Annotated in this window: 47 protein-coding genes and 1 pseudogene (1 of these 48 running past the window's edge); 19 read left to right on the top strand and 29 right to left on the bottom strand. The window is 63.7% G+C overall.

Annotated elements, in window-relative coordinates:
• The 3 genes from gcl to PCA20602_RS22190 all read left to right on the top strand — a co-directional run.
• A protein-coding gene (gene gcl / locus PCA20602_RS22200; protein ID WP_069344919.1) for a glyoxylate carboligase crosses the window boundary here: on the top strand, window positions 1-499 show its end. It extends 1,268 nt beyond the left edge of the window; the window shows 499 of its 1,767 coding nt (coding positions 1,269-1,767); its start codon lies off the left edge, out of view; it ends in the stop codon at window positions 497-499.
• 226 nt (window positions 500-725) lie between these two features.
• The gene (gene hyi / locus PCA20602_RS22195) at window positions 726-1,517 is read left to right on the top strand and encodes a hydroxypyruvate isomerase (protein ID WP_150723050.1); all 792 of its coding nucleotides are present in this window, start codon (window positions 726-728) and stop codon (window positions 1,515-1,517) included.
• Between the two features lie 151 nt (window positions 1,518-1,668).
• Window positions 1,669-2,691, top strand: a complete 1,023-nt coding sequence (locus PCA20602_RS22190) for a 2-hydroxy-3-oxopropionate reductase (RefSeq protein WP_256388793.1) — start codon at window positions 1,669-1,671, stop codon at window positions 2,689-2,691.
• A gap of 261 nt (window positions 2,692-2,952) precedes the next feature.
• Here PCA20602_RS22190 and PCA20602_RS22185 read toward each other — a convergent pair whose 3' ends face one another.
• From PCA20602_RS22185 to PCA20602_RS22155, 8 genes and pseudogenes are all read right to left on the bottom strand, one after another.
• Window positions 2,953-3,993 carry an asparaginase gene (locus PCA20602_RS22185; RefSeq protein ID WP_150723049.1) on the bottom strand — a complete coding sequence of 347 codons (1,041 nt, stop codon included), beginning with the start codon at window positions 3,991-3,993 and terminating at the stop codon, window positions 2,953-2,955.
• A 90-nt stretch (window positions 3,994-4,083) separates the two neighbouring features.
• Window positions 4,084-5,022 (bottom strand): CysB family HTH-type transcriptional regulator, encoded by a 939-nt coding sequence (locus tag PCA20602_RS22180; RefSeq protein ID WP_069344915.1) that lies wholly within the window; start codon window positions 5,020-5,022, stop codon window positions 4,084-4,086.
• 167 nt (window positions 5,023-5,189) lie between these two features.
• Entirely contained in the window at window positions 5,190-5,426 is a 237-nt protein-coding gene (locus PCA20602_RS26430; RefSeq protein WP_425495706.1) for a TOBE-like domain-containing protein, read from the bottom strand.
• 104 nt (window positions 5,427-5,530) lie between these two features.
• A pseudogene (locus PCA20602_RS22175) lies at window positions 5,531-6,266 on the bottom strand (sulfate/molybdate ABC transporter ATP-binding protein); the annotation flags it as partial.
• A gap of 46 nt (window positions 6,267-6,312) precedes the next feature.
• A complete protein-coding gene (cysW, locus tag PCA20602_RS22170; protein ID WP_150723047.1) occupies window positions 6,313-7,218 on the bottom strand; it encodes a sulfate ABC transporter permease subunit CysW in 906 nt (301 codons plus the stop codon).
• A 73-nt stretch (window positions 7,219-7,291) separates the two neighbouring features.
• Entirely contained in the window at window positions 7,292-8,155 is an 864-nt protein-coding gene (cysT, locus tag PCA20602_RS22165; protein ID WP_069344912.1) for a sulfate ABC transporter permease subunit CysT, read from the bottom strand.
• Between the two features lie 18 nt (window positions 8,156-8,173).
• Complete coding sequence (locus PCA20602_RS22160; protein WP_150723046.1) at window positions 8,174-9,205, bottom strand: sulfate ABC transporter substrate-binding protein; 1,032 nt, start codon at window positions 9,203-9,205, stop codon at window positions 8,174-8,176.
• A 172-nt stretch (window positions 9,206-9,377) separates the two neighbouring features.
• Window positions 9,378-10,025, bottom strand: coding sequence for a TetR/AcrR family transcriptional regulator (locus tag PCA20602_RS22155; protein ID WP_150723045.1), 648 nt, complete (start codon window positions 10,023-10,025; stop codon window positions 9,378-9,380).
• A 54-nt stretch (window positions 10,026-10,079) separates the two neighbouring features.
• Here PCA20602_RS22155 and PCA20602_RS22150 point away from each other — a divergent pair, with 54 nt between their 5' ends.
• The 3 genes from PCA20602_RS22150 (at window position 10,080) to PCA20602_RS22140 (ending at window position 13,221) form a co-directional block, all read left to right on the top strand.
• Window positions 10,080-11,591, top strand: coding sequence for an FAD-dependent monooxygenase (locus tag PCA20602_RS22150; protein WP_150723044.1), 1,512 nt, complete (start codon window positions 10,080-10,082; stop codon window positions 11,589-11,591).
• A gap of 313 nt (window positions 11,592-11,904) precedes the next feature.
• On the top strand, window positions 11,905-12,558 hold the full coding sequence (gene lexA, locus PCA20602_RS22145; RefSeq protein ID WP_150723043.1) for a transcriptional repressor LexA: 654 nt from the start codon (window positions 11,905-11,907) through the stop codon (window positions 12,556-12,558).
• Window positions 12,559-12,798: 240 nt separating this feature from the next.
• A complete protein-coding gene (locus PCA20602_RS22140; protein ID WP_150723042.1) occupies window positions 12,799-13,221 on the top strand; it encodes a hypothetical protein in 423 nt (140 codons plus the stop codon).
• Window positions 13,222-13,395: 174 nt separating this feature from the next.
• On the opposite strand, the gene PCA20602_RS22135 is transcribed toward PCA20602_RS22140, so the two are convergent.
• Both PCA20602_RS22135 and typA read right to left on the bottom strand, forming a co-directional pair.
• Window positions 13,396-14,517: an enoyl-CoA hydratase/isomerase family protein gene (locus PCA20602_RS22135; RefSeq protein ID WP_150723041.1), complete on the bottom strand. Its 1,122-nt coding sequence runs from the start codon at window positions 14,515-14,517 to the stop codon at window positions 13,396-13,398.
• A 279-nt stretch (window positions 14,518-14,796) separates the two neighbouring features.
• Complete coding sequence (typA, locus tag PCA20602_RS22130; RefSeq protein WP_150723040.1) at window positions 14,797-16,620, bottom strand: translational GTPase TypA; 1,824 nt, start codon at window positions 16,618-16,620, stop codon at window positions 14,797-14,799.
• Window positions 16,621-16,917: 297 nt separating this feature from the next.
• Here typA and PCA20602_RS22125 point away from each other — a divergent pair, with 297 nt between their 5' ends.
• The 4 genes from PCA20602_RS22125 to PCA20602_RS22110 all read left to right on the top strand — a co-directional run bounded on the left by PCA20602_RS22125 (window position 16,918) and on the right by PCA20602_RS22110 (window position 21,991).
• On the top strand, window positions 16,918-17,427 hold the full coding sequence (locus PCA20602_RS22125; protein ID WP_083254314.1) for a MarR family winged helix-turn-helix transcriptional regulator: 510 nt from the start codon (window positions 16,918-16,920) through the stop codon (window positions 17,425-17,427).
• Between the two features lie 142 nt (window positions 17,428-17,569).
• Window positions 17,570-19,093 carry an efflux transporter outer membrane subunit gene (locus PCA20602_RS22120; protein ID WP_150723039.1) on the top strand — a complete coding sequence of 508 codons (1,524 nt, stop codon included), beginning with the start codon at window positions 17,570-17,572 and terminating at the stop codon, window positions 19,091-19,093.
• Between the two features lie 68 nt (window positions 19,094-19,161).
• Entirely contained in the window at window positions 19,162-20,403 is a 1,242-nt protein-coding gene (locus tag PCA20602_RS22115; protein WP_150723038.1) for an HlyD/EmrA/EmrK family protein, read from the top strand.
• A 37-nt stretch (window positions 20,404-20,440) separates the two neighbouring features.
• The gene (locus PCA20602_RS22110) at window positions 20,441-21,991 is read left to right on the top strand and encodes a DHA2 family efflux MFS transporter permease subunit (protein WP_150723037.1); all 1,551 of its coding nucleotides are present in this window, start codon (window positions 20,441-20,443) and stop codon (window positions 21,989-21,991) included.
• An 85-nt stretch (window positions 21,992-22,076) separates the two neighbouring features.
• Here the strand turns inward: PCA20602_RS22110 and PCA20602_RS22105 are convergent, their stop codons facing one another.
• The 3 genes from PCA20602_RS22105 to PCA20602_RS22095 form a co-directional block, all read right to left on the bottom strand.
• On the bottom strand, window positions 22,077-22,403 hold the full coding sequence (locus tag PCA20602_RS22105; protein WP_150723036.1) for an AzlD family protein: 327 nt from the start codon (window positions 22,401-22,403) through the stop codon (window positions 22,077-22,079).
• Window positions 22,396-23,127 carry an AzlC family ABC transporter permease gene (locus PCA20602_RS22100; protein WP_425495702.1) on the bottom strand — a complete coding sequence of 244 codons (732 nt, stop codon included), beginning with the start codon at window positions 23,125-23,127 and terminating at the stop codon, window positions 22,396-22,398. Before PCA20602_RS22100 ends, PCA20602_RS22105 begins: the two co-directional genes overlap by 8 nt.
• Before the next feature lie 132 nt (window positions 23,128-23,259).
• Window positions 23,260-24,318, bottom strand: coding sequence for a hypothetical protein (locus PCA20602_RS22095; protein WP_150723035.1), 1,059 nt, complete (start codon window positions 24,316-24,318; stop codon window positions 23,260-23,262).
• 625 nt (window positions 24,319-24,943) lie between these two features.
• Between PCA20602_RS22095 and PCA20602_RS22090 the strand changes: the two genes are divergently transcribed.
• Together PCA20602_RS22090 and PCA20602_RS22085 are read left to right on the top strand one after the other, a co-directional pair.
• Window positions 24,944-25,438, top strand: a complete 495-nt coding sequence (locus tag PCA20602_RS22090) for an acyl-CoA thioesterase (protein WP_150723034.1) — start codon at window positions 24,944-24,946, stop codon at window positions 25,436-25,438.
• Between the two features lie 158 nt (window positions 25,439-25,596).
• The gene (locus tag PCA20602_RS22085) at window positions 25,597-25,806 is read left to right on the top strand and encodes a cold-shock protein (protein ID WP_150723033.1); all 210 of its coding nucleotides are present in this window, start codon (window positions 25,597-25,599) and stop codon (window positions 25,804-25,806) included.
• 142 nt (window positions 25,807-25,948) lie between these two features.
• Here PCA20602_RS22085 and truB read toward each other — a convergent pair whose 3' ends face one another.
• The 7 genes from truB to scpB form a co-directional block, all read right to left on the bottom strand.
• The gene (truB, locus tag PCA20602_RS22080) at window positions 25,949-26,935 is read right to left on the bottom strand and encodes a tRNA pseudouridine(55) synthase TruB (protein WP_150723032.1); all 987 of its coding nucleotides are present in this window, start codon (window positions 26,933-26,935) and stop codon (window positions 25,949-25,951) included.
• 126 nt (window positions 26,936-27,061) lie between these two features.
• On the bottom strand, window positions 27,062-27,493 hold the full coding sequence (rbfA, locus tag PCA20602_RS22075; protein ID WP_150723031.1) for a 30S ribosome-binding factor RbfA: 432 nt from the start codon (window positions 27,491-27,493) through the stop codon (window positions 27,062-27,064).
• An 83-nt stretch (window positions 27,494-27,576) separates the two neighbouring features.
• Window positions 27,577-30,546 (bottom strand): translation initiation factor IF-2, encoded by a 2,970-nt coding sequence (gene infB / locus PCA20602_RS22070; RefSeq protein WP_069344889.1) that lies wholly within the window; start codon window positions 30,544-30,546, stop codon window positions 27,577-27,579.
• Window positions 30,547-30,626: 80 nt separating this feature from the next.
• Window positions 30,627-32,102 carry a transcription termination factor NusA gene (nusA, locus tag PCA20602_RS22065; protein ID WP_150723030.1) on the bottom strand — a complete coding sequence of 492 codons (1,476 nt, stop codon included), beginning with the start codon at window positions 32,100-32,102 and terminating at the stop codon, window positions 30,627-30,629.
• On the bottom strand, window positions 32,099-32,557 hold the full coding sequence (gene rimP / locus PCA20602_RS22060; protein ID WP_044455501.1) for a ribosome maturation factor RimP: 459 nt from the start codon (window positions 32,555-32,557) through the stop codon (window positions 32,099-32,101). Before rimP ends, nusA begins: the two co-directional genes overlap by 4 nt.
• A 367-nt stretch (window positions 32,558-32,924) precedes the next feature.
• A complete protein-coding gene (locus tag PCA20602_RS22055; RefSeq protein WP_425495701.1) occupies window positions 32,925-34,748 on the bottom strand; it encodes a pseudouridine synthase in 1,824 nt (607 codons plus the stop codon).
• A gap of 153 nt (window positions 34,749-34,901) precedes the next feature.
• Entirely contained in the window at window positions 34,902-36,185 is a 1,284-nt protein-coding gene (gene scpB / locus PCA20602_RS22050; RefSeq protein ID WP_150723028.1) for an SMC-Scp complex subunit ScpB, read from the bottom strand.
• Window positions 36,186-36,525: 340 nt separating this feature from the next.
• On the opposite strand from scpB, the gene fnr reads away from it, so the two are divergent.
• Complete coding sequence (gene fnr / locus PCA20602_RS22045; protein WP_069344886.1) at window positions 36,526-37,272, top strand: fumarate/nitrate reduction transcriptional regulator Fnr; 747 nt, start codon at window positions 36,526-36,528, stop codon at window positions 37,270-37,272.
• Window positions 37,273-37,706: 434 nt separating this feature from the next.
• The gene (locus PCA20602_RS22040; protein ID WP_170836341.1) at window positions 37,707-38,129 is read left to right on the top strand and encodes a YybH family protein; all 423 of its coding nucleotides are present in this window, start codon (window positions 37,707-37,709) and stop codon (window positions 38,127-38,129) included.
• Window positions 38,130-38,145: 16 nt separating this feature from the next.
• Here PCA20602_RS22040 and PCA20602_RS22035 read toward each other — a convergent pair whose 3' ends face one another.
• Window positions 38,146-39,081, bottom strand: a complete 936-nt coding sequence (locus PCA20602_RS22035) for a LysR family transcriptional regulator (protein WP_150723027.1) — start codon at window positions 39,079-39,081, stop codon at window positions 38,146-38,148.
• A gap of 142 nt (window positions 39,082-39,223) precedes the next feature.
• Between PCA20602_RS22035 and PCA20602_RS22030 the strand changes: the two genes are divergently transcribed.
• Window positions 39,224-40,240 (top strand): zinc-binding alcohol dehydrogenase family protein, encoded by a 1,017-nt coding sequence (locus tag PCA20602_RS22030; protein WP_150723026.1) that lies wholly within the window; start codon window positions 39,224-39,226, stop codon window positions 40,238-40,240.
• A 242-nt stretch (window positions 40,241-40,482) separates the two neighbouring features.
• On the opposite strand, the gene PCA20602_RS22025 is transcribed toward PCA20602_RS22030, so the two are convergent.
• The 4 genes from PCA20602_RS22025 to hrpA all read right to left on the bottom strand — a co-directional run bounded on the left by PCA20602_RS22025 (window position 40,483) and on the right by hrpA (window position 47,902).
• Window positions 40,483-41,322: a competence/damage-inducible protein A gene (locus PCA20602_RS22025; RefSeq protein ID WP_150723025.1), complete on the bottom strand. Its 840-nt coding sequence runs from the start codon at window positions 41,320-41,322 to the stop codon at window positions 40,483-40,485.
• 86 nt (window positions 41,323-41,408) lie between these two features.
• Window positions 41,409-42,365, bottom strand: a complete 957-nt coding sequence (locus PCA20602_RS22020) for an EI24 domain-containing protein (RefSeq protein WP_246182289.1) — start codon at window positions 42,363-42,365, stop codon at window positions 41,409-41,411.
• A gap of 75 nt (window positions 42,366-42,440) precedes the next feature.
• Window positions 42,441-43,436, bottom strand: a complete 996-nt coding sequence (locus PCA20602_RS22015) for a YVTN family beta-propeller repeat protein (RefSeq protein ID WP_150723024.1) — start codon at window positions 43,434-43,436, stop codon at window positions 42,441-42,443.
• Window positions 43,437-43,615: 179 nt separating this feature from the next.
• Window positions 43,616-47,902, bottom strand: coding sequence for an ATP-dependent RNA helicase HrpA (hrpA, locus tag PCA20602_RS22010; RefSeq protein WP_150723023.1), 4,287 nt, complete (start codon window positions 47,900-47,902; stop codon window positions 43,616-43,618).
• A gap of 44 nt (window positions 47,903-47,946) precedes the next feature.
• On the opposite strand from hrpA, the gene argA reads away from it, so the two are divergent.
• Both argA and PCA20602_RS22000 read left to right on the top strand, forming a co-directional pair.
• Complete coding sequence (gene argA / locus PCA20602_RS22005; protein ID WP_150723022.1) at window positions 47,947-49,296, top strand: amino-acid N-acetyltransferase; 1,350 nt, start codon at window positions 47,947-47,949, stop codon at window positions 49,294-49,296.
• A gap of 187 nt (window positions 49,297-49,483) precedes the next feature.
• On the top strand, window positions 49,484-49,765 hold the full coding sequence (locus PCA20602_RS22000) for an oxidative damage protection protein (protein WP_069344656.1): 282 nt from the start codon (window positions 49,484-49,486) through the stop codon (window positions 49,763-49,765).
• Here PCA20602_RS22000 and PCA20602_RS21995 read toward each other — a convergent pair.
• The gene (locus PCA20602_RS21995; protein WP_246182288.1) at window positions 49,735-50,853 is read right to left on the bottom strand and encodes a serine endopeptidase; all 1,119 of its coding nucleotides are present in this window, start codon (window positions 50,851-50,853) and stop codon (window positions 49,735-49,737) included. The genes PCA20602_RS22000 and PCA20602_RS21995 overlap by 31 nt on opposite strands.
• A 15-nt stretch (window positions 50,854-50,868) precedes the next feature.
• On the bottom strand, window positions 50,869-51,561 hold the full coding sequence (gene rpiA, locus PCA20602_RS21990; protein ID WP_150723021.1) for a ribose-5-phosphate isomerase RpiA: 693 nt from the start codon (window positions 51,559-51,561) through the stop codon (window positions 50,869-50,871).
• A 119-nt stretch (window positions 51,562-51,680) separates the two neighbouring features.
• Here rpiA and tal point away from each other — a divergent pair, with 119 nt between their 5' ends.
• Both tal and PCA20602_RS21980 read left to right on the top strand, forming a co-directional pair.
• A complete protein-coding gene (gene tal / locus PCA20602_RS21985) occupies window positions 51,681-52,631 on the top strand; it encodes a transaldolase (protein WP_069344663.1) in 951 nt (316 codons plus the stop codon).
• 534 nt (window positions 52,632-53,165) lie between these two features.
• Window positions 53,166-53,735 carry a hypothetical protein gene (locus PCA20602_RS21980; protein ID WP_150723020.1) on the top strand — a complete coding sequence of 190 codons (570 nt, stop codon included), beginning with the start codon at window positions 53,166-53,168 and terminating at the stop codon, window positions 53,733-53,735.
• 39 nt (window positions 53,736-53,774) lie between these two features.
• On the opposite strand, the gene rlmB is transcribed toward PCA20602_RS21980, so the two are convergent.
• Window positions 53,775-54,560 (bottom strand): 23S rRNA (guanosine(2251)-2'-O)-methyltransferase RlmB, encoded by a 786-nt coding sequence (rlmB, locus tag PCA20602_RS21975; protein ID WP_150723019.1) that lies wholly within the window; start codon window positions 54,558-54,560, stop codon window positions 53,775-53,777.
• A gap of 184 nt (window positions 54,561-54,744) precedes the next feature.
• On the bottom strand, window positions 54,745-57,318 hold the full coding sequence (rnr, locus tag PCA20602_RS21970; RefSeq protein WP_150723018.1) for a ribonuclease R: 2,574 nt from the start codon (window positions 57,316-57,318) through the stop codon (window positions 54,745-54,747).
• Window positions 57,319-57,671: the final 353 nt, after the last annotated feature.

The raw sequence follows: 57,671 nt of genomic DNA, 5'->3' as shown, positions 1-57,671 counted from the left end.
GACGGTGCCGGCAGCCATCGGCGCGAAGGTCGCATCGCCGTCGTCGGACGTCGTGGCGATCTCGGGCGACTACGACTTCCAGTTCATGATCGAAGAGCTGGCCGTGGCTGCCCAGTTTAAGGTGCCGTATATCCACGTCGTGGTGAACAACTCGTACCTGGGTCTGATCCGTCAGGCGCAGCGCAATTTCGACATGGACTACTGCGTGCAGCTCGCGTTCGAGAACGTGAACTCGCCGGAATTGAACGGTTATGGCGTGGATCACGTGAAGGTGGCCGAAGGCCTCGGCGTGAAGGCCATCCGCGTGTTCCAGCCGAACGACATTCAGCCGGCGCTGGCTCAGGCCCGCAAGCTGATGGCCGAGTTCTCGGTGCCGGTGATCGTGGAAGTGATTCTCGAGCGCGTGACCAACATTGCGATGGGCACGGAAATCAACAACGTCAATGAGTTCGAAGAAATCATCGACGTCGTGGAAGAAGACGACGCAGTGTCGGCCTAAGTCCGCCAGCACTGCCAACGGTTTGCGGGGCGCGTGCGTCCCCTCCGCTTTCGGCTAGACCCCGTAACGGCCAAAGCACGCGCTCCGCAATCCAGCAGCACCGAGCCACATCAAGCAATACCACGCAATACCTGGCGACACCCAGTCGTACCCCGGCTCACCCAAGCATCACCCTTGTATCGAATCGTCGAAACCACCCCCTAAAAAAGAGAGAGGAGTCAGCGCAATGCCGAAATTTGCCGCCAACCTGACCATGCTGTTCAACGAGGTGCCGTTCCTCGACCGCTTCAAGGCGGCCGCCGCAGCGGGCTTTCGCGGCGTGGAGTTTCTGTTCCCCTACGCGTTTCACCGCGACCAGATCGCCGACAAGCTGAACCAGTATCAGCTCGACCTCGTGCTGCACAACCTGCCCGCCGGTAACTGGGATGCGGGCGAGCGCGGCATCGCCATCTTCCCGGATCGCGTGGCCGAGTTCCGCGACGGCGTGGGCGAAGCCATCACCTACGCCAAGGCGCTCGGCGTGAAGCAACTGAACTGCCTCGTGGGCAAGCAAAGCGCCGACCTGTCGACGCAAGCCGCCACGGAAACGCTCGTGGGCAACCTGCGCTTCGCCGCCGACGCCCTGAAAGCCGAAGGCATCCGTCTGCTGGTCGAGCCGATCAACACGTACGACATTCCCGGCTTCTTCGTGAACCGGACGAAGCAGGCACTGGAGATTTTCGACGCCGTCGGCTCGGACAATCTGTTCCTGCAATACGACATCTATCACATGCAGCGCATGGAAGGCGAACTGGCCAAGACCATCGAGACGAATCTGGCGCGCATCGCTCACGTGCAACTCGCGGACAACCCGGGCCGCAACGAACCGGGCACGGGCGAAATCAACTACGCGTACCTGTTTGCGTTCCTCGATCGCATTGGCTATCAGGGCTGGATCGGCTGCGAGTACAAGCCCGCGACGACCACGACCGACGGCCTCGGCTGGTTCAAGGCTGCGGGCCTGCGCGAAGCCGCCTGAGCGGCACGAACGCACGAGCCTGACCCGCACACCCCCGGTTCAACCGCACCTCGCCTCCCCCGGCGCAGTGCGCAAGACATGACGGTGACGGCGCATCCGGTGCGTCGCGCCGCCCGACCGGGTTTCGACGAGGAAGGGCCCCGCCGGCCGCATGCAGGGGGCATGCGGCCGGAGTCCGGGGGACGCGTCAATCACAAGGCATGCACGGCATCGATGCCGCTCACGCCTTGGCGCCCTGCTCGTCCGGCGCCCGGCAACAACACTTCAAACTTTGGCAACAAGGAGTCTCGAAATGGCACAACTCGGTTTTATTGGTCTGGGCATCATGGGCGCGCCGATGGCAAAGCATCTGCAAAACGCCGGTCACAAGCTGTTCCTGTACGAGCGCCGCACGCCCCCGCAAGACCTGATCGATGGTCAGGCCACCGTCTGCACGTCGGCCAAGGAAGTCGCCAAGCGCGCCGATATCGTGTTCGTGATGGTGCCCGACACCCCTGACGTCGGCGCCGTGCTGTTCGGTCAGGACGGTCTGGCCGAAGGCCTCTCCGCCGGCAAGATCGTCGTCGACATGAGCTCGATCTCGCCGATCGAAACCAAGGAATACGCCAAGAAGATCAAGGCACTCGGCTGCGAATACCTCGACGCACCGGTCTCGGGCGGCGAAGTGGGCGCGAAGGCCGCGTCGCTGTCGATCATGGTCGGCGGCTCGCAAGCCGCGTTCGACGACGTGAAGCCGTTCTTCGAACTCATGGGCAAGAACATCACGCTCGTGGGCGAAAGCGGCGCAGGCCAGACGTGCAAGGTCGCCAACCAGATCGTGGTCGCCCTGACGATCGAAGCCGTGGGCGAAGCCCTGCTGTTCGCCTCGAAGGCCGGTGCCGATCCCGCCAAGGTTCGTGCAGCGCTGATGGGCGGCTTTGCATCGTCGCGCATTCTGGAAGTGCACGGCGAGCGCATGGTCAAGCGTAACTTCGAGCCGGGCTTCCGTATCGCCCTGCACCAGAAGGATCTGAACCTGGCGCTTCAGACGGCGAAGACCCTCGGCGTGTCGCTGCCGAACACGGCCACCGCGCAAGAACTGTTCAACGCCTGTGCCGCCAACGGTGGCGCAGCGTGGGATCACTCGGGCATGGTGCGTGCGCTGGAAATGCTCGCGAACCATACCGTCGCGTAATCCGGCAGACCATCAAAGGAACGACAGGCGCCCGTCGGCCGTAACGCCGTCATGCGTGGCATGGCGGCATGGCGGGTGTCGCACCGCGTAGTTCGCGAGAAGACGAAGCAAACGGCTGACAGAAAAAAGCCGTCCGCAGGCAAAAAAGCAGGGAGAAGTGAGAGAAGTACCAGAGTGTACTGGCGAGGACGTCCACAGACGCCCTGCCGAGCGTCACGGCGCGAGTCGAGCGAAAGTGCGACTGGCGCCGTATTTTTTTGATCAGTACTCGTCGAACAGACTCTGCATGCGCTCGCGCGGCACACCGGCCTGCAACGCCAGCATCAGCAGCACGCGCGCCTTGTACGGATGCAGATTGCCGGTGCTCACGAAGCCGTACTGATCGTCCGGCGCGGCACCGTTATGCATCACGTGGCCGCTGCCCACACGCGACGCGCGCACGACCGTCACCCCGCGCTGCACCGCCTCGGCCAGCGCCTGTTGCAGCAACAAGTGCAGCGAACCATTACCGGTGCCTGCGACCACGATGCCTTGCACACCGGCTTCCACCAGCGCATCGACGGCAATGCGCGACACACCCGCATAGCTCGACACCACTTCCACCGCCGGCAATTCGCCGGACAAGCCGACGAACTCGCTCTCGACGGTGTGGTATTGCAGCGGTTCCCGCTGAAACGCAACGCGTTCGTCCTGCACCCAGCCGAGCACGCCGATTTCCGGCGAGTGAAACGCATCGACCTTGTAGGTGCTCGTCTTGATGACGTCGCGCGCGCAGTGAATCTGGTTGTTGATGGCGACCATCACGCCGCGCCCGCCCGAGATCGGATCGGTCGCCACGCGCACAGCGTTGAGCAGATTGAGCGGACCGTCGGCCGAGAGTGCCGTGGCCGGACGCATCGCCGCCGTCAGCACGACGGGCTTGCGGCTGTTGATCGTCAGATGCAGGTAATACGCGGTCTCTTCGAGCGTATCGGTGCCGTGCGTAATCACGGCGCCAGCCACATCAGGCTGCGCGAGCAAGGCGTTCACGCGTGCGGCGAGCTTCTGCCACAGCGACATGCTCATGTCCTTGCTGTCGATCTGCGCGACCTGTTCCGCGTGAATATGCGCGACGTTGCCCAGCGCGGGCACGGCGGCGAGCAGGTCCTGAACACCGAGCGCCCCGGCCTGATAACCGGCGGTGCGCGTGGCGTCGGCCGCGCTGCCCGCGATCGTGCCGCCCGTGGCGAGCAGCGCAATGCGCGGCAGCTCACCGGAGGACACGGTGTAGTGAGGAATCGGGTTGAATGAGGTCAAGGTCATGCCAGCGATTGTATCCAATACTGCCCCGCTTCCCAATCGCTGAAAATATCGATCCCGCCACGAGAGCGGGATCCGGCTTCAGGGGGCCATTCAAGCCGCGAATTCCAGCGCTTCGCGCAGTTGTGTCGAGATTTCCTGCTCCTTGAGCGCCGGTGCGAGCATCTCAATGAACCGATAAGCATACGAGCGCAGGAACGCCCCGCGACGCAGGCCGATACGCGTGGTGCTGGGCTCGAACGCGTTGTCCAGCTCCAGCACCGCCAGATCCTGGTCCTTGCGCGGGTCGACGGCCATCGCCGCCACGATCCCCACGCCCAGCCCCAGTTCCACGTACGTCTTGATGACATCCGTATCAAGCGCGGTGAGCACGATATCCGGCACCAGTCCCTGATCGGTGAACGCCTTGTCCACGTGCGAGCGTCCGGTGAAATCGCCGTCATACGTGATGATCGGATATTCGGCGATGTCGGCGAGCGTCACGTTCTCGCGGCCCACAAGCGGGTGGTCCTTCGGCACGACCGCCACGTGGTGCCATGAATAGCACGGGAACGTGACGATATCGGGAAAGCGGTCGAGCGCCTCGGTCGTGATACCGATGTCGGCTTCGCCGTCGATGACCATCTGCGCAATCTGGCGCGGGCTGCCCTGGCGCAGCGCCAGATGCACCTTCGGGTAGACGCTGGTGAACTGCTTGATCACCTGCGGCAACGCGTAACGCGCCTGCGTGTGGGTCGTGGCCACGACGAGATGCCCGCTGTCCTGATCCGCGAACTGGCGCGCCACGCGGCGCAGGTTCTCGGCGTCGAGCAGCATGCGCTCGATCAGTTGCAGCACCGCCTTGCCCGGCTCGGTCAGGCCGGTGAGGCGCTTGCCGCGACGCACGAACACGTCCACACCGAGTTCGTCTTCCAGATCCTTGATCTGCTTGCTCACGCCCGACTGCGACGTGTACAGCGCACTCGCCGCTTCCGTCAGATTAAGGTTCTGGCGCACCGCTTCGCGCACGTAGCGCAATTGCTGGAAATTCATGATCTAACTCCGCCCTGTTACTTGTCTGTCCATGACGTCGACGATGTCTGCCACGTCTGTTTGAATACGTACAACTTGTTGTCCTGTCGATCGATGCCGCCCGACATCACGCAATGTCATGCAACGTCACCGTGTGCGGCCCCTTGCCTGCGACTCCCACCGGCAACTCATGCCTGCGCAGAGAACACCCGCAACTGACGCGGCACGGCGCGCACCGGGGTGCCGGCATCCGCGCCGAGCGCCTTCCAGCCCGAGCGCGTGAGTTCGGCTTCCCACACGGCGTCGCCGGGCGCGGCAAGCTCCACGCGCACGGTGCCGCCCAGCGGAATCGCGCGACGCACGGCCACGTCGATCCCCGGACCGCCATCGTTCGCATTGACCAGCGCCAGATCGTGCGGACGCACATACGCAATTGCCCGCCCGTCCTGCGGCACCGCCGGCAAGTCGTCTTTGTGCACCGTCACGCGGTACTGGCCCGCATCGGCAATGAAATCGTGCGTCTGCAACTCACCCGAGAGCCGGTTCGCCGCGCCGAGAAACTCGTAGACGAACGCACTTTCCGGCGTGTCATAGACATCCTGCGGCGCGCCGATCTGTTCGACCTTGCCGCGATTCATCAGCACGATGCGATCGGCGACTTCGAGCGCCTCTTCCTGATCGTGCGTGACGAAAATCGTCGTGATGTGCAGCTCGTCATGCAAACGGCGCAGCCAGCTGCGCAACTCCTTGCGCACCTTGGCGTCGAGCGCGCCGAACGGCTCGTCGAGCAGCAGCACTTTCGGCTCCACCGCAAGCGCACGGGCCAGCGCGATACGCTGACGCTGGCCACCGGATAGTTCCGCCGGATAGTGATCGGCCAGCCAGTCCAGTTGCACCAGACCAAGCAACTCATGCACCTTGGCACGGATCTGGGCATCGGACAGACGATCGCGGCGCGACTTCACACGCAGACCGAATGCCACGTTCTCGAACACCGTCATGTGACGGAACAGCGCGTAGTGCTGAAACACGAAACCGACCTGGCGCTCACGCGTGCCCACGGACGCCACGTCCTCACCATTGAGCACCACGCGCCCGGCATCGGCGAATTCCAGCCCGGCAACGATGCGCAGCAGCGTGGTCTTGCCGCAGCCCGACGGCCCGAGCAGCGCGACCAGTTCGCCGGTCGGGAATTCGAGACTGACGTCGTCGAGCGCGTTGAAGTCGCCGAAGCGTTTCGAAACCTGTTGTACCTGGATGCTCATTGTCTTGCTCCTCGATGCTTGATCTGACGATGCCGGAGATGGCGCTTCAGGCCTGCACGGCGTCTGCACGACGCGCCGCCTTGTCCTGCGCCAGCTTGTGTTCGGCCCAGAGCTTCAAGGCCAGCGTTGCCAATGCCAGCAGCGCGAGAATCGACGCCGCCGCAAAAGCCCCTACCGTGTGGTAGTCGTTGTATTCAATTTCCACGTGCAGCGGCAGCGTGTTCGTCTCACCGCGGATATGGCCCGAGACAACGGACACCGCGCCGAACTCGCCCATCGCACGGGCATTACACAGAATCACGCCGTACAGCAGACCCCATTTGATCTTCGGCAGCGTCACGCGCGTGAACACCTGCCAGCCGCTCGCGCCCAGCACGCGCGCCGCCTCTTCTTCTTCGCTGCCCTGCGCCTGCATCAGTGGAATCAGTTCACGTGCGACGAACGGGAACGTGACGAACACCGTCGCGAGCACCAGCCCCGGCAATGCAAACACGATCTTCAGGTTGTGCGCGTCGAGAAAATCCCACAGCGGCCCCTGACGTCCGAAGATCAGCAGGAATGTCAGCCCGGCCACGACCGGTGATACGGAAAACGGCAGGTCGATGAGCGTGGTCAGTACGCTCTTGCCCCGGAATTCGAAGCGCGCGATCGCCCACGATGCCGCGACCCCGAACACCAGATTCAGCGGTACGGCGATCACCGCGATCAACAGCGTCAGGCGGATGGCCGACAGCGCGTCGTCGTTGGTCAGGCCATCCCAGTAAGCGGCGACCCCCTTGCCTAGCGCCGTGACGAACACCGAGGCGAGCGGCAGCACGAGAAACAGCGCGAAGAACAGCAGCGCTACGCCGATGAGAATGGCCTTGACGAACGCGGGCTCGTCGGTCGGATCGGATTGGCGTGCCTTGGCGGTTTGCGGCAAGGCGCGCGACAGTGTGAGTGAATCGGACATGATCGAAACGTTCTCTTCGAAGGCGGACCGGGTTGTGCGTGATCTGTGTGTTGTGCCTGGTGACGTCAGCCAGTTACAAACCGCTGGCACGACGGCCCGAATGACGACGTTGCAGCCACCATTGCAGGGTATTGATGAGCAACAGCAGCACGAACGAGATCAGCAGCATGACCACGGCGAGCGCCGCCGCGCCGGCAAAGTCATATTGTTCGAGCTTGGTGATGATCAGCAGCGACGTGATCTCGGAGACCATCGGGATGTTGCCCGCGATGAAAATGACCGAGCCGTACTCGCCGACGGCACGTGCAAACGCCAGCGCAAAACCCGTCAGCAACGCCGGCAACACCGCCGGGAGAATCACGTGACGCAGCGTCTGCCAGCGCGTGGCCCCAAGGCAGGCCGCCGCTTCTTCCTGCTCGCGCTCGAACTCTTCGAGCACCGGTTGCAGCGTGCGCACGACGAACGGCAGACCGATGAAGGTCAGCGCCACGAAAATACCCAGCGGCGTGAAGGCGATCTTGATACCGAGCGGTTCGAACCAGCGTCCGACCCAGCCGTTAGGCGCGTAGATCGCGGCGAGCACGATGCCCGCCACCGAAGTCGGCAACGCGAACGGCAGGTCGATCAGCGCATCGACGAAGCGCTTGCCCGGGAACGTGTAGCGCACCAGCACCCACGCCAGGATGAAACCGAACACGGCGTTGAGCGACGCCGCCGCGAGCGAGATGCCGAACGTGAGGCGGTACGACGCCAGCACGCGCGGCGAACTCACGGCGGTGACGAAACTCGCCCAGTCGAGCGAGCTTGCCTTGATGAAGACCATCAGCAACGGCACCAGCACCACAAGGCTCAGGTACGCGACGGTGTAGCCCATCGTCAGGCCAAAGCCCGGCAAGGCACTTGGCTTACGCCACAGAGGAAAGAGTGCGGTACTCATGCGAAGGTCCCTGCCTGATTACTTCTTGGTGTAGATCTGGTCGAAGATGCCGCCGTCGGCGAAGTGCTTGGCCTGCGTCTTCGTCCAGCCGCCCAGATCGGCGTCGACCGTATAGAGCTTGAGCTTCGGATACTGCGCCTCATACTTCTTGGCGATTTCCGGCGAACGCGGACGATAGAAGTGCTTCGCGGCGATTTCCTGACCTTGCGGCGAGTACAGCCATTGCAGATAGGCTTCGGCGGCCTTGCGGGTACCGTGCTTGTCCACGTTCTTGTCGACGATGGCCACCGGCGGCTCCGTCAGGATCGATGACGACGGCACCACGATGTCGAACTTGTCCGGACCGAGATCCTTCACCGACAGCAGCGCTTCGTTTTCCCAGGCGATCAGCACATCGCCGATGCCACGCTCCACGAAGGTCGTGGTCGCCCCACGCGCGCCCGAATCCAGCACGCCGACGTTCTTATAGATCGCCCCCACGAATTCCTTTGCCTTCTGCTCATTACCGCCCGGTTGCTTGAGCGCGTAGAGCCAGGCCGCGAGGTAGTTCCAGCGAGCGCCGGCCGACGTCTTCGGGTTCGGCGTCACCACGCTGATGCCCGGCTTGGCGAGGTCGTTCCAGTCCTTGATGTTCTTGGGGTTGCCCTTGCGCACCAGCAGCACGATGGTCGACGTGTACGGCGTGGCGTTGTCCGGCAGACGCTTCTGCCAGTCCTTGTTCACGAGGCCGGCGGAAGCCAGTTCATCGATGTCGGCCGAGATGCCGAGCGTGACGACGTCGGCGGGTGCGCCATCGAGCACGGTACGGGCCTGCTTGCCCGAGCCGCCGTGCGAGGCCTTCACCGTCACCGTGTCGCCGGAGACTTGCTTGTAATGGGCTTCGAAAGCCTTGTTGTAATCGGCGTACAGCTCGCGCGTCGGGTCGTACGACACGTTGAGCAGCGACAGGCTTGCGGCCTGCGCCTGAATCGTCATGCCGGCGGCCAATGTCAGACCGCCCAGCGCGACTACCAGCTTCTTAGCTTTCCATCCCCGTGCTGCTTTGCTCATGACTTGCACTCCTTGTTTGCTTCTCGTGTGTAGGAGGCCAGTCTATGAGTCCGTCTAAATAATTAAAAATAATATTTTCGGTTTTGTTTATGCCGGAATAAGGATTAGAGAATTTGTGCTGATGACCGCGAACACCCCGTGAGAGGGCTTTTCGCGTGATGAATACCGTCCGTCAGACGTAAGGGGAGCCTGCCAATGCCGTCACGATCGCCACTGCGCCTTGATCCACAAGGCTCAGGAAGCTTTTCTGGGCGACAGCGGTGTCCTGCGTTTCCCGGAAAGTCCGGTGCGCGTGCAGGAAGGCGACCGTCCAGGCCGCGAGTAGCAGCGCGGCCGCCAGTTGGGCCTGCACGTCCGGCGACGCCCATCCGGCGCGCTCGGCCAGAGCCTGCGCCACCACGTCGGCCAGTTCGTCCCGAATCGCCCGGGCACGCGCCTTGAGGGTTTCGCTGCCTTCGATCGTCTTTACGAACCCCTGGCTTTGTGCCGAGAAGTCCACGAACGGGCTGCCTTGCGCGACCAGCCGGTGCGCCAGCAGACGCAACGCTTCGACCGGCGATACGCCGTCAGCGCCCCCACGGATCGCCTCGCGCAGCGCGTCACGCCCCTCCTCGTCGCGGTCGAAGAACATGTCCTCCTTGCGCGGGAAGTGATTGAAAACCGTCATGCGGCCCACGTCGGCGGCGGCGGCGATCTGGTCCACCGTCACGTGATCGAACCCATGCTCGTGGAAAAGCCGCGTCGCCGCGTTGGAAATGCCCTGTCGCGTGGCAAGGCGCTTGCGTGACCTCAGTGATTTCAAATCGGTTGGCGTTGACATGTCGTTTCCGATGATCTAGTTTACATATACTCAGTACATTTATATACGAAGTATATGACGAAACACATTGATGTGGTAATTGCGGGTGCCGGGCCGGTCGGTCTGTTGAGCGCCATCGAACTGACGCTCGGCGGTGCACAAGTGGTCGTGCTGGAGCGCCTGGCCTCACCAAGTCAGGCGATGAAGGCGCTCTCCTTCGGGCCACTGGCAGGCGAAGCGCTACTGCGGCGCGGCATGCGCGCTGCCGTGAACGAGGCGCAGGCGCGCGGCGCTGACGCCATGCGCGCGTTCACCGAACAGACGGGGTCGGACCTGCGGGTACGCGCGTCAAAGTTTAATGGCCATTTCGCCGGGCTTTCCCTCATTCGGCGCGACGCTCAGGCCGATGCTGATCGCCGGCCTCGGCATGTCGATCAGCCAAGCCTCGAAGCGATGCTGGCCGAACGGGCGCGGGCGTTGAGTATCGACGTACGTCGCGAGCACGACATCACCGCCGTCGAGGCATCGGACGACAGCGTGCAAGTGCGCTGGACTTCGCCGTCAGGCGACGGTCATCTTCGGGCCGATTACCTCATCGGCTGCGACGGCGGACGCAGCACCGTACGCAAGTTGAGCGGCTTTGCGTTCCCCGGCACCGAGCCGACGCTCACGTTCTACCAAGCCATCGCGGATGTCGACCATCCGGAGCTGCTGGTCCCTGTCGGCTGGAATCGCACGGCGCACGGCGTGTTCTGCTACGGCCCGGTGCCCGGACGCCTCTTCATGCTCGACTTTTCCGGCCCGCCCCCCGACCGTCAGGCGCCAGTGACACGAGAGGAGATCGAGGAAGTCCTGCGCCGCACCAGCGGGAAAGACGTCCGCGTGAGCACGTTGCACAGTGCAAGCCGATGGGCGGACAACACGCGACTCGTCGACACCTACCGGCTGGGGCGCGTGTTTCTCGCCGGCGACGCTGCCCACGTGCACTCCCCCTTCGGTGGGCAGGGTCTGAGTCTGGGCTTGCTCGACGCCGCCAATCTCGGCTGGAAACTTGCCGCCGTCATCCGGGGCGACATGCCGGACAGCCTGCTCTCGACCTACACGGCCGAGCGCCGGCCCGTGGCCGAAGCAGTGCTGGCGAATACGCGTGCGCAGGTGGCGATCCTGCGGCCCGATCCGCAATCGGGGGCGATGCGCGATCTCATCGCCCGGTTGATGGACTTCGACGACGTCAATCGCTTCATCGGCGAGATGATGACCGGTGTGTCGACACGCTACGACCTTGGTGCCACCGAAGCCCACCATCCTGACATCGGTCGACTCGCGGGTGACTGGCAGCTTGCCGATGGCGTCTACCTCTACGACGCCATGCAGGAAGGCAACGGCGTGTTGCTCGACGCGACGCCCTGGCAACGCGCATCGCAGATCGTCGCCGCCGTGACTCCGAGCGTTCGTTGCGTGACGGTGAGCGAAGGGCCGTCGATGCTGTTGCGCCCCGACACCTGCATTGCATGGCGCAATGAAGGCGATCGCGCCGATGATGTCGACGGTCTGAGGGATGCCCTGCGCCAGTGGTTTGCGGCCTGATGAATACTACCGTGGCGACGGCCGACGCCGCGGCGGCGTAACCACGTCATATTCAAACGCCGCAGATTGCGTGTACGCGTAGAGAACGCGGGCAGCACGCTCACCATCGTCCGAATGGACAGGTCAGCCGCCAAGGCATCCGCGGCGGGCCTCCCAGGACGGGAAGCCCGTCGCATGGCCGTGCCGGGCTATCCGAACGCCCCAACGCCGGGGACGTGTGGCAGGAACTTCATCCACTACATGAAGTTTTCCCTTGCGTTTTTGCAAACACTGTACAAAAATACAGCCACCTGTGCTTCCATACAGTGATGCCATGATCAAACTTACCGCCCGTCAACAGCAGGTCTACGAACTGGTTCAGCAAGCGATCGAACGCACCGGCTTTCCGCCGACGCGCGCGGAGATTGCCGCCGAGCTGGGCTTTTCTTCCGCCAACGCTGCGGAGGAGCACCTGCGGGCGCTGGCGCGCAAAGGGGTGATCGAGCTTGCGGCCGGTCAGTCGCGCGGCATTCGCCTCAAGCGTCTTGACGACGCCGGTGGCGCCCACCAGTTCACGTTGCCGCATATGGGCCTGATGCAACTGTCGCTGCCGCTGGTCGGGCGCGTTGCTGCGGGTAGCCCGATTCTGGCGCAGGAACATATCGAACGTAACTTCCAGTGCGACCCGAACATGTTCGCGCGCCAGCCTGACTACCTGTTGAAGGTGCGCGGGATGTCGATGCGCGATGCCGGCATTCTCGACGGCGATCTGCTCGCGGTTCAGAAAGCCGCAGACGCACGTGAAGGCCAGATCGTCGTGGCCCGCATCGGCGACGACGTGACCGTCAAACGTTTTCACCGCGTGAAGGGCGGCGTCGAACTGATTGCCGAAAACCCCGACTTCGAAAACATCAATGTCGACGAAGGCAGTGGTGATTTTGCGTTGGAAGGGATTGCGGTCGGCTTGATCCGCAATAACGATCTCTGACGGTCGTTCAGCGCGAATACCGGGGCGGCCTGACGTAGCAACGTAGCGCGTCGCCCCACTCCCTGAAGTTTTTGCATTTCCGACTGCGCCGGGCTGGGTCCGGCGCCCGTGCCCTGCTGCGCCCGTGATTTGTGATGACGCATTGCGAAGCCTTCTTGCACCGGATTTCGCCGCGCCATCAAAGATTCACCAGACAGCAGAACACGTCCCTCTGACCCGCATTGGAAGAAGGATCGCATCATGGCTCGACTCTTAGGTTTGCTGCGTACGTCGCTTGGTCAACCGCGCGTGCGCGTGTCGTCACAGACGCGACTCTCGGCGGTGTACGGACTGTCGGCGTTGTCCGGCCCGTTCGCATCAGCCCCCGCCATCGCCCGCTCCTACACGGTGCCCGCGCGCACTCGCACCACAACGTTGCCACGCACGATTGCGGCGGCCATGGCGACGGCCACGCGTCGCGCCTGCCCCGCCGGAAAAGCCGGCAAGGCATCGCGTGATCTGCGCGAACCGCAAGCGCGGCGTGACAGCCAGGCGGTAGAGAAAAGTCATGACGTGCGCGTCTATCGCGATATGTCGCACATCGTGATGGTCGGCACGTTCGCAGACATTTGCCGCAAGCTCGATCAGGCCGTCGGCGAACAGTTCTGTCAGGCGGCGGTGTAACCTCAGTCGTGCCACCGACGACCCACGCATCGCCCCTGGTCGCAGAGGTAGCACGCGCGTGTCGGACTTGTTGACGGTATCGCCGATGGAATCGTCGGCTTGCGCTCAAAACCTCGAAACTACCGACGATGCCGGATCGCAGATCCGATACATCGATCGAGGGCGAGCGCGGGCTTATTCGGGCGACTTGCCGAGGTCGCGTAGCGGATTGTCTGCGCCGCACCGTTCGCCGTCGAAGAATCGCCGGACGTCTTCCGGCTTGACCGCTTCGATGCTCGGGTGTTGCCAACGTGGCTTGTGGTCCTTGTCGACCACCATTGCGCGAATGCCCTCTACGCCTTCGGCGCCCATGCGACCGTCGAGGTTGAAGACACTGCGCATCATCAACCACTCTTCGCGCAGTTCGTCCGCCAGCGACAGTTTGCGTGCGCGACGTACCTGTTCCAGCGCCACACACACCATGAGCGGCGAGCGCTTGGTACGCAGCAGGTCTTCCGTCTCCTCCGCCCAACCTGAATACTCGCAACGCGCTTCGAGTTTGAGCGCCTTCAGGATCGAAGGCATGTCGGCCAGCGCGAAGTGCTCGTCGATGACGTCGCGCAACAGTGCCAGCTTGCCTGGCGCGAGCCCTGCCGGGGGAAGACTTTCGCGACAGAAACGCCGCGCGGCGTCGAGCACGGCGTCGCTGTCAGGCCAATCGCTGCTGGCGAGGTGTTCGCACAGTGCCGACAGCGAGGCACGCGGCAGCACCACGTCGGCCAGACCGATTTCGCATGCGTCGACAGCGCCAAACACGACACCCGTTGTCCCGAGGTATTCACCGAGATGACCCGCCAGGTTCGCGAGAAAGAAGCCGCCGCCGACATCGGGGAACAGACCGATAGCCGTCTCCGGCATCGCCATGCGCGTGGCTTCCGTTACGATACGCAGCGCAGCCCCTTGTGAAATTCCCATACCACCGCCCATCACGACACCATCCATCAGCGCGATGTACGGTTTCGGATACGAAGCAATGGTGTAGTTCAGCACGTACTCGTCGGTGAAGAAATCCATGATGTCCGTGCGCCCGGCACCGATCGCCTCATGGAAATAGCGAATGTCTCCACCAGCGCACAGGCCCTTCTCTCCTTCGCCCTGCAACACCACACCCAGCACCGCCGGATCGTCGCGCCATTCGGCAAGCGCCGACGCCATCGCACGAATCATGTCGTGCGAGAGCGCGTTGAGCGCCTTCGGACGTGCCAGCGTGATAAAGCCGATGCGGCCTCGGATTTCGGTTCGAACAAATTCGGTCATGTCTGGTGAACGATTCACAAGCGTCAACGAAATGGATCTGGCATGGCTCCGCCGATCATCCGGCAAAGGCACGTCACGATCCCCAGGGGGATTGACCGCCGGCGCACATGGGACATTGCCCTCAAGCACTCGGCGCGAGCAAAGACACCATCAAAACGACAAACGAGACGGGACACGGCAAACAAAAAAGCCGGCGCAAGGCACCGGCTTTTCTTCCAACAGACTGGCATCGCGGCATATGAACTCACATCCATCGCACCGCGCACACCGTCGCCGGCTTTACTTCTCTTCGCGCGAGGCGCGCTTGCGCTCGTGTTCCTTCAGGTGACGCTTGCGCAGGCGAATCGTCAGCGGCGTGACTTCCACCAGCTCATCGTCGTCGATGAATTCCACGGCGTATTCGAGGTTCAGCGCGATCGGCGGCACCAGACGCACGGCTTCGTCGGTACCCGACGCACGCACGTTCGTGAGCTGCTTACCCTTGATCGGGTTGACCACGAGATCGTTGTCACGGCTGTGGATACCGATGATCATGCCTTCGTACAGCGCGTCGCCCGGCGACACGAACATGCGGCCGCGATCTTGCAGCTTCCACAATGCATAGGCCACGGCAGCGCCGTCGTCCTGCGAAATCAGCACGCCATTGCGACGCTCACCCAGCGAACCATCCTTGAGCGGGGCGTAGGCATCGAAGATGTGGCTCATCAGGCCCGTACCACGGGTCATCGACAGGAAGTCGCCCTGGAAGCCGATCAGACCACGTGCCGGGATGCGGTATTCGAGGCGCGTACGGCCACGGCCGTCCGACACCATGTCCAGCATTTCGCCCTTGCGGCGGCCGATTTCTTCCATGACCGCGCCCTGATGTTCGTCTTCCAGGTCGATGGTCAGCATTTCGTACGGCTCGTGCTTCACACCGTCGATTTCCTTGAGCACCACGCGCGGACGCGACACGGCCAGTTCATAGCCCTCGCGACGCATGTTCTCGATCAGAATCGTCAGGTGCAGTTCGCCACGGCCCGACACTTCGAAGACGGAATCTTCGTCGGTATCTTTCACGCGCAGCGCCACGTTGTGATTCAGTTCCTTGTCCAGACGGTCGCGGATCTGACGGCTCGTCACGAACTTGCCTTCACGGCCGGCGAGCGGCGACGTGTTCACGCAGAAGTTCATCGTGAGCGTCGGTTCGTCGACGGTCAGCAGCGGCAGCGCTTCAGGCGTTTCCACGTCGCAGATCGTCGCGCCGATACCCACGTCTTCGATACCATTGATCAGCACGATGTCGCCGGCTTGTGCGCCTTCTTCCGTCATCACGCGCTCCAGACCCTTGAACGTCAGGACCTGGTTGATCTTGCGCTTGAGAATTTCACCGTCCGGGCCCGAACGCATCACGACTTGCTGGCCCGGCTTGATGCGGCCACGCGTGATACGGCCGATACCGATACGGCCGACGAACGTCGAGTAATCGAGCGAGCTGATCTGCAATTGCAGCGGCGCGTCTGCATCGGCGTCGCGCACCGGCACGTGTTCGAGAATCGCGTCGAACAGCGGCTTCATCGTGCCTTCGCGAACGTTCGAATCAAGGCTCGCGAAACCATTCAGGGCCGAAGCGTAGACGACCGGGAAGTCGAGCTGTTCGTTGGTCGCGCCGAGCTTGTCCATCAGGTCGAACGTCTGATCGATGACCCAGTCCGGACGTGCGCCCGGACGGTCGATCTTGTTGACCACGACGATCGGCTTCAGACCGAGGCCCAGGGCCTTGCGGGTCACGAAGCGCGTTTGCGGCATCGGGCCTTCGACGGCGTCGACGACCAGCAGCACGCTGTCGACCATCGAGAGCACACGCTCCACTTCACCGCCGAAGTCCGCGTGTCCCGGCGTGTCGACGATGTTGATGTGCGTGCCTTCGTATTCGACGGCGCAGTTTTTGGCGAGGATCGTGATGCCGCGCTCTTTTTCAATGTCGTTCGAGTCCATCACGCGTTCAGCGACTTGCTGGTTTTCGCGGAAGGTGCCCGACTGGCGCAGCAACTGGTCGACGAGCGTGGTTTTGCCGTGGTCGACGTGCGCGATGATGGCGATATTACGGAGAGCGCGGGTCATGAAAGAGGTGCTCGAAAAAGCCTTTGGAGAATCCGCGATTCTACCACTTGCATGCGTCTCGCGTCATGGCCTTTCTGCATTGCAACAACGCCGCCCTTCGCTGACTCACGGGCGTCACGAAATTTCCGGGTGACATCCTCCCCTTCCGCGTCCCTCGGATTCCCCCGCAGCGCACCATCCTAGAGCATTTCGTCTAATTTTCATCGCAATATTTGCTTAGTCAACTATTGCATCGACTTGAAATTAATTAAGTACCCGCTATAATCGTGACAAGTCAACTATTGCAGCAGCACGAAAATGTCCGAACCTCCTGTGACTTCCTCCGCGACCGTGCCGACGTCTCAGCCGGAAGCGCCGCAAGCCGATCCCCCACGTGACGGCTACAACATCGACGATTCGCTCGGGTACCTGGTGGCGCGTGTGCGTCAGTTGATCCTGGCGGAATTGACGAAGGAAACGTCGCAGTACGGTCTCACGAGCACGCAGGCCACCATGCTCTACAAGGTGGCGACGGGCAAAAGCAAGACAGCGGCCGATCTGGCGCGTGACTACTGTATAGATGCCAGCGCCGTGACCCGGCTGCTCGACCGGCTCGAAGCCCACGGACTGCTCGTTCGCGAGCGCAGCAAGATGGACCGACGCACCGTGAACCTGAGTGCGACCGAGGCCGGCTATGCCATGGCCGACCGGATGCCGGACATCTTTACGCGCGCTGCCGATCATCTGATGCGTGGTTTCAGCGTGGAAGAAGTGGGATTTCTGAAGAGTCTGCTGCGACGGGTGATTGCCAACGGCGAAGTCGGATGACGTCGGCGAACCGATCCTGAAAACGTCCGGAATCCATTGATTTCCCTTCGAAAAAGCCTGTCGAGTCCACTATTTCAAGGCCTCGCCAGCAGCAGTTTCCCGATTACTGTCAGTACAAGACTTCACTCGTAAAGGTTTTGCGATGAAAGCGGCCTCACCATTCCTCCCGCATCTGCGGGCCCGCTCAGCGATTTCCGCCATTTGTCTGGCGGCTGTGACGCTGGGCTTTGCCGGTTGTGCAAACTTCGCCGGCATCCATAGCGACAAGCAGATCAGCACGCCCGATCAGTATCAGACCCAGCGCAGCCTGCCCTCCGAGGGCGGCCAGTGGCCGGGCACCGACTGGGCCCAGCGTTTCGGTGATCCGCAACTCGTCTCCCTGATCGACGAAGCCCTCGTCGGCAACCCCGATCTCGCCATGGCCGCCGCCCGTCTTAAGGCCGCGCAGGCACAGACCGAAGGCGCAGCCGCTGCGCTGCTGCCGTCGGTCGGCTTCTCGGGCGACGTGTATCGCACGCAATTCACCCAGAACACCATTTACCCGCCGGGTTACGGCGGCACTTGGTTCACGCAGGGCGATCTGACCGCCTCGCTGTCGTGGGAGCTCGATCTCTGGGGCAAGAACCGTTCGGCACGCGCACAGGCCACGTCGGCCGAGCGCGCCGAAGAAGCCGAAGATCAGGAAGTGCGTCTCGCCCTGTCGACGGCCGTGGCCCGCGCGTACAACCAGTTGGCTCAGCAATATGCCCTGCACGACGTGCTCGATCGCATCGGCAAGCAACGCCAGAACCTCGGCAAGCTGACGTCGGATCGCGTGCGCGCCGGGCTCGACACACAAGTCGAGCAGAAGCAGGCCGACAGCAACAGCGCCGACATTCAGACGCAGCTCGCCCAGCTCGACGGCCAGATCCTGCTCACGCGCCATCAACTCGGCGTGCTCCTTGGCAAGGGTCCGGATCGTGGTCTGGAGATTGCACCGCCGAAGCTCGCCCAACTGGCCACGCCTGCCCTGCCCGATAACCTGCCGCTTGCCCTGCTCGGCCGTCGCCCGGACATCGTCTCGGCACGCTGGGGCGTCGAATCGCAGCTTCAGGGCGTGGATGTCGCCAAGGCCCGCTTCTATCCGGACGTGAACCTGAACGCCGCGTTCGGCTTCTCCACCTTCGGGCTGGGCAAGCTGATCGATCCGACCAGCCAGAACATCCAGGCCGGCCCGGTGATCTCGCTGCCGATCTTCGACGGCGGCCGGTTGCGCGCCAACCTGAAGGGTCAGTACGCGGCCTATGAGAGCGCCGTGGCGAACTACGACTCCACGCTGAACAAGGCCCTCGGCGACATCGCCGATCGCATGTCGTCGATTCGTTCGGCCGACAAGCAGATGGTGTCGCAACGCGTGGCGCAAGACGCCGCGCAACGCGCCTACGACCTCGCCATCGATCGCTACAAGGCCGGCCTGACGCCGCAACTGACCGTGCTCACCGCCGAGTCGTCGCTGCTCGCGCAGGAACAGGCGCGCGTGAATATCGACTTCGCCCGCCGCGACCAGCAGATCGGTCTGATCAAGGCGCTGGGCGGCGGCTTCGACGCACAGGCCGCGGGCCTCGTCGTCGGGCAGGAACGCCCGGCAAAGACGGACGGCGAATCCGTCAGCGCACAGTCCCACTGAGGCCCTGAGCGCCACACAAAACAAGACAAACGTCAAAAGCACATTGAGAGATTAGTACGGAGCAAATGATGAGCGAGAACCAACAACAAGCGCCTGCCCAGCCGGCGCAGAACAATGGCAAGCGCCGCCGCATGATGCTGACGCTGACGGCCGTGATCGCAATCGCAGCCATCGGCTACGGCGCTTACTACGGTCTGTACGCGCGCTACTACGAAGACACCGACGACGCCTACGTCGCCGGCAACGTGGTTCAGATCACGCCGCAGGTGGCCGGTACCGTCACCGGCGTGAAGGTCGACGACACGCAGATGGTCAAGGCCGGCCAGCCGCTGGTCACGCTGGACCAGACCGACGCGCGCGTCGCGTTGCTGCAAGCCGAGGCGAACCTCGCGCAGACGGTGCGTCAGGTGCGCACGTACTTCGTGAACAACGATGCCTACGCTGCCACCGTCGCCATGCGCGAGTCGGAACTCACGAAGGCACAGGCCGACGTGAAGCGTCGCGAGATGGCCATCGCCACGGGCGCCGTGTCGCGCGAAGAACTGGCCCACGCCCAGGACGCCGTGAAGACCGCGCAAGCCGCGCTCGAACAGGCCCGCGCCCAGTTGGTGTCGAACAAGGCGCTGACTGACAAGACGTCGGTGACCACGCATCCGAACGTGCAGCAGGCGGCTGCCAAGGTGCGCGCTGCCTATCTCGACTACGCACGCACGTCGATCCCTGCCCCGGTGGACGGCTACGTGGCCAAGCGTTCGGTGCAGGTCGGCCAGCGTGTGGCGACCGGCGCGCCGCTCATGGCGCTGGTGCCGCTCAACGAAGTGTGGGTCGATGCCAACTTCAAGGAAGTGCAGATCGCCCACATGCGCGTCGGTCAGCCGGTGACCCTCACGGCAGACGTGTACGGCTCGGCCGTGGAGTACAAGGGCACGGTCGCAGGCTTCTCCGCAGGCACGGGCAGCGCCTTCTCGCTGCTGCCGGCGCAGAACGCCACGGGCAACTGGATCAAGGTGGTGCAACGTCTGCCGGTGCGTATCGCGCTCGACGCGAAGCAGTTGCAGCAGCATCCGCTGCGTGTCGGTCTGTCGATGCAGGTCAAGGTCAACGTGCGTAACACCGATGGCAAGGAACTGGGCGAAGCGCCCACCCTGCCGGTGTACTCGACCGACGTGTACGACAAGGTCGGTCACGACGCCGACGACATCGTCGCCAGGATCATCACCGAGAACGCCGGTGCAAGCGCCAATGCAGGCGCCAGCGCAGGCGGTGCCAACGACACGCGCAATCAGCCGGCCCGCGCACGTCCCCTGTAAATCGGAGGGGGGTGCCCCCCACCCCCTTTGACATCTCATGGCAACTCAAAACGCTCCTGCCCCGCTCTCGGGAGGGCAACTGGTACTCGGCACCATCGCGTTGTCGCTCGCCACGTTCATGAACGTGCTCGACACATCGATTGCCAACGTATCCATTCCCGCGATCTCCGGCGACCTGGGTGTCTCATCGAGCCAGGGGACGTGGGTGATTACGTCGTTCGCCGTCGCCAACGCCATCTCGGTGCCGCTCACCGGCTGGCTGACGGAGCGCTTCGGCGCAGTGCGACTGTTCATCTCGTCGATCCTGCTGTTCGTGCTGGCCTCGTGGCTGTGCGGCATGGCGCCGACGCTCGAAATCCTGCTCGCGGCGCGCGTGCTGCAAGGCGCCGTGGCCGGGCCGATGATCCCGCTCTCGCAATCGCTGCTGCTCTCGAGCTACCCACCCGCCAAGAGTTCGATGGCCCTTGCCTTATGGGGGATGACGACGCTCGTCGCCCCGGTGATGGGCCCGATTCTCGGCGGATGGATCTCGGACAACTACCACTGGCCGTGGATCTTCTACATCAACATCCCGGTCGGCATCGGCGCCGCTTACGTCACCTGGCTGATCTACGCCAAGCGTGAAACGCCAACGCAGCGCAAGCCGATCGACACCGTCGGTCTGGCTTTGCTCGTGCTGTGGGTCGGTTCGTTGCAGGTGATGCTCGACAAGGGCAAGGAACTCGACTGGTTCAACTCATCGACCATCGTCGTGCTGGCGCTCGTGGCACTCGTGTCGTTCTGCTTCTTCGTCATATGGGAGATCACCGAGAAGCACCCGGTGGTCGACCTGACACTGTTCAAGCGGATCAACTTCACCGGCGGCGTGATCGCCATTTCCGTGGGGTACGGGCTGTTCTTCGGCAACCTCGTGATCCTGCCGCAGTGGCTTCAGATCTATCTCGGCTACACGGCAACGGAAGCCGGTCTGGTGATGGCGCCTGTGGGGCTGTTCGCGATCATCCTGTCGCCGATCATCGGCAAGTTCCTGCCCAAGCTCGACGCGCGCTGGGTCGTGACCGTCTCGTTCCTGCTGTTCGCCCTCGTGTTCCTGCTGCGCTCGCACTTCAACACGCTGGTCGACACGCGCACGCTGATGATTCCGACCTTCCTGCAAGGGGTGCCGATGTCGATGTTCTTCATCCCGCTCACGGCCATCATCCTGTCAGGCCTGCCGGGGCATCGCATTCCGGCCGCAGCGGGTCTGTCGAACTTCGTGCGGATTACCTGCGGTGCCGTGGGGACGTCGATCGCCACGACCGTGTGGGATAACCGTATCTCGCTGCACCATGCGCAGCTCACGGAAAACCTGACGCCCTACGACGCCACGTTCAACGGTTCGGTGCAGTCGCTCAATCAGCTCGGCATGTCGACACCGCAGGCGCACGGCTACATCGACCGGCTGGTGACGCAACAATCGGCCATGCTCGGCGCGAACGACATCTTCTGGATCTCGGCGGTGCTGTTCGTGCTGATGATCGCGATGGTGTGGATTACGCGCCCGATCCGTGGCGGAGGTGGCGGCGACGCTGCCGCGGGCGCCCACTGACGCAACAGGCTTCCCCCCGAGTGCCCGGCCCTGCTCTGTACTACCGGGCACTTCTTGAACCCCGCTGAAGTTAGCGGGGTTTTTTTCATCCGACGAGATAACGCAGCGCGGCGGTCGCCGTAATGCTGATGACGACGGTCGGAAGCAGCGAACAGCGCAGTGCGACGAGCAACGTCACCGCAAGCGCAATGAGATCGGCAGGCCGATCCGCCACGAACGACGGCGCGATCACCGAGATCAGGACGCATCCCGGCAGGCTCTCCATGACGGAACGCATGCGCGGACTCAGCACACGATCGCGCAACAAGAGAAAGCCCACGACGCGTGTGGCATAGGTGGTGGCCGCCATGAGCGCGACCGTCGCCACAGGCAGCAGCGTGGCGGCATTGAGCGAATCGAGCACGTCAAACATTGCGTGGCTCCATCAGCACGGCGGCCAGCAGTCCCGCCACCGCGCCCGCCGCGACATACCACGAGCCCGGCACGTAAAGGTACGTGAGCGCTGCGGCAACGAGACTCACCAGCCACGGCAAGCTCTTACGCATGCCGCGCCACATCCCCCGCAGCAACACGAGAAAGACGGCGGTGAACGCCATATCGAAACCGTACTGTTCAATGTCGCCGAGCACGGGCCCCAGTACCGCACCGAGGGCCGTGAAGGCGATCCACGCGAGCCACAGGTTCACGCCGACAGCGAGGTAATACGGCAGGCTGATGCGGTCCGCCTTACGCGCCTGGGTATCGGCCAACGCCATCGCCCAGGCTTCGTCGCACATCAGGAACAGCGACGGCAATGCGCGACGCAATGGCACATGACGCAGCAACGGCGCAAACGCCGCGCCCATCAGGACGTGACGCGAATTGACGAGGCACGACATGGCCACGATCAGCGCGAGATGCGGCGGCGAAGACCAGAGGTGAACGGCGGTGAATTCCGATCCTCCGGCAAAGTTCATACCGGTCATGAGCGGCACCAGCCACGCGGGCATGCCCTTCTGGGTGGCCTGCGCGCCAAGCACCATGGCGAAGGGGACGAAACCGAGCATGACGGGCAACGACGCGCGCATGCCGCGCGCCACTTCGAGTTTGACATCGGACTGCTGTGACGACGCAGCCGAAGAAGACAATCCAGACACAACCACTCCTGCAATAACCACTGGATGCGCAGGATAGCGGACGTCGCTCGTTGATGTCTTGTATGTCCTTGCGATTTTGCGTGACGACGAACACCATCACCGTCTCCATCTCCGCCTCCACCTCCACCTCCATCACTCAGGTGCAGTTTCACGCGCATCGATCCGGATGCTTTGCAGATCGTCGTCGGTTACCGCCGCATCGTCCGATGCCTCATCCGATGCCTTCGGGGCAGACGGCTTGACGAGCGACTCCGAGCCTGCGGCAGCGAGTTTGGTCGCACCGCCCGCCTTTTCCAGCCACAGATAAAAGTCGAGCAGACCGTCGGGCAACGACGTCGTATCGTCGCTGAACGGCAAACGGGCGATCAGCCCGACGAACAGCGCCGCCGATGCCTGCCGCACCCGCACGGCGAAGGCCTTTTGCCATGCCGGATCGCCGTGCGATACGAGTGTCTTGCGTAATTCGTTGCGCATGCGCGTGATCAGGCGGCCGGGCAGCGAGCGCGAGGGTGAAGCCCCTTCCGCCCCTTCCGCCCCGTCTGCCTCGTCTGCCCCTTCTGCCCCTTCTGCCCCTTCTGCCTTTTCCACCCGCTCCCCCGACGTTGCGGAGCCGAGTACGTCGAGCAGTTTTGCGAATCCGCCCTGCCTGTCGATCCACGCCACCAGATTCGCAAGGCTGTCCCCCTGGAACGGCAAGCTTCCCGGTCGACGGAACTCGACACTCCAGCACACGAGATCACTCAGCGCCAGCGCCGCAAAGTATGGCGACAGCAACATCCCCGGCGTGAATACGGCGCTACCGATTCGCAGCACCTTGCACTGCACGGCACGCGCGACTCTGCGCTGCGTGGGCTGCACTCGTTCGCACACCATCTCGCCGGAAAGCCGGGCGAAGACGTCCGGCATGAAGTACGGAGACGCCACGCTCACGAGTTGGCACACCAGGCTCGCGACATGGGTCGTCAGCACGACGCTGCTGAGCAGGCAGGAATAGTTCGACGTGGAATTGGCGGTGTTGGCGGCGTCCGGGGTGGGATCGATAACGATTGCAACGTGTTCTTCGTTACCCTCGTTCGCCGCGATGACCTCGCCGCGACCGCTTTCACCGTGCGCCTCACGAAGCTGCCACGCTCTGAGCAACGCGTCCGTTTCTGCTTCAATGCGCGCTACGTCCTCGAACCCTTCAGCCACCGATTGACTTTCGGGAACCGGGTTCAGGGGATCATCCGATAATTCGATCGGTCGGAAATCACTCGACTCAGGCAATTCGGATGCATGAGACGAAGTCGCCATGCTGCGCGCTTGCGGGATGTCTCCCGGCACATTGCAGGTGTCCGCCTCGATAGGGATAGCGTGAAACGGTGCGCATTGCGGCCCGCCGATGCCTGAGATCATCGCTGCATGTCCTCGTCTTGCCCCGTGCTTGTGCGTGCCCCGTCAGCGTCTCGTCGACTTCCCGCGCGTTGGCTGACTGTCTGCGCTTGCGACTGATCGCGCCTGATTGCAACTGATTGCGACGGTGTGACGGCGTGACGGCGTGACGGCAGCGCCTCGACCGACGCCCCACCGCCCGACGCGAGCACTGTGCACCGCCCTATGCCCGAACGCTTGCGTAATTCGCTTTCCAGCACCGCCTCCGCTGCCATGCCCATGCATGAGGCGGATCCGCGCCGTTTTCCATGCGAGGGCAGATGTCACGCAATCGCAGTATCATTGCGCATCCCCCGGCCCGATGCCCCCACGGCAATATGCCGCGTGCGCTGCCTCTGCCGCCGAACGGCCGGGAAAGTACTATCCGTCAGCAAAAACAAACATCATGACTACCCCGCAGAACCCGATCGAACGCTCCGAAGTCACCTTCCGCTTTCTGGCAGAGCCTGCCGCCGTCAACTTCGGCGGCAAAGTGCACGGGGGCTCGCTGATGAAATGGATCGACGAGGTGGCGTACGCTTGCGCCGCCACGTGGTCGGGCCGCTATTGCGTGACGGTCAGCGTCGGCAACATTCGCTTCCGCCGCCCGATTCTCGTCGGCAATCTGGTGGAACTGCGCGCACGCATCGTGGCCACGGGCCGCACGAGCATGCACATCCACGTGTCGGTCCACGCCGGCGATCCGAAGTGGGGCGAATTGCGCCAGACGACCGATTGCCTGATGGTGTTCGTCGCCGTCGACGAGAGCAATCACCCGGTGGGCGTGCCGTCGTTCGAGCCGAAAACCGACGAGCAGAAGGCATTGGCCAAGTACGCCATGGACGTGAAGGCAGCGCTCGACGCCATCGTCGAACTCAAGCCGGAAAACGTCACGAACTGACGGGGTCGGGTGGACGGCCCGCGCCGTCTGCCTTTACCGGTATGGGTGCCGAATCGAGACTTCCGGAGAGACTGCCTTCAGCGCGCATGGCAACTCCCGGACGTCTCATCATCCCCTCGAATAGATTGCAGATTTGTCGTTTCGGAGGAAAGCCGCCGATGCCACGCGGAACGGTCAAGCATTACTTCCCGGACAAAGGATACGGATTCATCACCCCGGATGACGGTAGCGAAGTCGTTTTCGTCCACGAGACCGAAATATGCGTGCCCGGCACGCCCGAGCTTCGCACCGGCCAGATCGTCGAGTACGAGACCACGCGCGCAGACGCCTATTTGCTGGCAGTCAACGTGCGGGAAGTGGTGGCCTGACGTTTTGCGTCCCGCGCTTCCGATTCGATTGCGCCCGCTTCTCACCGCATCTTCTGATCGCCCGGCCGGTCCCGAAGGGCTTCAAGCTGACAACGTCAATCCGCTCTGAATTGCGGCGCGGCGCCACCAGCGCCGCCTCCCATCACTGCGTCTTGAGCAACCGCTGGGGTGTTAGCAACGCTTCGCCGTCGAGGCGTGCAACGCCCAGCAGACGTGCAGCGGTGTCGGCGTTGGCTTCGGCGTAGACCTTGACTTCGATGCTGTCGTGCTCGGCAGCACATGCACGTAAGGGGGCGGGGCACCGGAGGTCGTCCAGACGCAGACGTTGCCCATGGCTGAAGCGCTTCGCGAGCGTGTCGTCGAGCCACACGGCGGGCAGCGTCTTGAGCAGTGCATCGACCGGCGCCAGCTTTTCGACGCGTTGCGGGTGATCGAGCGCGTTCAGTGCTTCCAGCGTCACGGCGCCATCGAGCGTGAGCGGACCGACCGCCGTACGTCGCAGCGCACGCAGATGTGCCCCACAACCCAGCGCTTCACCGATGTCTTCCGCCAGCGTACGCACGTAAGTGCCTTTGCTGCACGTCACGCGGAACGTGAATTCGTTCTCCGCCGGCAACGCGCATTCCGTCATTTCCAGCAGATGGATCGTCACCGACCGCGCCTCTCGCTCGATGGTCTGACCGGCGCGGGCATACTCGTAAAGGGGTTTGCCGTCGCGCTTGAGTGCCGAGTACATCGGCGGCACCTGTGAAATCGGCCCGGTGAAGCGCGGCAATACGGCACGAATCGCGGCTTCGTCCACCTGTACCGGACGCGTTTGCAGCACCTCGCCTTCCGCGTCGCCCGTCGTTGTGGTCTCCCCCAGACGCACTCGCGCTTCGTACGTCTTGTCGGCTTCGAGCAAGTCCTGCGAGAACTTCGTCGCCTCACCGAAACAGAGCGGCAACAGCCCTGTCGCCAACGGATCGAGCGTGCCCGTGTGACCGGCCTTGAGCGCCTGAAGCGCACGCTTGGCCTTGATCAAGGCATCGTTGGACGACAACCCCAGCGGCTTGTCGAGCAGCAACACACCGTCGAGCGGGAAACGAGGGAGCTTTTGGCGGGGTGCCTGCGAACGCGGGTCCGTCATGTGTGGGAATGACTTGAGAAATTCGAATGGGGTAACGCCGCGGCGCGCATCGACAGCGCTCGGGCATCGCAACACCGCCGGACTCGCTTTGCGCCAGCCCGGCAGGCTACGGTGTCAATCGACGGCTTACTTGCCGTCGTCTTCCTTGTGATCGCCTTCAACGCCGTCGTCGGCATCGTCGTCGGCTTGCGCATCTTCCTTCGCACGCGTGGCGTTGGCCGTATCGATCAGACGCGACATCTCAATGGCACGTTCGATCGACTGGTCGAAGTGGAAATGCAGCGTCGGCACCGTGTGAATGTGCAAGCGCTTGAACAGCAGATTGCGCAGGTAGCCTGCGGCTTCGTTGAGCGCTTCGCCGGTCGCTTTCGGATCGCCGGTGAGCGTCGTGTAAAACACCTTCGCATGCGCGTAATCAGGCGTCACTTCCACGCTTTGCAGCGTGACCAGCCCAATGCGCGGGTCCTTCACTTCGCGCTGAATCAACTCCGAGAGATCACGCTGGATCTGATCGTTGATGCGAAGATTTCGACCGGGAACGCCACGTTTCTTTGCCATAACATACTCGCTAGTAATGCAATGGCCCACGCCACCGGTTTCCCGGCTTGGTGGGCCATTCCACTTCCATTGTGCAAATCGCGTTACAGCGAGCGCGCAACTTCCGTGATTTCAAACGCTTCCAGTTGGTCGCCTTCCGTAATGTCGTTGAAGTTCTTCACCGACAGACCGCACTCGAAGCCTGACTTGACTTCCTTGACGTCATCCTTGAAGCGCTTGAGCGAATCCAGCTCGCCCGTGAAGATGACCACGTTGTCGCGCAGCACACGCACGTGCGACGAACGCTTGACGAAGCCGTCGAGCACCATACAGCCGGCCACCGTACCGACCTTCGGCACCTTGAACGTCTGACGCACTTCGACCATACCCGTGATTTCTTCCTTCTTCTCCGGCGCCAGCATGCCCGACATTGCTGCCTTCACCTCATCCACTGCGTCATAGATGATGTTGTAGTAGCGAATATCGATACCGTTCGACTCGGCCAGCTTGCGGGCCAGTGCATCGGCACGCGTGTTGAAGCCGATGATGACCGCCTTCGAAGCCGTTGCCAGGTTGACGTCGCTTTCGCTGATACCACCGACCGCAGCGTGCACGATCTGCACGCGCACTTCCGGCGTCGAGAGCTTGTTGAGCGACTGCGCCAGTGCTTCCTGCGAACCCTGAACGTCTGCCTTGATGATGAGGGGCAGCGTCTTGACTTCGCCTTCGGCCATCTGCTCGAACATGTTCTCCAGCTTCGCAGCTTGCTGCTTGGCCAGCTTCACATCGCGGAACTTGCCTTGACGGAACAGTGCGATTTCACGTGCCTTGCGTTCGTCCTGAACCACCAGCACTTCTTCACCGGCGCCCGGCACTTCCGACAGACCCTGGATTTCGACCGGGATCGACGGACCTGCGTCCTTCGTGTTCTTGCCGGTTTCGTCCAGCATGGCGCGAACGCGACCGTAAGCCTGGCCTGCCAGCACCATGTCGCCGCGCTTGAGCGTGCCCGACTGCACCAGAATCGTGGCGACCGGACCCTTACCCTTGTCCAGCTTCGCTTCGATCACGATACCCTTGGCCGGCGCTTCCACCGGTGCCTTCAACTCCAGCACTTCGGCTTGCAGCAGCACGTTCTCGAGCAGATCGTCGATACCCGTACCCGTCTTGGCCGACACCGGCACGAACGGCGAATCGCCACCGTACTCTTCCGGCACCACACCTTCGGCCACCAGTTCCTGCTTCACGCGGTCCGGGTTGGCTTCGGGCTTGTCGATCTTGTTGATCGCCACCACGATCGGCACACCGGCCGACTTCGCGTGGGCAATCGCTTCCTTCGTCTGCGGCATCACACCATCGTCCGCCGCGACCACGAGAATCACGATGTCCGTTGCCTGTGCGCCGCGAGCACGCATGGCCGTAAACGCCTCGTGACCCGGCGTGTCGAGGAACGTCACCGTACCGCGCGGTGTGTCGACGTGATACGCACCGATGTGCTGCGTAATGCCGCCGGCTTCGCCCGACGCCACCTTGGCGCGACGGATGTAGTCCAGCAGCGAGGTCTTGCCGTGGTCGACGTGACCCATCACGGTCACCACCGGCGGACGCGGCAGCGCTTCGGCTTCCGTCACGTCGTTGCCGAGGTCGAGCAGCGTTTCCGGATCGTCCAGCTTGGCGGCGATTGCGCGGTGGCCGAGTTCCTCCACCACGATCATCGCCGTTTCCTGATCGAGCACCTGGTTGATGGTCACCATCTGGCCCATCTTCATCATCAGCTTGATGACTTCGGCGGCCTTGACCGACATCTTGTGCGCCAGATCGGCAACGCTGATCGTTTCCGGCACATGCACATCACGCACGACCGGTTCGGTCGGTGCCTGGAATGCCTGACGGTCATCCTGCGAATGACGGTCGCCGCGACGGCCACCACGGCCACCGCCGCGCCAGCCATCCGAACCACCGCTCGTATCGCCGCGTGTCTTCATGCCGCCACGCTTGTTGCGATTGTCGGTGTCCTTCTGCCAGGCGCCCGGCTTCTTGTCCTTCTTGTCGGCAGCACCCGCCGTCGTCGAGGCCGGCGCGGCGGCCGGCTTCTTGTCCGCCGGCTTGGCAGCCGCACCTTCCGGCTTGGCCGGCTTGTGCAACGTACCCTTCGCAGCATCCGGCTTCGCCGGTGCGGCGGCAGCAGGTGCCGGCTCCGGTGCCTTCAGCACGCGACGCGGTGCATTCATCATTTCGCGAATCGCGCGGGCTTCGGCTTCGGCCGCGGCACGACGCTTGCGAATCGCTTCTTCTTCGGCGCGCGCCTTGTCAGCCGCTGCACTCGCCTTTTCGGCGGCTGCACGGGCTTCTTCGCTCGCCTTGCGAGCCTGCTCGCGCTCGGCATCGGCCTTGGCGGCAGCGGCCTTCTCGGCTTGTGCTGCCTGCGCTGCCTTTTCGGCGTCGGCCTTGGCTGCCTTGTCGGCTTCCACTTGCGCCTGCTTTTCGGCTTCAGCGTCGGCTGCCTTGGCTTCGGCCTTCGCCTTCTGCTCTTCGGCCGCCTTCGCTGCCGCGGCTACGCGCTCCGCTTCCTCACGCACACGGCGCTCGGCAGCTTCCTTCTCTTCGCGCTCGCGACGCTCGGCCTCTTCGCGCTCCAGTTGTTCCTGGCGACGCTTGAGCTCGGCCGCTTCCGCTGCCAGACGCTCCGCTTCGCGGCGTGCGTCTTCTTCGCGCAGACGGAGGGCTTCGTCTTCGGCAGCCGCTGCAGCGTTCTCAGCGCCCTCCGCGACGTCGTCGCGCTTGACGAACGTGCGCTTCTTGCGCACTTCGACCTGAATCGTCCGCGCCTTACCGGTCGCGTCGGCCTGCTTGATTTCCGAGGTCTGGCGACGCGTCAGAGTAATCTTCTTTTTGTCGCCGTCGCCAGCGCCGTGCGATCGGCGCAGGTGCTCCAGCAGACGGGCCTTGTCGGCTTCCGTCACCGAATCGTCGGCGCTGAGTTTGTCCACGCCGGCGGCTTTGAGTTGCTCCAGCAACACGCCGGCCGGCATTTTCAGTTCTTCAGCAAATTGGGCTACGTTGATGCTCGCCATTCAAACCTCTTCAAGCAAGGCCAGGCGCCTTGCGGTTAACTTCAAAGTTCACTGTTCCATATGCATGCCGGGGCAGGTCATCATTGGAACCAGTGCTCTCGCGCTTTCATGATCAGGGCCTTGGCAGCTTCTTCCTCGACGCCCGTCATTTCGGTCAGTTCGTCGACAGCCAGTTCGGCCAGATCATCGCGCGTCTGAATTTCATGCTCGGCCAGTTTGGCCAGCAACTCCGGCGTCATGCCGTCGAGGCTCTTGAGATCGAGTGCGACACCTTCGACCTTCTCCTCGGTGGCAATCGCCTGCGTGAGCAGTGCGTCGCGCGCACGATTGCGCAGCTCGTGCACCGTGTCCTCGTCGAATGCTTCGATTTCGAGCATTTCGTTCAGGGGCACGTAGGCGATTTCTTCCAGGCTCGAGAAACCTTCCTCGATCAGGATGTCCGCCACTTCCTCATCCACATCGAGACGCTGCATGAACAACGTGCGCAGCGTGCCGCGCTCTTCGTTCTGCTTCTCGGCCGATTCGTCCGGCGTCATGATGTTGATCTGCCAGCCCGTCAGTTCCGACGCGAGACGCACGTTCTGACCGCTGCGACCGATCGCGACTGCCAGTTCGTTCTCGTCGACGACGACGTCCATGCTGTGCTTCTCTTCGTCCACGACGATCGACTGCACCGCCGCTGGCGCCAGCGCGCCGATCACGAATTGCGCGGGGTCTTCCGACCACAGCACGATATCGACGTTCTCGCCGCCAAGCTCGTTACGCACCGCCTGAACACGCGTGCCGCGAATGCCCACGCAAGTCCCGATCGGATCGATACGCTTGTCGTACGCCACGACGGCGATCTTGGCGCGCACGCCCGGATCACGAGCAGCCGACTTGATCTCCAGCAGACCCTGTTCGATTTCCGGCACTTCCATGCCGAACAGTTCGATCAGGAATTCCGGAGCGGTACGCGAGAGTTCGATTTGCGGGCCGCGAGCCGTACGGTCGACCTTCACGATGAACGCGCGAACGCGGTCGCCGATACGCAGGTTTTCCTTCGTGATGAGCTGATCGCGACGCAGCAGCGCCTCGACACGGCCCGACTCGACAATCAGGTTGCCCTTGTCGAGACGCTTGACCGTACCGGTCATGATCTTTTCGCCGCGCTCGAGGAAGTCCGACAGGATCTGCTCACGCTCGGCATCGCGAATGCGTTGCAAAATGACTTGCTTCGCAGCTTGCGCACCAATACGGCCGAACTCGACCGATTCCACCGGCTCTTCGATGAACTCGCCGATTTCGATCGAGGGATTTTCTTCCTTGGCTTCGAACGACAGGATCTGCTTGTCCGGCTCCTGCAAACCCGCTTCGTCCGGCACTACCAGCCAGCGACGGAAGCTCTCGTGCTCGCCCGACTCACGGTCGATGTGCACGCGAATGTCGACGTCTTCGGTGTAGCGCTTCTTGGTGGCCGAAGCCAATGCTGCTTCAAGCGCGCCGAACACGACATCCTTGTCGACGTTCTTTTCGCGCGCGAGCGCATCGACCAACAGCAATACTTCGCGACTCATCGTTTGCGACTCCTAAAATCAATCTGCGGCACAAGGCGCGCACGGTCAATATCCGCGAGGGTGAATTCGAGCAGCGCCGGGCCGCCCTTGCCTTCGAATTCAAGGCTCAAGTTTTCGCCTTGCGGCGCCTGCAAAATGCCGCGGAACTGCTTGCGGCCTTCAAGCGGCACACGCAACGTGAGACTCACTTCGACGCCGGCAAAACGCTCGAAGTCACGCAGCTTGCGCAGCGGACGGTCAAGCCCCGGCGACGACACTTCAAGTCGGTCGTAATTGACGTTCTCGACCATCAGGACGTGCGAGAGCTGACGGCTCACCGTCTCGCAGTCATCGATCGTGATGCCTTCCGGCTTGTCGATGTATACGCGCAGCAGTCCGCCGCCGGCACGCTCAAGATCGACCAGCTCGTAACCCAGGCCTTCGACCGTGGTCTCGATCAGTTCTGGCAATTGCAACTTTGCTCACCCTAGAAAAACTCGCGCGCATCAGCAGCGCCCGACATGTCTGCGCGCCCCGCATGGGACGTCGCACGATGCCCACCTCGACCGTCCGGGCCGGTGTACCTGAGTCGGCACACCCACTCCCCGACACGGCGGCATCGGCCGCGCAAAACGCTCGCGGCAAAAAAAAATGGGCGAAACGCCCATTTCTTACAGCCTCATTGCGCATGAGGTGCGCGTCGCAGCAGAACGCCCGACACGCAAACCAGCTTATTCATTGATTTTATATGGTTTTGGCCCGATTTGCAACGCTTGGCGGCGGAAATGCGTCTTGACCGAGCGCCGTTGCTACCTTGCCGCGCTGCAAAATCGGGGCGCCCACTCAGCGGGATCGATTGCCGCCGCGGTTACCACGGTTGCCCTGGTTCCCGCCACCGCCACTCGCGCGATTTCCGCCGCGGCTGCGATTGCCGTTTCCATTGCCGCCGTTACCACCATAACCGCCGTTACCACCGCCGCCACCATTACCGCCATTGCCGCCACGCGACTGGCCGCCGTAACCGCTGCCTGCGTTACCGCCACCGAAGCGGCGACCCTCGCCACGCGGCGAAGGCGTCTGCCCCGGATAGCCGCCGCTCGGACCGACGAACGCCGTCAGCGGATTGGCACGCGGGCGACGCGACTGACCCGGTTCGCGAGCGAACACGCCAAGGGCCGTCTGCATCGGATCCGGCTGACGACGCGGCTCCTTCGGTGCGCCGGCCTTGCCGCCGCGACCACCGTTGCGTGCGCCCTTCTCGTCCGACGCCGCCCCCGGCACCTTCATGCCGACCGCCGCGAACAGCGAGCGCACCTGCGCTTCGTCCATTTCTTCGTAACGGCCTCGCTTGAGGCCACGCGGCAGCGTCAGCGGACCGTAACGCGTACGGATCAGACGACTCACCATCAACCCTGCGGCGTCGAACATACGACGCACTTCGCGGTTACGACCTTCAGCCAGCGCCACGTGATACCAGTGGTTCGAGCCCTCGCCACCGCCGTCCTTCAAGCGCAGGAAGTTGGCCTCGCCATCATCCAGCTTGATGCCGTGCAGCAGTTGCTGACGCGACGCTTCGCTCAACTGACCGACGGTGCGCACCGCATACTCGCGCTCGATCTCATAGCGCGGGTGCATGAAGCGGTTCGCCAGATCGCCCGACGTCGTCAGGATCAGCAGACCTTCCGTATTGAAGTCGAGACGCCCGACCGCGAGCCATTTGGCCGTCTTCATCGGCGGCAGACGATCGAACACCGACGTGCGCCCTTCCGGATCGGAATGGCTGACGATTTCGCCTGCCGGCTTGTGATACAGCAGCACGCGCGGCGGTTTGCTGGTGATACGGCGCTTGACGAGCTTGCCGTTGATACGAACCTGATCGGTCGGCAGAATGCGCTGACCGATGTGAGCCGGTTCCGAGTTCACGGAGACGCGACCGGCCAGGATCAGCTCCTCCATCTCGCGACGAGAACCCATGCCGGCTTCGGCCAACACCTTATGCAGCTTCGGCGCTTCGTCGTCCGGGGACAGCACGCGACGGTCCGCCGGGCGGCGGCCGCGCTGAGCGCGTGCCGAAGCTGCGTTATCGCCTTCGCCGTCTTCCGCGTCGAATCCACCCGACGTGACGAACGCGAACAGATCGCCATCACCCGAATTGCCAGCATTGCCGGCGCCGCCCTTGCCCCGCGCACCGCCAGCCGGCCCCTTGCGACCACGGCCTTGTGGCTTGCCGGACGGGCTCTGACCACCCTGACCGCCCTGCGCGCCTTGCGCACCTCGCTGCGCACGACCGCCCGGTGCAGCGCCATTGGCGCCACCAGAGGGCTGCGACGGCTGCACATCGTCGCGCTTCGCGCCACGCGGCTTGCGCGAGCTCGTGCGAGCACGCCCCTGCGCCGCCGAAGGCGCGCCATCGGCACCCGACGCCTGCGCCTGCGGCGCATCGAAGGACAACGCACCTTGCGCTGCGTCCGAACCGGCGACTTCGCCGTTATCGTCGCCTTCGCGCTTGGCCTGCTGGGCCGCACGACGGCGGGCGATCAGACTGCGCGGACCACGGCGCAAACCGCGGCGCGACGCCTTTTCATCGCCGCCCTCGCCTTCCGGCGAACGTGCATCGGCACCGGCATCGCGTGCGTGCAGGTCCTGGGATTCTTCGTTTTGTTTCAACACAACCTCATTGGAAAACGGGATCGTTGCGGGCAGGCGTAAATCGCTGCCCTGATCCGTGTTCGCACCATGAATGCGCGGCAAATGCGTGCCGCGGCTTCGTTCTTATCGCAAACGGCCCTTCGGGTGAGTACGGCGCCAGGCGCCGCCGCCTCAGGTACCGGTGACGAGATTCTTGTCGTCCCCGTCGTTCTCGTCGTCATCCAGCGCACCGGGCGTGGGCTGCCCGGCAGCGGCTTCGTTCGCTGCCGAGTCGACAGCGTGCGGGGAAACCTCTTGCGCCAACGACGCTGCGGGATCTGCCGCATGCGTCGCGCCTTCTTCCGTACCGGCGTCCTGCATATCTTGCGGCGAATCCTCGCCGACAGGAACCGCAGCCTCCGATACTTCGGAAAATTCCTTGTATTGCGCGACGTCGTCATCCGACCGCTCGCCATCGAGCCCGGTCGATACCTCGTCACGCCAATCGTCATCGCTCACATCGGCCACGCCGGACACATCGCCTTGCGGCCCGCCGTCCTGCTCACTGACGTGCGCCGATTCGTCGAGTTCCTCGGCATCCGGGGAAATTTCGGCAGACGGGCCAATCTCGGCATCGTCCGACGTATCGACGACAACGTCCGTCGCGACCGGCTTCCCGGCATCCGGCGACGATTCAGGCTCGGCTTCGGCCAACACGGCGTCCAGCAAGGCCTCTTCCGTCACCGCCTCGCCAGCGTCGCCGCCAGGCGGTAACGGGCGCTGATCTTCCGGCAATCCTTGTGCGAGCGGCAGATCGTCGGCGCGTGTCTGCGCCAGCAGTGCGAGCGCTTCGGCGTCGGCGACCGGCGCATCATCAGACACCGCCTCGTCACCGTCATCCCCCTCGGCACGCTCGCCGAATTCGATGTTCTGCTGCGCGAGCAAATCAATCTGCGCCTGCGCCGCCGGATCTTCCAGCGGCGGCAGCGCATCGAGCGCGCGCAAGCCCAGATCGTCGAGGAAGTCCTTGGTCGTGGCGTACAGGCCGGGGCGTCCCGGCACGTCGCGGTGACCAATCACCTCGATCCAGCCACGATCCTCGAGCTGCTTGATGATCTGCGTATTGACCGTTACGCCGCGAATCTCTTCGATATCGCCACGCGTGACCGGCTGGCGATACGCAATGATCGCTAGCGTCTCCATCACGGCGCGCGAGTACTTCGGCGGCTTCTCCGGATTGAGGCGGTCAAGGTATTCACGCATGCGCGGACGGCTCTGGAAACGCCAGCCGGTGGCCAGTGCCACCAATTCCACACCTCGGCCATCCCATTGCACGCGGATTTCCTCGAGCAGCGCGCGCACCGTGTCACCGGACACGGCGTCATTGAAGAGCTTGCGCAGATCGCCGACCTTGAGCGGCTCCTGCGCGCAAATCAACGCGGTCTCGAGGACGAGTTTCGCCTCTTGGGTATTCATGTGCGACTAAGCAGACCGGGGGCTTGGCAACCCGGTATCAGGAATAAATGGATGCTTGGAACACGAGAAACGGTCGTCGATCGAAAAAACAACCGCTTCGCATAAGCGCGCGCCCTTTTGTGTTCGGTCGTAGTGACGGCGGCGCGACCAGAATGCTTCGAAACGACCTGCCGGGAAAACGCCCAGGCCGATAGTGCGGCGAGACGGACGTCCGGTATGTGCGCAATTATTACTGAAACACTGACGCCCGTAAAGCATCGTCGAAACCTCGGCGTCCCGCCAGCCGAAATGGCGAGTCGACGCCTCATGGTAAACTTTCAAAATAACTTCAGGGGCCACCATGACCACCGAGATCGGTCGCATTCCCGGCAACCCCATTCCGGTTGCCCAGCCTCGTTGTTCCACCTGCTCACTGGGGCAGTTCTGCCTGCCCGTCGGCATCCCTGAGCCGGAGCTGGAACGACTTGACGCACTCGTAAGCGAGCGCCGCCGCCTCAAGAAGGGCGAAGTGCTCTATCACGCCAACGATGATCTGAACGCCGTCTACGGCATTCGTTTCGGGTCGCTCAAGAGCTGCGTCACGGCCCCCGACGGCCGCGAGCAGGTCGTCGGCTTCCACCTCCAGGGCGAGTTGATCGGTCTGGACGCCGTCGCAGACAATCATCATCCGACGACCGCCGTCGCACTGGAAGACAGCGAACTTTGCATCGCCCGCTTCAACGAGCTGGAGACGCTGTCGCGCCAGGTACCGTCGCTGCAACGCCAGTTGCATCGCCTGATGAGTCAGGAAATCCGTAACGAGCACCAGCAACTGCTTGCGCTCGGGACGATGCGTGCCGAGGAACGTCTGGCCGTATTCCTCCTGAATCTGTCGGAACGGCTGTCGGCGCGCGGTTACGCGGCGAACGAGTTCGTGCTGCGCATGAGCCGCGAAGAAATCGGAAGCTTCCTCGGTCTCAAGCTGGAGACGGTCAGCCGCCTGTTCTCGCGCTTCGCGCAGAACGGCATGATCGAAATCCGCCAGCGTCACGTCAAGATCATCGACGGCGTCGCCCTGCGCGAGCTCGCCGGCGTGCATCACTGCTGATCCGGCGTCCGGGGGCGCATGAGCGCCCCCGCTCCTGCGCCCCCTCACCGGCTCGCACTTCCCCTAACTTCCCCGCACGATTCACTCGTTTCGCTCGTTTCGTTACCGTCCACTCGCTCGGACGGCACTTCTGCGTTACCCATAAGCTACCGGCCCAGCCCGATGGATGCCTTGCGCCAGATCAAACCTCGCTCAACGCGCCCATCGGCCAGCCCCGGGCTTTCGGCACATGAGCCAATCCGGCGCCCGCAAGCACCGCCGGGCAAATCAGGCCCCTGCTGCCCGCCATGACGACCCGCGGCGACGCCAATCCGTCGCGCGTTCGACAAGCCCGGGCAAACCCTCCATAATCGGCGCGTTCACCACGCGGCACATCCGCCGGGCGGTGTTTCGAGCGTTGGACCCCGACGGAGGCCGTCGTTATGCCCGCAACCATATTTCTTAGCCCGGAAGACGCCGAGCACGCGTTCTACGAAGCGTTGCGCGCCGGCGACACCGATACGCTGATGGATGTCTGGTCGGAAGACGAGGAGGTCGTCTGCATCCATCCCTCGGGCCCCCGCCAGGTCGGCCCCGCAGCCGTACGCGCGAGTTGGCGGCAAATTCTTACCAAAGGTGGCCTTCAGGTAACGGTCAGCCACCTTCAGGTCGCGCACAACCCGTTGTGCGCCGTCCATAACGTGCTTGAGCAGATCCAGGTCGAAACCCGTCCGGAAGCGCGGTATGCGTTCGTGCTGGCAACCAACGTCTACCTGAAGGAGGCAGACGGCTGGCGGCTCGTGTTGCACCACGCCAGCCCCGCCATCGGCCACGAGGATACGGGCACGCAATTGCCTCGTACCCATCGTCTGCATTGAGGCACTCCCCGCCACGTCACCGTCTCAACGCGGTTCCGTTGTCGACGCCGGCCTCCGCATCCCAATACGGCACAGGACCGAAACGTTCCTGTAGAAATTCGATGAGCGCATGGGTTTTCGGCGGCACGAAAGCCCGGCTCGGATAGACGGCCCAGATGGCGACCTCCTCCGCCAGCGGGTACGCGGGCAGCACCGGCACGAGTTCGCCGCGCTTCAAATACGCTCCGATATCCCACGTCGACTTGAGCGCAATGCCGATGCCGGCGAGTACCGCGTCGCGCAACACCTCGCCGTTATCGGAAGCCAGACGCCCGCTCACGCGCACATTCAACGTGCCGCCCGGCGTCTCGAAGCGCCAGTCGCGCTGATCCCCGAGAATCAGACAGTCGTGAGCGGCGAGATCCCCCGGATGCCGCGGCGTGCCGTGCGCCGCCAGATAGGCGGGAGACGCACACAACGTGCGCGTATTCGACGCGAGCTTTCGGGCGACCAGCGTCGAATCCCGCAGGGCGCCGACACGGATGGCGAGATCCACCCCCTCCTCCAGCAGATCGACGACACGGTCCGTGAGCCGAAAATCCAGCGAAATCCCGGGATAGCGCTCGAGAAACGCCGGCAACGCGGGCGAGACGTGCTGCCGCCCGAACGACGACGAGCACGACACCCGCAAACGCCCTTGCGGCGCAGCCAGCCCTTGCCCGACGCTCGCCAGCGCCTGCGCTTCGGCCGCGAGCAACGCCTGCGCCTGCAGCAGGAACACCTCGCCCTCCTGCGTGAGCGCGACGCGCCGCGTCGTCCGGTGCAGCAAGCGGGCGCCCAGCGCGGTCTCCAGTTGCACCAGACGCGTGCTGGCCGCCGCCGGGGACACCCCCCGCTCGCGCCCCGCCGCCGACACGTTTCCCAGCGCGGCAACCCGAACGAACAACGCTACGGTATCGAGGTCCAATGACATTTATCGGAATTTCCAAAAAATCTTTTCCGCATTATCCGAATTATCAAAGCAATCGACTAGCCGTAATCTCTCGTTATCGGATTCGGCGCGTCGCCAGTTCGCCACAAGGCGGGCGACGGGCCACCACTTCAGGAGAAAGCAGATGAAAGCCATTGGATTGACCCGTTACCTGCCGATCGACGACCCGAAGTCGCTCGAAGACATCGAACTCCCCACCCCGACACCCGCTGGCCGCGACGTGCTGGTCAAGGTCGAAGCCATTTCCGTCAATCCGGTCGACACCAAGGTACGCGCCCCGAAGGACAAGACCGAATCCGCACCGCGCGTGCTGGGCTGGGACGCCGCCGGCACCGTCGCCGCCGTCGGGCCGGACGTGACTCTCTTCAAGGTCGGCGACCCGGTCTACTACGCTGGCAGCATCACGCGCCCCGGCGCGAACAGCGAATTCCATCTGGTGGACGAACGGATCGTGGGCCACATGCCGACGTCGCTCGACTTTGCGAACGCGGCCGCGCTGCCGCTCACCACGATCACCGCGTGGGAAGCCCTGTTCGATCGCCTGGGCATCGCACCGGACGGCAGCGACGAGGGCAAGTCGATCCTGATCGTGGGCGGCGCAGGCGGTGTGGGGTCCATCGCCATTCAGTTGGCCCGCCGACTGGCGAAACTGACGATCGCGGCGACGGCCTCGCGGCCGGAATCGGGGGACTGGTGCCGTCAGCTCGGCGCGCAGCACGTCATCGATCACTATCAGGACATGCCCACGCAGTTGAAGGCCATCGGCCTGCCCCAGGTGGACTTCGTGCTGTGCCTGAACGATACGGACACGCATTTCCCCGCGATGGCCGAGGCCGTCGCCCCGCAAGGCAAGATCTGCTCGATCGTGGAGAACGCCGGGCCGCTCGAAATCGGTTTGCTCAAGAGCAAGAGCGCCGCGTTCGTCTGGGAGTTCATGTTCACGCGTGCCATGTACGAGACGTCCGACATGATCGCGCAGCACAAGCTGTTGACCGAAGTCGCACGACTGGTCGATGCCGGCACGCTGCGCACCACGGTCGGCGAGGTGCTGGCCCCGATCAACGCCACCAACCTGCGACGCGCCCACGCGCAACTCGAAGGCGGCCGCACCATCGGCAAGCTCGTGCTCGCCGGGTTCTGACCAGTTTCCGACCGGGTTGTAAGTCACGCCGCCACGGCAGTCCACGCACCGGCAAGCGGCTAGCCGCTTGCCAACCACGGCGGCGCGACGATTGGTAACGCGCGTGTGCCCGCCAGCATGCCTTGCCCGCGGAAACAAAACGGCGCTTGCCCCATCGAGGCAAGCGCCGTTTCGCGATTCAAATCCGCTCAGACCGCCGCCGAACGCATGAGGCGCCCCTCGACGGACTCACGATCCCATCGTCACTTGACCGACGGCACCGTCCCTTCCGGCAACGCTACCGCCTCGGCCGGATGCACGATCTCGCCGCCCAGCGCGTTCACGCCGGCCATCAAACGTTCGAACGCCGCACCGACCAGCGTCGGATCGCCTTTCACCCCCAGATCGATGTGACGACGTGCGTAAATCGCGCCACGTTCGGCGTCGCCCACGCTCGGCAGGCTGAACACCTTGATGCCGTCGTACTCCGCTTCGATGGCTTCCATGAGCGGCGTGAGCGTCGATTCGGCCAGTCCGAACACGAGCACCGAACGCTCGGCGTGCCTCGTCAGGTGATGCAGGTCGGCGTAGTAGGTATCGAGCGCCCAGGCCATCATCGGCCACGCCATCACCGGAAAGCCCGGCATGAAGTGATGCTGCTCGACGGAAAACCCCGGAATCTTGTTATACGGATTCGGCAGCACACGTGCGCCGACCGGGAACTCGCCCATCTTCAGACGATGGCGGTTATCGGGCAGCGACATGTCGGCAACGCCATCGGGGCTCGTGTCGGCAATGCGCTCCATGATGAGCGCTTCGGCTTCCGGCGTGAGCGCCAGCGGCACGTTGAGCGCCGCCGCCGCGCACTGGCGCGTGTGGTCGTCCGGCGTGGCACCGATGCCGCCGGTCACGAACACGATGTCGTCGCTGGCGAACGTGCGGCGCAGCGTGGCCGTGATGCGCGCCGGATCGTCGCCGACATACTCGGCCCAGCCAAGCTGCATGCCGCGCTCGGTGAGCAATTCGATGAACTTGGGCAGATGCTTGTCGTGACGGCGTCCCGAGAGGATTTCGTCGCCGATGATGATGATGCCGACCGCCATGATGCTTCCTTTCTCTTGTCGTCAGTGCCTGGGGGATTGCGTCGCGCCGAGCCTCGGGCGCGTGCCGTTCGACGATTGTGCCACTTTCACGGCGAACCGTTGGGGGAGCGTGGCCCCGGCAACAGCGGAGACTCCGGGGACTTCGGGGATTCCGGCAATGCCTGCGCCGGCGGCAGATCCTCGCTCTCGGACGTCGGCGTACCGGTCACCGGCAGCACGGTTCCGGCGAACACCGGCTCGCGGTGCGCCTCTTCCGCCCGCATGCGCGACAACGCCCGCAGGCAATAGTGGGCGAACCACAGCGCCGAGAACACGAAGATCACCACGTACAGCCAGATCGCCAGCAGCGCAATGACCGGGAACAGCACGATCATGATGACGGACGAGACCCACAGCAGTGTCGGCAACGAGCCGAGCAAACCGGTAGCCACGCCGATCACGAGCAACGGCAGCCGCTTCTCGCGCACCAGCCTGCGCCGCTCCTCCGGACTCGCGTGAAACGCCAGCGCGTCGTAAGTCATCACGCGATAGGTCAACCAGCCCCACAGCAACGGCGGCACGATGGCGAAGAACGGCGGCACCAGCCAGAGCGGCAGCGTGACGAGCGCGGCGATCAGGAACACGACCGTCGCGCCGAGCGACTGACCGAGGCTGCCCCAGAACGAGCCGCCCTGCCGGGCTTCGAGATGAATGAAGTGACGGCGCGACAGATGCCGCAGCACCGCCGGCATCGACCATCCCGCAATGAGCAGCAGCGCGGTCACGACAATCAGGGGGACGAGCAGCGCCACCAGGATGAACGGCGCGAGCGCCATGCGCACGCTGTCCACCCCGAAATAGCCGAAGAAGCGGTAAATCCACTGCGTGAATTCCCACTGTTCAAGCCAGACGCGAAGGAAATCGGTGAACGGTTCCCATCCGAACCAGATCACGGCGCCCCAGAGAAGACCGGAGACGATGAAGGGCATTGCGGTGAGCCACAGCATGCGCGGATGCAGCAGACTCACGAGCGCGCGGCCGAGCGCGCGAAGAATATCGTTCATTCAGGTGCTGTACGAACCGAAACGGGCGTCGCGAGGACACCCGTTCGGCAGAGCCTTGGGAGTAAGGCCTTGATGTTACAGCACCGGTGCGCGGTCGTAGAAATAGATCCCGTGCGGCGAGCGTCCGACCGGAATCGTATTGATCAGCTTGCGCGACGCCAGATCGATGATGCCGACCTTGCGCGCCCAGCGGAACGTGACCCACAGCGTCTTCTTGTCGGCGGTGAGTTCCATGTCGTCCGGCCCCGGCAGCAGCCCGGTGATGTTGCCCACGTTGGTGAGCGAATCCTGATCGATGATGCTGATCGTGCTCGACACCCGGTTCGAGATCAGCACATGCTTGCCGTCGGCGAGCGAGCGGAAATTGTGCGCGCCCTTGCCCGTCGGAATCGTCTTGACGACCTTCTGGTTACGCCAGTCGACCACCGCGGCATAGTCCGCACCGGTCATGCCCACGAGCAGATACTTGTCGTTCGGCGTGAGCCACACGCCCGCCGGACTGTCACCGATCTTCATCTTCCAGATCACCTTCTGGGTGGCCAGGTCGATGGCGGCGACCTCGTTCGATTCCTGCAACGAGATGAACACGAGCTTGCTGTCCTGCGTGAACACGAGGTGGCTCGGCATCTTCTTGATGGGAATCCGCTGGGCGACGCTCAGGTTCTTGCCGTCGAAGCGATACACGTCCACACGATCCAGACGCAGCGCGTTTGCCACGAACCATTTCTTGTCCGGCGAAAAACCGATCTGGTACGGATCCTCGATGTTCTCGATCTTGCGCTGGATCTGCCCCGTCTTCGGATCGAGGAAGACGAGGTTGTTGCCGACCGAATTGGCGACGATGAGCGACTGGTTGTCGGGCGTCGCCATCAGGTGATGCGGCTCCTTGCCGACCGGGAACGTCTGAATCACTTTCTGCGTGGCCTTGTCGATCAGGCTGACACTGGCGTCGGCCGAGTTGAGCACGACCACGACGCTGTCGGGCGCCGGGGCGGCCGCCCGGGCCGGAGCGCACAGCGCTGCGAGACCGAAGGAAGCTGCCAGAGCGGCAGCGAGCAGAAGTTTGCGCATCACGAAGTCTCTGGAAAAAGTCTCGCTATTGTAGGCCGGGAACGCACCGCCAAGGCGCGCCCCGCCTACATTTTTTGATCAGGCGAAACACGATTCCAGCACTTCATGATCTGGCGCAAATCGCGGCAGGCCAGGGTGTCCCCAACAGCGCGACATCCACGCCATACTGCCACGCCATGTCAGCGCTGCAACGCCTCCCAGACCTTGTGCAGACGCTTGACCGACACCGGCATCGGCGTGCGCAACTCCTGCGCGAAGAGCGAGACCCGCAACTCTTCGAGCAGCCAGCGAAACTCGTCGAGCCGCACGTCGCCGTGATCGCGTCGTTGCGATGTCGCGCGCTGCCAGTTTTGCAGCAATGGCCCCAGTTCGCTCATGGCGCGTGCGTCGCGGGTCGGATCGGCCTTGAGCTTGTCGATACGGCCCGCCATCGCTTTCAGATAGCGCGGGAAATGCGCCAGTTGCGCGTACGGCGTGTCGATCAGGAAGCGCTTGCCGATCAGCCGCTGCAACTGCGCCGTCAGATCGGCGTACGCCTGTGCGAACGGCTTGGCCTGCGCCAGCTTCTTCTGTAGCGCAGCGTACTCGGCCAGAATCTGCCCGGCCAGCCGCGCGATCTCCTGCGCGAGCAACGTCAGACGTCCTCGCCCTTCGTCCTTGCGCGCCACGAACGACGCATTGTCGCTCGGCCACGGCAACTGCAAACAGGCGCGCTCCAGCGCCAGATCCACGATCTGGTCGCGCAGTTCCTCCTGCGTGCCGAGACTCATGTATTGCATGGCCATCTGCTGCAAACCGGGGATGTTCTTCTCGAGGTACTTCACCTGCTCGCGCAACTGGATCGCGAAAAGACGTCGCAGGCCGGCACGGTGCTGGCGCTGCGCCTCGTCCGGGTCGTCGAACACTTCCAGATCGCAATGGTCTGCCCGGTCGACGAGCGCCGGGTAGCCGAACAGCGTCTGACCGCCCCGGCGGATCTCGAGCATTTCCGGCAGTTCGCCGAAGCTCCATGTCGTGAGGTTGTCGTAACGACCGGGTTCGACGGCCGCCGACGACGAAGCGGTTGGCGCCGCGACTTTGCCAGTCCCCTTGCCCGACTGACCGGCCTTCGCGCCATCACGCCCGCTTTGCGCCTGCGACCCTTGAGCCCCCTGACCTGCCTGAACTCCTTGAGACGCCCCCGCCGACACGACACCGGTCGGCGTCGCCCCGCTCTTCGCCGCGAGTTGCTGGAAGGTACGTTGCGCCTGCTGGCCGAGCTCGGCGCGCAGTTGTGCAAGGTTGCGCCCCATCCCGAGCTGACGCCCATGCTCGTCGATCACCTTGAAGTTCATCGACAGGTGCGCCGGGAGCACTTCCAGCTTGAAGTCGCTCGACTTGAGCATGACGCCGGTCAACTCGCGCGCGTCGGCCATCAGGGCGTCGAGCAACGCCCCCTGCCCGAACGTCGCCCGGTCGACGAAGCCTGCCGCGTATTCCGGCAACGGCACGAAGTGACGGCGCAGCTTCTGCGGCAACGACTTCATCAGCAGGTGCGCCTTCTCCTTGAGCATGCCCGGCACCAGCCACTCACAGCGGCGCGCGTCGACCTGATTGAGCGCGTAGAGGGGCACGGCGAGCGTGACACCATCGCGCGGCGTACCCGGCTCGAAGTGATACGTGAGCGCCATTTCGATGCCCGCGATCGCCGTCTTCTTCGGAAAGAGATCGGTCGTCACGCCCGCTGCCTCGTGACGCATCAGATCGTCGCGCACGAGATAGAGCAGTTTCGGCGCGCCCTTCGACGTCTCGCGATACCAATGCTCGAAGCTCGCGCCGTCGTACAGGTCGGCGGGCACGTGCGCGTCGTAGAACGCGTAGATCAGTTCGTCGTCGACCAGCACGTCCTGACGACGCGACTTGTGTTCGAGTTGCTCGATGTCCGCGATGAGCTTGCGGTTGTGCGCGTAGAACGGGAGCTTCGTCTCCCATTCGCCTTCGACCAGGGCGCTACGCAGGAAAATCTCACGCGCACGACGCGGATCGCGCGGGCCGAAGTTCATGCGTCGGCGCGCGTAGATCGTCAGACCGTAGAGCGTGCCGCGCTCGTAGGCGACAACCTGCGCGGCCTTCTTTTCCCAGTGCGCGTCGGACAGCGATGTCTTCACCAGATGCTTGCCCACGCGCTCGATCCACTCGGGCTCGATGCGGGCGATGCAGCGCGCATAGAGGCGGCTCGTCTCGACGAGTTCGCCGGCCATCACCCAGCGCCCAGCCTTCTTCACGAGCGAGGACCCCGGCCAGATGTGGAACTTGATGCCGTGCGCGCCGAGGAAGTGCGGATCGTCGTCGGCCTTGCAGCCGATATTGCCGAGCAGCCCCGCGAGCAAGGCCAGATGCACCTGCTCGTAGGTCGCCTCGGACTCGTTGAGGCGCCAGCCTTGCTCACGCACCACGGTGAGCAGCTGGCTGTGCACGTCGCGCCATTCGCGCAGCCGCAGTTGCGACAGGAAGTTCTCGCGGCACGCCTGTGCGAGCAGACGGTTGGACTTCTTGTGCGCGATGGCGTCTTCGAACCACTTCCAGATCTTGATCCAGGAAAGGAATTCGGAGCGCTCGTCGGCGAACTTCTTATGGGCGTTGTCGGCGGCGTCCTGCGCTTCGATCGGCCGGTCGCGCGGGTCCTGCACGGCCAGACCGCTGGCGATGATCAGCACTTCGCGCAGCGACTGCTGGTCGCGCGCGGCGAGGATCATGCGACCTACGCGCGGATCCAGCGGCAGTCGCGCCAGTTCGCGACCGAGCGGGGTGAGCTGATTAGCGTCGTCGACGGCCCCCAGTTCATTCAGCAACTGGTAGCCGTCGGCGATGGCGCGGCCCGGGGGCGGCTCGATGAACGGGAATTCCTCGACCTTCGCGAGTCGCAGCGACTGCATCCGCAAGATGACGGCGGCGAGCGACGAGCGCAGGATTTCCGGATCGGTAAAGCGCGCGCGCGACTGGAAGTCGGCTTCGTCGTACAGACGGATACACACGCCGTCGGCCACACGGCCGCATCGCCCTGCCCGCTGGTTGGCCGCCGCCTGCGAGATCGACTCGATCTGCAACTGCTCGACCTTGTTGCGGTACGAGTAGCGCTTCACGCGCGCCGTGCCCGCATCGACCACGTAACGGATACCCGGCACGGTCAGCGACGTTTCGGCAACGTTGGTGGCGAGCACGATGCGTCGCGCGTTGGACGGCTTGAACACCCGCTCCTGATCGGTCGCCGACAGGCGCGCGAACAGCGGCAGAATCTCGGTGTGCGGCGGATGGTGCTTGCGCAGCGATTCGGCCGCCTCGCGAATTTCGCGCTCGCCGGGCAGGAAGACGAGCACGTCGCCCGAGCCTTCGCGGCAGAGTTCGTCGACGGCATCGACGATGCCGTCCATCAGATCGCGTTCGCGGTCGCGCGCACTGGCGCGGCTGCCCTCGCGTCCATCACGTCCATCACGTCCCTCGGCGTTCGCGATGCGCACGTCGTCCTGAATCGGTCGATATCGCACCTCGACCGGATACAGACGTCCGCTCACTTCGATGACCGGTGCCGGACGCAGCGCATCCCCCTCGCCCGTGCCGAAGTGGCGGGCGAAGCGGTCGGCGTCGATGGTCGCCGAGGTGATGATGACCTTCAGATCGGGGCGGCGCGGCAGCAACTGCTTGAGGTAGCCGAGCAGGAAGTCGATGTTCAGACTGCGCTCGTGCGCCTCGTCGATGATGATTGTGTCGTACGCACGCAACAGCGGATCGGTCTGCGTCTCGGCGAGAAGAATCCCGTCCGTCATCAATTTGACCGACGCGCCATTCGAGAGCGTGTCGTTGAAGCGCACCTTGAAGCCGACGATTTCGCCCAACGGCGTGTTCAGTTCGTCGGCAATGCGGCGCGCCGTGGCCGAGGCGGCGATCCGGCGCGGCTGCGTGTGACCGATGAGGCCGGTGCCGCCCGCGCCCAGGCCGCGCCCCAGCGCCAGGCATATCTTGGGAAGCTGCGTGGTCTTGCCCGAGCCGGTCTCACCGCTCACGATCACGACCTGATGGCCGACGATGGCGCGCGCGATCTCCTCGCGTCGGCCGGACACCGGCAGCGCTTCGGGGAAGATGATCTCCGGCACACGGTTGGCAGCGGCCTGCCGGGCGGCCAAGCGTTCGGCGTCGCGCTTGACGCGTTCCGCCTCTCGCTCGGCGGGTGACGCACGGCGTGCGCCGGCCGTCGGCCCACTGTCTGCGCGCGCGCCTTTGGGCTGCCCCGGGCTTCCTGTGCCGGTACCGCCCTTCGTCGGGCGGCCCTTGTCGGCCGGCTGCGCAGGTGGCTGCGGCTTGCCCGTCCTCACGGGATTCCCGGGGTCGGAAGTTTGCGACGTGCCTGCGGTTCGGGCACGCGTCTGCCCCGGCGCCGTCACTTTCGGCTTCGGGGGCTGAGATTGTCGATTTCGTTCATCACTTGCCATGGGCGCGCATTATATAATCTGCGCATGTTTGCGCACGTACACCCATGCTGACCGAACCCGACCCCGCCCTCCAAGACGAAGAGACCGCCCATCAAGCCCAGTTCGTAGACTGGCTGCGTTCGGTCGCCCCCTACATCCATGCATTCCGTGACAAGACCTTCGTGGTCGCCTTTGGCGGCGAACTGGTCGCGGCAGGCGGGCTCGACTCCCTGATTCAGGACGTCGCGCTGCTCTGCGCCATGGGCATGCACATCGTGCTGGTGCACGGCTCGCGACCGCAGGTCGAAGAGCAGATGCGCCTGCGACATATCGAATCGCACTTTGCCCAGCAGTTGCGCATCACGGATGCCGCCGCACTCGAAGCCGTAAAGGAAGCCGCCGGCGAGTTGCGCCTGGACATCGAGGCGTCGATCAGCCAGGGGCTGCCGAACACGCCGATGGGCAACGCGCGCATCAGCGTGGTGTCGGGCAACTTCGTCACGGGCCGCCCGGTCGGGATCGTCGACGGCGTGGACTTCCAGCACACGGGCGTGGTTCGCAAGGTCGACGCGGAATCGATTCGCCTGTCGCTCGCGAACGGCAAGATCGTGCTGCTCTCGCCTCTCGGCTTCTCGCCGACCGGGCAGTCGTTCAATCTGACGATGGAGGACGTGGCGTCGTCGGCAGCGATTGCACTGCGCGCGGACAAGCTGATCTTCATCACCGAGACGCCCGGCGTTCTCAACGAATACAACGAGTTGCAGCGTGAGTTGACGCTCGAAGACGCCCAGCGCATGCAGTCGCAGGGCACGATCGACCGCGACTCGGCGTTCTATCTGAAGTATGCGACGCGCGCCTGCCGTGCTGGCGTGGGCCGTGCCCACATCGTGCCGTTCTCGCTCGACGGCAGCATGCTGCTCGAACTCTTCTCGCACGATGGCGTCGGCACGATGATCTCGTACGAGAATCTGGAAAGCCTGCGCGAGGCGACCATCGACGACGTCGGCGGCATCCTGCAACTCATCGAGCCGCTGGAGGCCGACGGCACGCTGGTGCGGCGCGGCCGTCACCAGTTGGAGCGCGACATCGATCATTTCTCGGTTATCGAGCACGATGGGCGCCTGTTCGGTTGCGCCGCACTCTACCCGTATCCGACGGAGCGCATTGGTGAGATGGCCTGCCTGACGGTTGATCCGGAAGCTCAGGGATCGGGCGACGGTGAACGTCTGCTCAAGCACATCGAGCAGCGCGCCCGCGCGCGCGGTCTGGAACGCCTGTTCGTGCTCACGACCCGCACGGAGCACTGGTTCCTCAAGCGCGGCTTCGTCAAGGCAGGCGTCGACGATCTGCCCGCCGACCGGCGCCGGCTCTACAACTGGCAGCGCCGCTCGCTGGTGCTCATCAAGAAGCTGTAATTTCAGGAGGGTCAGGGGCGGCGCGGCGAAGGTTCGACAACCGCCCTTGCATCGCGCGCCCCTGCCCCCATATCCGGATATCGGCCAGCGCTTCGACCCACCGGCCGCCCTTGCCAAGGCGGCAATCCGGTGAATGCGCGCCAGCCACCCATTCACACACATACGACGATCACGAAGGAGTCCCCTCATGGCCCGCATGGTTCAATGCATCAAGCTCGGCAAAGAAGCCGAAGGTCTCGATTTCCCCCCGATGCCCGGTGAACTCGGCAAACGCCTCTGGGAAAGCGTCTCCAAGGAAGCCTGGGCCGGATGGCTCAAGCAACAGACGATGCTCATCAACGAGAACCGCCTGAACATGGCCGATCCGCGCGCCCGCCAGTATCTCGTCAAGCAAACCGAGAAGTATTTCTTCGGCGATGGCGCCGACGTGGCGCAAGGCTACGTGCCGCCGCCGGCCGCTGCCGAGTAAGAACCCGCTTCGGGGGCAGGATTTGGTGGCGTGTCATTCGGCGCGCCACCATTGCCCTTCGAACGCGCCCCGCAGTGGTGACAGAAGTGCGCAAACGCGTTCTTGCGCGTCTTGCACGTGCCGCAATGGTCGAACAGGCAAATGCCGCAGTGCACGCAATAGTCGCGATCCGGATCGTCCAGCTTCACCGGCCGCTCGCAGCCCGGACACACCGATTTCGCCAACCTCGCCTGCGCCAGATCGTATGACAACGTCTTACGACGCTCCTCGTCAGGCAATTGCTCTTCAGCCTTCTGCCGTGCGAGATAACGCTGCAACGAGACGATCGCGTATCGGCCAATCAGCACTGTCACGACGATGCCCACGAGGTATCGCACGTAGCCGCCATAATCCGGCAGGTACGGCACCAGTTCGACGAAGAATGCGAACAGCGCGAAGAAGATGAAGCCCCACACGAACGGCCACCACGTGCTCTTGCGCTGACGCACGAAAAGCCAGCCGGCAATCGCGAGCAACGGCAGCGTCAACGCCAGCCGGATGCCGAACACCTTCAATTCCTGCGAACGCTGCACCGCCGCCAACTGCTCGCTCGCCGCTTCGTTCAGGGCAAAGCGTGCCTCGCGCGTCGATTGCACCGCACGCTGAGCCTCCAACTGCCTCGACTCCAGGCTGTCGACCTGCGTCTGTGCGTCGCGCTCGGCGGCTTTGAGCGTATCGAGCGCCCGGGTGCGGGAGATGAGTTCGGCGTCCTGACTGGCCTGCGCGGTGGCCGTCCGTGTCGCCACCCAGTCGTTGAACGACTCGCGGGCATTGCGGTAAGCCGTGCTGCGCGCCTTGAGTTGCAGGCGCGCTGTCTCCAACTGGCTCTCGACATCTTCCAGTTGTGTCTGCGCCTGCTTGATCGCCGCATCGGCGCGTTGGGCCTGTGCGACATCGACGAAGGACGCCAGTGTCGGGGGAGCCGCCACGCCAGGCAATTTGTCGACGACGAGACCGCCAAGGCCAATGAGAAACGCCGCGAACAACACGGCGATCAGCCAGAGGCCGCGGCGGAACCAGGTTTCGGGAAGACGACGGGATCCAGCCATCCTGCCCTCCTGAGATCAGTCTTTGTAGTTGATCGTACGAACGCCCGACGGCGTACCCATCAGGGTAAGGTCTGCGCCGCGTTGTGCAAAGAGGCCGACCGTCACCACGCCGGGGATCTGGTTGACCTTCGTCTCGAAGGCGACCGGATCGATGATCTGCAAGCCGTGCACGTCGAGAATCGCACAACCGTTGTCGGTCATGTACGGGCTACCGTCGGCGCGCACACGCGCCTGCGGCTTGCCACCGAGCGCTTCGAGCGCACGCGCGACGCTTGCCTGCGCCATCGGAATCACTTCGACCGGCAACGGGAAGACGCCTAGCACGGCGACTTCCTTGGAGGCGTCGACCACGCAGACGAACTCGCGCGCCACGGACGCCACGATCTTCTCACGCGTGAGCGCCCCGCCACCGCCCTTGACCATGTGGCCCAACGCGTTGATTTCGTCGGCGCCATCGACATAGACCGGCAGGCTGTCGATCTGGTTGAGGTCGAACACTTCGATGCCATGCTTGCGCAGACGCTCGGTGCTCGCTTCGGAACTGGAGACCGCGCCGCGATATCGGCTCTTGTGCGCGGCGAGCGCATCGATGAAGCAGTTGGCGGTGGACCCGGTGCCCACGCCGATCACGCTGCCCTCGGGCACGTGCTGGTTCACATAGTCGGCCGCTGCCTGGCCAACCAAGCGTTTGAGTTCGTCCTGGGTCATGGGGATTTCCGGCAAAGTTTGGTAAAGTCGGAAGTTTACCGGAGTCGGGCGTGGCGCGCCGTTTTTCGTCGCCCGGCATGCCTCATGTCACGCAGTGCATTTCTCGCAAGGCCGCTCTCATGAATCTGCTCGACCAACTCAAGCGTCACACCATCGTGGTCGCCGACACCGGCGATTTTCAGGCGATGGACGCCTACAAGCCGCAAGACGCGACCACCAATCCCTCGCTGATTCTCGGCGCCGTCCAGAAGGACGCCTATCGCCCGATCCTCACGCGTGTGGTCGGCGAGCATCGTTCGGCATCGACGGACGAGATCATCGATCGCCTGCTGATCGCCTTCGGTCGCGAAATTCTCGATATCGTGCCCGGGCGCGTATCGACGGAAGTCGACGCCCGTCTGTCGTTCGACACGGCGGGTACGGTCGCCCGCGCCCGCAAGCTTATCGCGATGTACGAAGCCGAAGGCATCGAGCGCAAGCGCGTGCTGATCAAGATCGCGTCGACGTGGGAAGGCATTCGCGCCGCCGAAATTCTCGAGCGCGACAACATTCGCTGCAACATGACGCTGCTCTTCTCGCTGGTTCAGGCCGCCGCCTGCGCCGAAGCCGGGGCACGCCTGATCTCGCCGTTCGTCGGACGCATTTACGACTGGTACAAGAAATCGGCCGGCGCCAACTGGGACGAAGCGGCCAATGCCGGCGAGAACGATCCGGGCGTGCGCTCGGTGGCCAGCATCTATCGCTATTACAAGCACTTCGGCCACGACACGGAAGTGATGGGCGCGAGCTTCCGCTCCACCGGCCAGATCCTGGCGCTGTCCGGCTGCGATCTGCTCACGATCAGCCCGGCGCTGCTGGAGCAACTGCGCACCACCGAAGGCGAAGTCAAACGTCAGCTCGATGTGAAGGAAGCGCGCAACGCGAGCATCGAACGCGTGAAGACGGACGAACCCTCGTTCCGCTTCGCACTGAACGACGACGCCATGGCCACCGAAAAGCTCGCGGAAGGCATTCGCGCGTTTGCCGCCGACGCCCTCAAGCTCGAAGCGTTGATCGCCGCAGCGCGATAAATCAACGCGAGAGTCAACGCAATATACCTCGCAATAACGCACACGCCGCGGCCATCAGGCCGCGCGCGCGGCGATGACTTCCCCCAAACCACGGCGTCACGGCATCCCGCTACCTAACGGCGGCCAAGTCTGCCGCAACCGACACCCTCGCTGAGCGATTTCCGAAAGGTCGCACACCTCCCCCTCGCAACACTCGCGACACCTCAACTCTCTTCGGTGTGTTTCGCCCGGCGTGCTCTGCATTGTCTCCGATGACAGCCACCAAGCGATCCCATTCCGCCACCCATCACCATGGTTTCTCCGACGTCTCCTACGACTTCAACCGTCTCCGCGCAGGTTCAGCGTGCTGTCACGACGGCGACGCAGACTGCCAAACATTTCAAGAAACGACTGGTCAGTGAATTGCTGAACGCGCCGCGAGAACTACGCCCCTATCAGTTCGGCCCCACCCTTCGCTTGAGCGCATCGCCACCGCCCCTGGGGTCACTCGTTCGCCCACGTGCGATCCATCCCGCCCACCCGCACGACGTCAGCTTGCACGCCGCGCTCGATCTCAGTCCGGCAAGCCGGCAATGCGGTGCATCGCAGCTACCGCTCGATTTAAGCACTACCGCCCCCGGGATGTTGTCAGTGACGGTCGAACATCATTTGACAACGCGTCGCCTTGTCGCAAGCGCGGCAGCCGGGCGCGCGCCGTCCTCCAGCGAAGACGAGGATTCACCGGAGTGCCGACCTGAGACCATCGACGGCCCCGTTCGAAGCGAATCTGTCGAGGTCATCGAACTCTCCAAGACGCCGGCAACGTCCTGCCCCTCGCTGACGAAAGTGCTGTCCGCCCCGGGTGGGTCAACGTTGAACGCGCCACAGGCGAACAGGCCTCTGGCACCGATCGTTGCGCTGCGAAGCGCATTCGATCCGCTGCTCCACGACGCCTCCGCCATCATCTTTCAGAAGATCATGGGGGTCGATGTCGTTCACAAGACGCAGGACGGCTGGAACATCGCAACCCCGTCGAGCGGCATCGGCAGCGCGCACAGTTTGCTGCAATCGATCACTGAACCGCAAACGGGTGCGGGTCGGCACAGCCCCGCCACCCCGAGCTGAGATCGCCTGCACCCCGGCGGCGCGGGGCGCAGGTCCGGATCAGGACTTCGCGCCCTTGGCGCCCTTCGCTGCCGCCGTACGTTGACGCACGGCTTCATACAGACAGACGGCGCTCGCCACGGAGACGTTCAGGCTTTCGCAGCCACCGGCCATCGGAATGCTCATGAGTTCGTCGCAGGTTTCGCCGACGAGACGTCGCATCCCCTCGCCTTCGGCGCCCATGACGATCGCCATCGGGCCGGTGAGCTTCGTACCGTAGATGTCGGCGGGGGCGTCGTCTGACGTGCCCACGACCCAGATACCACGGTCCTTGAGTTCGCGCAGCGTGCGCGCGAGGTTCGTCACCATGATGTACGGCACCGTCTCGGCCGCGCCACTGGCGACCTTGGCGACGGTGGCGTTCAGGCCAACGGCGCGATCCTTCGGGGCGATTACGGCGTGGGCGCCGGCGCCGTCTGCCACACGCAGGCAGGCGCCGAGGTTGTGGGGATCGGTCACGCCGTCGAGCACGAGCAACAGCGGGTCGCCCGAAATCCCGTCGAGCAGCTCATCGAGGTTGAGCGCCAGCGACACTTCCTGCGCCTGAGCGACGACACCTTGATGGCGCGACGATCCGGCCATCCCGTCGAGGCGCTTGCCGTCGGCCTGAATCACCTTGATCTTGACGCCCGGGGCGTTCTTGAACGACTCCACGGCTTTGAGGAAGTCCGTCATGCGGCGGTCGCGGCGGCTCGGGTCGTAAAAGATTTCTTCGATGCTGGTCGCATCGTGACGCAAGCGCGCGGTGACGGCATGAAAGCCGAACAGCAATTTCAATTTACTCATTTTGCATCCTCAAAATAGCGTGTGCCTTCGGCGCTGGGCAGGCCCCAAAAGCACCGCGGCGGCGGGAGCCCATCAGGGCCACCGCCGCCGCACTTCATCGCGGGTACCGATGCCGGTCGTTGCCGACAAAGGCGCCCATATTACTGCAAACGGCTCGCCTCATATCGCAAACGCATGGCTTGCATTACCGGCGCGGCTTCTTCGCCTGCCCTCCCTGCCCTCCCTGCCCTCCCTGACCGCCTTGCCGCTTGGCCGGCGCTTTTCCACCGGAGTGCTTGGCAGGCACGGCGCCGCGATCGGCGCGCGCTGCTTTCACCTTTGCGGATTTCGGCTTGGCCGGACGCTTGCCCGCCGGCGCAGGTTGCACGCCGTTAAGCAACGCCCCGCCCTTGGGCAGTTGACGAATGGTCGGGCCCGGGCTGGCCGAACCGGCGACACCGGGCGTGCCGGCAGCCGGTGACGGCGCAGGTGCACCACCGCGCTCGCTACGTCCGGACGTCTTCGCCAGCGAGCGGGCGTTCGGCTCGCGCACGAGGCGGAAGTCGATCTTGCGCGCGTCGAGATCCACTCGGCTCACCTGCACGCGAACGCGATCGGTGAGACGGTAGCGAATGCCGGTGCGTTCGCCGCGCAGTTCGTGACGGACTTCATCGAACTGGAAGTAATCGCTGCCGAGTTCCGTGACGTGGACGAGGCCTTCGATGAAGAGATCGTCGAGTTGCACGAAGATGCCGAACGACGTGACGGCGCTGACCGTCCCGCCGTATTCCTCGCCGAGCTTGTCGCGCATGAAGTAGCACTTGAGCCAGGCTTCCACATCGCGCGACGCTTCATCGGCACGGCGTTCGTTGGCGGAGCAATGCAGGCCGAGTTCATCCCAGATCGCATCGCGCTTCCTCGCGGCCGGCGACTTCTTGTTCTTCGCCGCGTCGTCGTCTTTCTGAAGCTTGCGCGCGTGCGGCGACAGGCCCGTCGTCAGCTCCACGCCTTCGGGCACTTCCGGCTCGTACTTCTTGCCCGCGAGAATCGCCTTGATGGCGCGATGCGTGAGCAAGTCGGGGTAGCGTCGGATCGGGCTCGTGAAGTGGGTATAGGCCGGATAAGCGAGACCGAAGTGACCGATGTTGTCCGGGCTGTAGACGGCTTGCTGCATCGAGCGCAGCAGCATCGTCTGGAGCATGGGTGCATCGGGACGCGACTCGATCTGCGTCATCAGTTCCGAATAGTCGGACGTGGCCGGTTCGTCGCCACCGCCGAGCGAGAGCCCAAGAGTCTTGAGGAACGTGCGCAGGACCTGAAGGCGCTCGCCCGAGGGACCGGCGTGAATACGGTACAGGCCGGGTTGCTTGTGGCGCTTGAGAAAATCCGCAGCGCACACGTTGGCCGTGAGCATGCATTCCTCGATGAGGCGGTGCGCGTCGTTGCGTGTGCGCGGCAGGATCTGTTCGATCTTGCCCTGCGCGTTGCAGACGATGTACGTCTCCGTCGAATCGAACTCGATGGCGCCGCGCGATTTGCGGGCCTTTGCGAGCACCTTGTAGAGGTCGTACAGATTCTGGAGGTGCGGCAGCAGATTGGCGCGGCGCTGGGCTTCGGCGCCCTTCGTGTTGCCGAGCACTGCCGCCACTTCCGTGTAGGTCAGGCGAGCGGCGGAGTGGATGACGGCCGGATAAAACTGATAGGCCTTCACTTCGCCGTTCGGGGCGATGAGCGCGTCGCACACGAGCACGCAGCGATCGACGTCCGGGTTCAGCGAGCAGAGTCCGTTCGAGAGCTTCTCCGGGAGCATCGGAATGACGCGTCGCGGGAAGTAGACGGAGGTACTGCGCGTGAGGGCGTCGGCGTCGAGCGGGCCGCCGGGGGCGACGTAGTGCGACACGTCGGCGATGGCGACGATCAGGCGATAGCCGTTACTGCGGCCGACCTTCGCGGGTTCGCAGTAGACGGCATCGTCGAAGTCGCGGGCGTCTTCGCCGTCGATCGTGACGAGGGGGACATCGCGCAGATCGATGCGATGACGCAGATCGGGGGCGCGGACTTCGTCGGGGAGTGCACCGGCTGCGGCGAGCGCTTCGGCGGAAAACTGATGAGGCACGCCGTACTTGCGCACGGCGATTTCGATTTCCATGCCGGGATCGTCGATATCTCCGAGGACTTCGGAGACGCGGCCGATCGGTTGACTGTAGCGGCTGGGGTAATCGGTGAGTTCGACGGAGACGACCTGTCCGACCTTGGCCTTACCTTGGGCGCGGGGCGGGATGAGGATGTCGTGGCCGATGCGTTTGTCTTCAGGGGCGACGATCATCACGCCGTTCTCGTTGAGGAGACGCCCGATGACATGAGTATTGGCGCGACTGACGACCTCGACGATGTGGCCTTCCGGGCGGCCGCGGCGGTCATAGCCGGCGATACGCAGCAGGACGCGGTCGTTGTGCATGACCTTCTTCATCTCCTCGTTGGGGAGGAAGAGGTCGTCGCCGTCGTCGTCGCGCACGGCGAAGCCGTACCCGTCGCGGTGGCCGATGACGCGGCCGGCGATGAAATTCGAGGGGTGAGTCAGTTGATAGTAACCGCGGCGATCGAGGCGGATCTGGTCATCGCGCTCCATGGCGGCGAGGCGCTTGAAGAAGCCTTCGCGTTCCTGCTTTTTGATGGCGAGGGCTTCGGCGATATCGTTGGCGGACAGCGCGGAGTCGGCGGTGCGCAGGACACCGAGGATTTCTTCGCGGCTCGGGATCGGATAGGGATATTTGCTCAAAGGTCGGTAGCGTTACTGTGCCGGTTGAGTCCGGCCGAGTGGCGCACCATGCGCCCGACGGTCCGTGGAGTTGGATGACGCGCGGGGAGCGGCGTCATACAGTCAGGGACAATCATACGGCAAACCTCATGAAAACTGCCACCTGTGCGGAATTTGAGCGTGGTGATCCGGGTGCGTGAGAGAAAAGAAAACTTTTTACACAAATCTGTTGACACTCCCGCGCCCCCTACGCATAATCTCACTTCTTCGCAGCGAGCAAGCAACACAGCGAGCTGGCGGGGCCCAGATGGCGGAATTGGTAGACGCACTAGTTTCAGGTACTAGCGGGTAACACCGTGGAGGTTCGAGTCCTC

Origin of the sequence: Pandoraea capi, from assembly GCF_902459735.1 — a bacterium.
Lineage (GTDB): Bacteria > Pseudomonadota > Gammaproteobacteria > Burkholderiales > Burkholderiaceae > Pandoraea > Pandoraea capi.
This window is presented reverse-complemented; position numbering and strand designations above follow the sequence as displayed.

Bases quoted from the DNA above. Each gene is read 5' to 3' on its own strand.
- hyi (WP_150723050.1), top strand. From the start codon at position 726: ATGCCGAAATTTGCCGCCAACCTGACCATGCTGTTCAACGAGGTGCCG.
- PCA20602_RS22190 (WP_256388793.1), top strand. From the start codon at position 1,669: ATGCAGGGGGCATGCGGCCGGAGTCCGGGGGACGCGTCAATCACAAGG.
- PCA20602_RS22185 (WP_150723049.1), bottom strand. From the start codon at position 3,993: ATGACCTTGACCTCATTCAACCCGATTCCTCACTACACCGTGTCCTCC.
- PCA20602_RS22180 (WP_069344915.1), bottom strand. From the start codon at position 5,022: ATGAATTTCCAGCAATTGCGCTACGTGCGCGAAGCGGTGCGCCAGAAC.
- cysW (WP_150723047.1), bottom strand. From the start codon at position 7,218: ATGTCCGATTCACTCACACTGTCGCGCGCCTTGCCGCAAACCGCCAAG.
- cysT (WP_069344912.1), bottom strand. From the start codon at position 8,155: ATGAGTACCGCACTCTTTCCTCTGTGGCGTAAGCCAAGTGCCTTGCCG.
- PCA20602_RS22160 (WP_150723046.1), bottom strand. From the start codon at position 9,205: ATGAGCAAAGCAGCACGGGGATGGAAAGCTAAGAAGCTGGTAGTCGCG.
- PCA20602_RS22155 (WP_150723045.1), bottom strand. From the start codon at position 10,025: ATGTCAACGCCAACCGATTTGAAATCACTGAGGTCACGCAAGCGCCTT.
- PCA20602_RS22150 (WP_150723044.1), top strand. From the start codon at position 10,080: ATGACGAAACACATTGATGTGGTAATTGCGGGTGCCGGGCCGGTCGGT.
- lexA (WP_150723043.1), top strand. From the start codon at position 11,905: ATGATCAAACTTACCGCCCGTCAACAGCAGGTCTACGAACTGGTTCAG.
- PCA20602_RS22140 (WP_150723042.1), top strand. From the start codon at position 12,799: ATGGCTCGACTCTTAGGTTTGCTGCGTACGTCGCTTGGTCAACCGCGC.
- PCA20602_RS22135 (WP_150723041.1), bottom strand. From the start codon at position 14,517: ATGACCGAATTTGTTCGAACCGAAATCCGAGGCCGCATCGGCTTTATC.
- typA (WP_150723040.1), bottom strand. From the start codon at position 16,620: ATGACCCGCGCTCTCCGTAATATCGCCATCATCGCGCACGTCGACCAC.
- PCA20602_RS22125 (WP_083254314.1), top strand. From the start codon at position 16,918: ATGTCCGAACCTCCTGTGACTTCCTCCGCGACCGTGCCGACGTCTCAG.
- PCA20602_RS22120 (WP_150723039.1), top strand. From the start codon at position 17,570: ATGAAAGCGGCCTCACCATTCCTCCCGCATCTGCGGGCCCGCTCAGCG.
- PCA20602_RS22115 (WP_150723038.1), top strand. From the start codon at position 19,162: ATGAGCGAGAACCAACAACAAGCGCCTGCCCAGCCGGCGCAGAACAAT.
- PCA20602_RS22110 (WP_150723037.1), top strand. From the start codon at position 20,441: ATGGCAACTCAAAACGCTCCTGCCCCGCTCTCGGGAGGGCAACTGGTA.
- PCA20602_RS22105 (WP_150723036.1), bottom strand. From the start codon at position 22,403: ATGTTTGACGTGCTCGATTCGCTCAATGCCGCCACGCTGCTGCCTGTG.
- PCA20602_RS22090 (WP_150723034.1), top strand. From the start codon at position 24,944: ATGACTACCCCGCAGAACCCGATCGAACGCTCCGAAGTCACCTTCCGC.
- PCA20602_RS22085 (WP_150723033.1), top strand. From the start codon at position 25,597: ATGCCACGCGGAACGGTCAAGCATTACTTCCCGGACAAAGGATACGGA.
- truB (WP_150723032.1), bottom strand. From the start codon at position 26,935: ATGACGGACCCGCGTTCGCAGGCACCCCGCCAAAAGCTCCCTCGTTTC.
- rbfA (WP_150723031.1), bottom strand. From the start codon at position 27,493: ATGGCAAAGAAACGTGGCGTTCCCGGTCGAAATCTTCGCATCAACGAT.
- infB (WP_069344889.1), bottom strand. From the start codon at position 30,546: ATGGCGAGCATCAACGTAGCCCAATTTGCTGAAGAACTGAAAATGCCG.
- nusA (WP_150723030.1), bottom strand. From the start codon at position 32,102: ATGAGTCGCGAAGTATTGCTGTTGGTCGATGCGCTCGCGCGCGAAAAG.
- scpB (WP_150723028.1), bottom strand. From the start codon at position 36,185: ATGAATACCCAAGAGGCGAAACTCGTCCTCGAGACCGCGTTGATTTGC.
- fnr (WP_069344886.1), top strand. From the start codon at position 36,526: ATGACCACCGAGATCGGTCGCATTCCCGGCAACCCCATTCCGGTTGCC.
- PCA20602_RS22035 (WP_150723027.1), bottom strand. From the start codon at position 39,081: ATGTCATTGGACCTCGATACCGTAGCGTTGTTCGTTCGGGTTGCCGCG.
- PCA20602_RS22030 (WP_150723026.1), top strand. From the start codon at position 39,224: ATGAAAGCCATTGGATTGACCCGTTACCTGCCGATCGACGACCCGAAG.
- PCA20602_RS22025 (WP_150723025.1), bottom strand. From the start codon at position 41,322: ATGGCGGTCGGCATCATCATCATCGGCGACGAAATCCTCTCGGGACGC.
- PCA20602_RS22020 (WP_246182289.1), bottom strand. From the start codon at position 42,365: ATGAACGATATTCTTCGCGCGCTCGGCCGCGCGCTCGTGAGTCTGCTG.
- PCA20602_RS22015 (WP_150723024.1), bottom strand. From the start codon at position 43,436: ATGCGCAAACTTCTGCTCGCTGCCGCTCTGGCAGCTTCCTTCGGTCTC.
- hrpA (WP_150723023.1), bottom strand. From the start codon at position 47,902: ATGGCAAGTGATGAACGAAATCGACAATCTCAGCCCCCGAAGCCGAAA.
- argA (WP_150723022.1), top strand. From the start codon at position 47,947: ATGCTGACCGAACCCGACCCCGCCCTCCAAGACGAAGAGACCGCCCAT.
- PCA20602_RS22000 (WP_069344656.1), top strand. From the start codon at position 49,484: ATGGCCCGCATGGTTCAATGCATCAAGCTCGGCAAAGAAGCCGAAGGT.
- PCA20602_RS21995 (WP_246182288.1), bottom strand. From the start codon at position 50,853: ATGGCTGGATCCCGTCGTCTTCCCGAAACCTGGTTCCGCCGCGGCCTC.
- rpiA (WP_150723021.1), bottom strand. From the start codon at position 51,561: ATGACCCAGGACGAACTCAAACGCTTGGTTGGCCAGGCAGCGGCCGAC.
- tal (WP_069344663.1), top strand. From the start codon at position 51,681: ATGAATCTGCTCGACCAACTCAAGCGTCACACCATCGTGGTCGCCGAC.
- rlmB (WP_150723019.1), bottom strand. From the start codon at position 54,560: ATGAGTAAATTGAAATTGCTGTTCGGCTTTCATGCCGTCACCGCGCGC.